Source organism: Alteromonas sp. 4NS20-0143, from assembly GCF_057542855.1.
In genome coordinates, this window is record NZ_BAAJLR010000009.1 from 115,344 (window position 1) to 157,624 (window position 42,281).

The following is a 42,281-nucleotide window of genomic DNA, read 5'->3' on the forward strand; positions in this document are numbered from 1 at the left end:
CACGCGGATCAAAGAAATCATATTCAATAGCGTAACCGGGTCTAACGATATGCGCATTTTCAAAACCTTTGATGGAGCGAACAAGGTTCATTTGAATATCGAAAGGTAAACTGGTTGAGATCCCGTTTGGATAAACTTCAATGCTGTTCAGTCCTTCAGGCTCAACAAAAATCTGATGAGAGTTTTTATCTGCAAATCGCGTAATTTTATCTTCAATGCTAGGGCAGTAGCGAGGACCTATTCCCTCGATATTTCCAGTGAACATTGGAGAACGGTCTAATCCGCCGCGGATAATGTCATGGGTTTTTTCGTTAGTGTGAGTGATATAACACGGAATTTGTGTTGGATGCATATCACGATTACCCATAAACGAAACAACCGGAGTAGGGTTGTCGCCTGGTTGAGCTTGCATAACTGAAAAATCCAGTGAGCGTGCATCAAGTCTTGCAGGTGTACCTGTCTTTAAGCGATCTACGCGAAATGGCAGTGCTCGTAGTCGGTCAGCCAATGCGATAGACGGGGGATCGCCTGCTCGGCCTCCGCGGTAATTTTCTAACCCAATGTGGATAGTACCACCTAAGAACGTACCTACCGTTAGAACAACAGTTTGCGCTTTGAACTTTAAGCCCATTTGGGTAACAACGCCGCAAACGCGATCGTTTTCGACAACCAAGTCGTCTACGCTTTGCTGAAATAACGTGAGGTTAGGTTGATTTTCGACAATGCTGCGGATCGCGTTTTTGTAAAGCGTCCGATCCGCCTGAGCGCGTGTTGCTCGTACGGCAGGACCTTTGCTTGAGTTCAACGTTCTAAATTGAATACCACCGTGATCGGTAGCCAGTGCCATTGCACCGCCTAAAGCGTCGATCTCTTTAACCAAGTGACCCTTACCAATTCCACCGATCGCAGGGTTGCACGACATTTGGCCAATCGTCTCGATATTGTGAGTAAGCAAAAGTGTATTTGCACCCATGCGTGCAGCGGCAAGAGCGGCTTCTGTGCCTGCATGACCACCACCTACAACGATGACATCAAATGCTTGAGCATAAAACATGGAGTAAACCTCACTGAAAACTATCGATAAACCAAAATCTTTTAGTCAGCATTTGCTGAAAAAAGGGCGCGTATTTTAGCTGACTTATTACCTAAAGAAAATGATTAAATTTTCCTCAAACTAGAGGTTTGAAAAAGTGTGATCGGCTTTAATGATCTTAAGATCTCTTTTAGATATGTTTTATATTTACTTTTATTAGGATCGGCAAGATCTGTGGGTAACCGATCAAAACGCATTTAGATCATCGTCTTACGCGATCAATAACTTTGGGAAACACAGTCATATAACCCCCTATTGATCTTGTGTATAAACACCGTACTTATCCACACAAGCTAATTTCAAAAAAGTTATTCTTTTTACGATCAGAGCTTATACACAGGGCGTTGTAGGATCCTATCCACAGGCCTGATCAAGATGTGATCCAGCTGGGGATAAAATGTTTGCGAATTCTACATTGGGATCGCAGGATCGAGCAAATACAAGGTGTTCAAAGGGATCTTCCTGTGGAGGAGATCTTTCCACAATTTCCTTGTGGATCATCTGATCGCTTGATCCCATTATTATAAAAATAATTGCGTCCTCAAAAAATATTTATCCTTTTTTATAATTTTAAGGGATAAAAACAAAAAAAAGACAACAGAGATGAGCACTCTGTTGTCTTTAATTTGAAGTATTTTGATTGTAACGGCGTTACCTTAATACGATTAACGCACCTGGTTTGGTTGGTACCTCGGTGTGGCTGAAGAGCTTTCTTCTTCATGATCAGCCGTTAATTCATCGCGCCTGCTAGGACCTTGAAAACGCACTTTGTAGGTATCGTATTCTCGTATAGACTCGTAGCAATAGCGTCCTAGCGCATTCTCTAGTTCTGCAAGGTTATGGTTGGTAATAAGAATACAGTTTTTCTTATTCACCAGTCTTTGACGTAAAAGATTACCAAACCAGCTTTGTGCGTTCTTTTTTAAGATGCTTTCGTTAACGCATACTTCATCTAGGATCAGCAAGTCAACGTTAAGTAGTTCGTGGTGTATCTCTCTAAATCGTTGGCCTGCATTATCTGAGGCTGAAAAATCGAAAGAGAAATTTCGCATCTCCAAAATAGTAGAAAGCTGCCTGTACAACACAGATATTTCGTATTGGTCGATAAGCTGATGGGCTATTGCACCTGCAATATGTGATTTACCGCGCCCATAATCGCCGTAGAAAATCATCATGTGAGAGCCGCTTTGACGCCACGCAGGGTCATCATGTGCCGCGATAAATGACTGAGCAATTGATACCGCTTCTATTACATCATCGCTATCTTCAACGAGGTTAGAGAAGGTCCACTTAGGATTGAGATCGGAACGCCCGTGTATGGCCTCCACACGCGCTTTCTTGCTGCGCTGCTGTAGTTGCGATATCTCTTCATTAGCCTGTGCTTCATATTGCTTACGCAGCGTTTTGTAGTCGATGTATTCGTTATCCGGATCGACGGGCTTATTCAACGCCTTGGCTAAATTTGCGATTTTATCTGTAATGCGATCCATATTGAATTAACTCTTTTTTGATGAGGCGTACTTGGCGACCAACTTCTTTGCATTATCATCCGCTTCTATGCCTGCTGCAACTTTCACTTGCTGACTACCCACAACTTTTGTTGCAGAGTAGCCTGATGCCAGTCTCTTACGCTTAATATTGTTAGCAAATTTTTGCGTCCACTGAAACTCACTAAATATAGAACTAGGCCGGCCTAACCAGTACGCTACGAATTCTCCGATATCATTATCGTCAAAGGTTTTGTCAATAATGCCAAGTAAGTTCGCCATTTCTTTAAACAGGGCGCTGTTTGGTTTCCAGTCCTGGGTCATAGCGGTGTGCTGTTTGTGCAGCACATCAAAATCTGAAACAGGTTCACTCAGTAACGGCAGCAGTAATGTTTTACCGTTAATACTGCGCTCTAAGTCGATATCAAGAGGGAGGGTAATTAGGCCCACTTGTTCTAGCTGTTTCAGCAGGCTATTGATTTGTCTCCCTCGTAAATAGTGAGGCTCTTTGCTGTCACCGTTAAGTAGTGCTAGCAATGACTTATAATCAATAGCCGATGAAGACGTGGTAGCGGTGTTGGCATTTGTGCGCAGGCCCAGCATGTACAGCACGCGACAGTCATTGGAAATGGGAGACTGCAGAACCGTTAGTTCAGCTTGGGTAAGAGGTTTACTCATGCGGGTTCTAGTATGCCTTCAAACCATTCACTGGCGATATCTTCTGGGATTGGATGCTCAAGCACATCAACATGAAGCGCTGGAGTATTAAGGGTACCGCCACGCTCTGTGATGAGTGACTCCATGGTTTTAGCGCCATAACAGAATGTGTCATAGCTTGTATCGCCTAATCCCACAATATAGGCACTGACTGAGGACAGGTCAGTAGTTTTTAACTGCCCTGCAAAGGGCTGTATATTGTCGGGTAGTTCGCCAGCGCCGTGGGTAGAGGTGCACACTAACCAGTGCGCCGATGTAGATATATTGTCAAGGTTAGGCTCAAGGTGAATAGTGTAGGTAAAACCCTTTTGCTTTAACGTTTCTGCAAGAGCGTCTGCAACGTATTCCGCAGCACCTAACATTGTGCCAACTATAATTTCAAAGTGCTTAGTCATTAACTATTTACCAATACAAAAAGAAGAAAATATCTTTCCAAGAAGATCATCAGAGGTAAATTCACCCGTGATTTCGCAAAGTGCCTGATGAGCTAATCGCAATTCTTCAGCTAAAAGTTCACCCGCCATTGCATCATGCAGCTGTTGCTCTCCCGTTGTCACGTGATTATTTGCTTGGTCGAGTGCGTCAATGTGTCTACGGCGAGCAATAAATTGACCTTCTGTCGTCGTATCGAACCCCATGGTGGTTGCTAAATGAGACTTTAACGTATCAACGCCATCTCCCTGTTTAGCAGACAAATTGATAACAGAAATATCGCCTTGCTGAGTGGCAACGGTACTGTGGCCTACATCTAAAGTGCTTAAATCGGCTTTATTTCTTACTACAGTAACCGGAATACCAAGGGGTAAACGCTGCATAAACTCCGGCCAAATCTCGAACGGGTCGATGATAGATGTGGCTGTGGAATCTACGACAAAGAGAACGTGATCGGCATCGCTTATCGCTTGCCAGGCACGTTCAATACCAATTTGCTCTACTTTGTCGGGGCTTTCTCGTAGACCCGCCGTATCGATAATGTGAACGGGCATACCATCAATATGAATATGCTCTTTTAATACATCTCGGGTTGTACCGGCAATGTCGGTGACTATGGCACTTTCTCTACCAGCCAGTGCATTCAGTAAGCTTGATTTACCCGCATTGGGTCTTCCGGCGATAACCACCTGCATACCTTCGCGTAAAAGAGAGCCTTGCTTTGCTTGCTCTCGCACTGAAGCTAAGCTTTGAACAATGGCTGAGAGGTCCCCAGACACTTTGCCATCAGAAAGAAAGTCTATTTCTTCTTCAGGAAAATCAATAGCTGCTTCAACATACATGCGAAGATGAATAATTTGGTCGGATAGGGTTTGGATTTGTGTTGAAAACTCACCTTGAAGGGAGCGTAACGCACTGCGAGCCGCTTGTTGTGAACTTGCGTCTATTAAGTCAGCAATGGCCTCTGCCTGAGCTAAATCGAGCTTATCATTGAGAAATGCTTGCTCGCTAAATTCGCCAGGATTGGCTAATCGAGCGCTGCCTGTAGCGAGTACAGCGTTAATAAGCATGTCCATAACAACTTGACCGCCGTGCCCTTGAAGCTCAAGTACATCTTCACCAGTAAATGAGTTAGGGCCCTTAAAGAAAAGCGCGATGCCTTGGTCTATGACGGTTTTTTTACTATCAATAAACGAAGTATAGGCAGCTTGTCTAGGAGTGAGTTCACAGGGCACTAACGCTTGTGCGACTTCCTTTGCCTTTGGGCCTGACACGCGAATAATTCCCACACCGCCTCGTCCTGGAGCCGTTGCCTGAGCAGTAATAGTGTCCGTTGAGAAGGTGAGTGAATCCATAATTAATCGCGAAAATTCTTAAATTGAAACGGTTGACCTAGGTCAGACGATTTAACCAATGCCATTACTTGTTGAAGGTCGTCACGTTTTTTACCCGTCACGCGCAGTTCTTCACCCTGAATCGCAGTTTGAACCTTCATTTTGGCATCTTTAATCAGCTTAACGATTTTCTTCGCCATAGGCTGCTCAATACCTTCTTTAAACGCAATGGTTTGGCGATAGGTTTTGCCATGGGCATCAAAAGGTTTTACGTCTATGGAAGACGTATCCACATTTCGTTTTGAACAAGCCGTTCTAAACATGCTTTCCATTTGCTGAAGTTGAAATTCAGCTTCTGCTTTCATAACAACGGTTTTTTCTTTGTAATCAAAGCTAGCTTCAATTCCGCGAAAATCGAAACGCGTAGAAAGCTCTCTGCTTGCGTTTTCCGTAGCGTTTCGCACTTCTTCCATATTTATTTCTGAAACAATATCGAATGATGGCACAGTAAATTCCTCGTTAGACAAAACAGCCCGCGTAGGCGGGCTGTATAATTAAACAAACAATATGTTATTTATTGCTTATGCCCCGCTTCTCCATGGAAGCATAGATCATTTTGGCTTGAACCAGTGTGATGACATTACTCACCAACCAGTATAGTACCAGACCTGCAGGGAACCATAAGAAGAACACACTCATCATCACCGGCATCCACTGCATTATTTTTTGCTGCATAGGGTCGGTAATGGTAGTGGGTTGCAATTTTTGTAGTAAATACATGCTTGCACCAGTTAATACTGGCAACACAAAGTAGGGGTCTTTAGTCGATAAATCGGTTATCCATAGCACAAAGTCTGCATGGCGAAGTTCAACACTTTCCATTAATACCCAATACAGGGCTAGGAAAATAGGCATTTGTAAAAGCAAAGGTAGACAGCCACCCATAGGGTTTACTTTTTCTTTGCGGTACAACTCCATCATTGCTTGAGACATTTTTTGTCTATCGTCGCCAAAGCGGTCCTTAAGCTGCTGCATCTTAGGGGCTAAGTTACGCATACGGGCCATAGACTCGTATTGCTTTTTGGTTAGCCAGTACATAGCGCCTTTAACTACAATAGTGATAAGGATGATTGCAACACCCCAGTTATTCACAAGGCTATGTAAGAAGGTAAGCAGTGAAAACAACGGTTGAGAAATCCAAAATAGAATGCCGTAATCAACGGTAAGGTCTAATCCTCGCGCTATTTTTGCAAGGCTATCTTGGTCTTTAGGACCCATATAAAGCGTTGAGGCGATTGTTTTAGATTCACCGGCGTTGATGGTCTCGGCAGGTGAAAGCACACCAATAACTGCAAATTGATTATTAATATTGCGAGAATAAAGGGTGTTGGTTTGTTCTTGAGAAGGAACCCATGCCGACACGAAGTAGTGCTCTAGCATTCCCACCCAGCCAGCTTTAGTGGTTTTGCGAAGGTTTTCGTCCTCTATCTCATCAAAAGAATACTTATCGTATCTATCGTCTTCTGTAGAGAATGCCGCACCGCGATAGGTTGGCATAAACATATTGCCGTCGTCTTCAAAGTCCATAACCTGTTTTAGCTGCGCATAAGGCTGAACGTTTGCAGCGGTATTTGTTGCGTTTTGTACATCATAACTTACGTTCACATCGTAGCGACCTTGGGTAAACGTAAATGTCTTAGTGATTGAAAGCCCCTGACTATTCTTCCATGTTAATGGCACGACTAAGGTATCGCCATTAAGCTGATAAGCCGATTGTTGTGCGGTATAAACGGGTCTGCCAGTTGCGCTAGCATCTGGGCCTTGTTTTCCAATTAATCCACTTTGCGCAACGTATAACCCCATGCCCGAACGCAATAAACTGTAAGGCTCATCAGAACCTTGAGTCACGGGAAATTTTATTAGATTTGCAGAGATAACATCGCCGCCTAATAAATCAATACGCACATCTAGCGTGTCGGTTTTTACCTCGATAATGCGATTTGTGTTTTGCGTCTGAGCTATGGCTTGTGCAGCAGGTACACTATCACTAGTAGGAACATCTTCGCTTTGTGCTTCGTCAAAAGAAGGTACACCTTGATTTGCTTGTTGCGTCTGCTCTTGTTGAACAGGATTTATAGGCTGTGGCCCATAATCTTTTTGCCAAGCTTGCCATAGCAAAAAGGTAACTAGCGCTAGGCCAATTATCAGAAAACTGCGTTGCGATTCCATATAGGTCTCTTTATTTTGAGTGTTTATCTTGTTGTTTTTCTGGTACCGGATCGTAACCCCCGGCATGCAAAGGCTGACATTTTAATATGCGTTTGAACGATAACCAACCGCCTTTTACTAATCCGTGTGTTTTTAGTGCGTCTATAGCATACCAAGAACAGGACGGATGGAAACGACATCGTTGGCCTAAAACAGGCGAAATAAACCATTGATAAAATTTTATCAATGCTAGGGGAACTGCAATTAAGAGTTTCCGCAACGCTTGTTTAATTTTTTCCATAGCTTTTCTAAAGTTGCAAAAACTTCTTGGTTGCTAAGATTATCGGCACCTGACTTACCTATAACGATAATATCTACATTCGGTAAGTGATGTTGTTTGTGTCTAAAACTTTCACGTACAAGTCGTTTGAGCCTATTTCTATCATGGGCTTTACGGACGCGTTTTTTCGCTATGGTAATACCGAGTCGCGAATTATTATGAGAGTTTTTTCTAGCTAGAATAGTAAAAGAGGGAGATACAGCTGGGGTTGCGTTATCAAACACATAAGTAAAGTGGGAGGGAGTCAACAGACGCAACTCCCTTGAAAAATTATTTTCGCCCACTTTTGGCGTCTTTCTAATTAAGCTGAAAGACGAGCGCGGCCTTTTGCACGGCGAGCTGCTAGTACTTTACGACCATTTTTAGTCGCCATACGAGCACGAAAACCGTGAGAACGCTTGCGCTTAAGATTGCTCGGTTGAAATGTTCTTTTCATGACCAAAGTCTCACTTATATTTAGTTACAAACATAGGCGTTTTTTGGTAACACATTATTTCATTATTAAAACAATGTGGAGTTCTCACCAGAAAAGCCCATCGAAAAAGGACGCTGAATTCTAGAGATCTCGGGGGCTTGTGTCAATGCATAATGTAGCTTTTGGGGAGAATAATTGAACAATTTTTACTATTTTTTATTGAAATGAGTTATTTAAATCCATTAAGGCTGTGAATAACCCAATTTTTTAGCAAAGGTTATCCACAATAGGGTGTGTACAATCATGAATATGGGGATCAGATCAAGGGCTTTTACCTTATTTTTAGGTGTAAGAAAGTCTAAAGTAAGTTCGTTTTGATCTAAAAGAAAAGGTGATAATTTACAATGAGTTATCAGTTTGATCGTAGCGATCTGCTGAGATCGGGATTTACTTTTTGTTGATAAAATAAGATAATCCACAGACTAGAACGATAATTTACTTTCTCGCGATTATTCAACATACCTTCTAAGAACGTTCACGGCTTCCTCTTACGCGATGTCGACACTACTCTATTTGGTTTTACGCGAGCAACGGGAGCTAACAACGTACCATGTCCTTATGGAATCAATGTCTTGAACGCCTGCGTCAAGAACTACCGACGCAACAATTCAGTATGTGGATTAGACCGCTTGTTTGTGAAGAACAAGAGGGATATGTAGCTCTTTTTGCGCCTAACCGCTTTGTTTTAGATTGGGTGAGAGATAAATATTTAGACAATATTACGGGTCTTCTCCGTGAGTTTGCAGGTGAGAGTGCGCCACAATTGCACCTTGAAGTAATGAACCGACAACGAGTCAATAACTCGTCACAACAGAATTCAGCACCCTCACAACCTTCTTCATCAGGGATGTCACAGTCTGCACCACGTCAGAATGCTTATCAGCACGGCGCGCAGTCTCATGCAGGTTCTATACAACAAGGGCATTCTCAGTCTGCGTCGCAATCGCAGCAATCGTCAGCTAATCAGAGTCCGTCTAGTCATAACTCTTATAGTCACAGTAATACTAACCAACATCATTCCCAGCAGAATAATAGTGATTTCTCTAGTGGCAATGATTTTGGCGATAATAAGGCTGGTGATAAAAACTTTGGTGATAAAAGCTTTGGTGATAGAAGCTCTGGAGGTAGCAGTTCTGGGGATAGGAACAGCAGTATAAATGCAAACAGCAGCCGTAGTTACCATGAGCAAAACAGAGCAGCTAATCAAGCGTCCGCGCCTCGTACTCAGCCCTCGCCCAGGGTAGTACCTATTCCCGAGGCAATGAAGCATAAGAGCAATATCAACCCAACCTATCAATTTGATAATTTTGTTGAGGGTAAATCAAACCAACTTGCTCGTGCGGCCGCTACGCAAGTTGCTAATAATCCTGGTGGTTCATATAACCCGCTGTTTATATATGGTGGCACCGGCTTAGGTAAAACTCACTTATTGCATGCAGTAGGTAACGGTATTGTTGCAAATAATGGTGATGCAAAGATTGTGTACATGCATTCTGAACGATTCGTGCAAGACATGGTGAAGGCATTGCAGAATAACGCTATCGAAGATTTTAAGCGTTTTTACCGCTCCGTTGATGCTCTGCTTATTGATGACATTCAATTTTTTGCCAATAAAGAGCGATCGCAAGAAGAGTTCTTTCATACCTTCAATGCGTTGTTGGAAGGAAATCAGCAGATCATTTTGACATCGGATCGTTATCCAAAAGAGATCGATGGCGTTGAGGATCGCTTAAAATCCCGGTTTGGATGGGGATTGACCATTGCGATCGAACCGCCTGAGCTTGAAACACGTGTAGCGATCTTAATGCGTAAAGCTGCAGAGAATCGCATCCACCTTCCTAATGAAGTGGCATTCTTTATTGCGAAACGATTGCGTTCTAATGTTAGGGAATTAGAAGGGGCATTAAATCGAGTTATTGCCAATGCTAATTTTACTGGTCGCCCCATTACTATTGATTTTGTTAGAGAGGCATTGCGCGATCTCCTCGCTTTACAAGAAAAGCTTGTAACTGTTGATAATATTCAGAAAACCGTGGCAGATTATTATAAGATAAAGGTAGCTGATATTTTATCTAAGCGAAGAAGTAGAAGTGTTGCTCGTCCTCGTCAAGTTGCAATGGCGCTGGCCAAAGAGTTAACCAACCACAGCTTACCAGAACTCGGTAATGCGTTTGGTGGAAGGGACCATACTACGGTACTCCATGCGTGTAGAAAAATAGAGCAGCTAAGAGAAGAAAGTCATGATATAAAAGAAGACTATAAAAACCTCATTAGGACATTGTCTTCCTAAATAATACGACCTTAGAGGCGAGATAGCACTGCGATGAAATTTACTATAAGCCGCGAACAGTTTTTACAACCCCTCCAACTCGTGTCTGGTGCTGTTGAGCGTAGACACACGTTGCCTATTTTATCTAACGTACTCATTAAAGTTAGTGAAGGCGCATTGTGGTTAACCGGTACAGATTTAGAGGTTGAGCTTATTTCAAGCATTAAGCTTGAATCTGAATTTACCGAAGGGGAAATTACCGTACCTGCCAAAAAGCTTTTTGATATTATTCGTGGCATTTCTGAAGGTACTGATATTCACTTCTCCATCGATGGCAGTAAAGCACTCATTAGAGCTGGCCGCGGTCGTTACACTTTATCCACTTTGTCTGCCAGTGATTATCCAAATTTGGAAGACTGGGAAGGTGAGGTTGAGTTCGAACTGTCTTGCAGTGACCTTAAACGTCTAATCGATTCCACTAGTTTTTCAATGGCGCAGCAAGACGTGCGTTATTATTTGAATGGAATGTCGCTAGAGACCGAGGAAAATGTTATTCGCACAGTTGCCACAGATGGCCATAGATTAGCGCTTTGTCGTCTTAACTATGAAACTGCATTACCGGCACGCCAAGTCATTATTCCTAGAAAGGGCGTATTAGAAATTTCTCGGTTAATCTCTGACGATGATAAATCGTTAAAGGTGCAGATTGGTGCCAATCATCTTCGTATATTCTCAAATGACTTTATCTTTACGTCAAAATTAGTAGACGGGCGTTTCCCTGATTATCGTAGGGTACTTCCTCAAAATGGCGATAAAGAAATTATTGCTAGCAAAGCGGTGTTAAAAGAAGCTTTTTCACGTGCAGCGATTTTATCGAATGAAAAATTCAGAGGCGTTCGTTTAAATCTTGCTACTGGCGAGCTTAAAATTACGGCCAACAACCCAGAGCAAGAAGAGGCTGAGGAAAACGTAGACGTGCAGTACGAAGGCGATGACCTTGAAATTGGCTTTAACGTTGCGTACCTCATTGATGTATTGAACTCTTTAAATTCGGATATGGTTAAGGTTAGCTTGTCTGATTCAAATGCGAGTGCGTTAATTGAAGATAACGCTGATGATGCTGCGCTTTATGTCATTATGCCTATGCGTTTGTAGCACTGAAGAAAGTAAAAACATCAATTTAAGGCCTACAGCATTATTTTAAATGCTATCGATAGAGCGGTGCATTGTTTATCAATGTATCGCTTTTATTCCCTTTAGAGTTCTATTATGAAATTGGACCAGGTCCAAATTGCGAACTTCCGTAATTTGTCATCTATAAGTTTCTTTCCGTCTCCTTCTTTAACTATCATCCAAGGTATTAACGGTAGCGGTAAATCGTCTCTCATAGAGGCGCTTTATTATCTTGGGTTTGGCCGTTCTTTTCGTACCAACAAACACAGTGCTGTCATTCAACACGATAAGAATGAGTTTAGTGTATTTGCATCGTGTCATAACGAAAATGGTGATAAGCAAAAGATAGGATTTCAGCGAACTAGGGGAGACCAGTTTACCTGTAGTATCGATGGTGAACATTCTAAAAAGCTTTCTGATTTAGTTAGCTTGGTTCCTATTCAATTATTCACGCCGCAAAGTACAGACCTCATTATAGGTTCTCCTTCTGAAAGACGTCGTTTTTGTGACTGGGGATTGTTTCACGTGAAACATGAGTTTCAGTCGGTTGCGAATCAATACGCCAAATTCTTAAAGCATAGAAATGCACTGCTAAAACAGCAGGCTAATCTATCTGCTCCAGAAAACCAGTATTGGGAAAGTCAGTTCGCGTTGTTAGGTGAAAAACTCACTGAGATCAGGGAAGAGTACCTTCAGGCATTGACACCAATATTTGAAAAATACGCCAAAGAATTCTTACCAACCTTTGAAGTCAAACTGAGTTACTATAAAGGATGGGAAAAAGATGCGTCTTTATCAGAAAGCCTAGTTAAAAAGAAAGAGTATGATGGTAAAATAGGACATACTTCTTCTGGGCCGCACAAAGCTGATGTTAAGCTTAAAGTGAATGGTGTGAATGCCCAAGAGCTGTTATCCCGAGGTCAGCTTAGAATGGCTGTCGCTGCGTTACAAATGTCACAAACAGATTTATTTAATACCACTACAAATAGAAAAAGTATTTTTCTGTTAGATGACGTCGGTGCTGAATTGGACGCCGACAAAAGGGAACAATTTATTGACGGGTTATTAAGGATGGACACGCAGGTTTTCGTTACTGCAATTGAGTCCACTCAACTCGAATTTATACAAAAATACAACGAAAAGAAAATGTTTCACGTGGAACATGGAAACGTGAAAGAGGAGTAAAAGCTAGTATGTCAGAAGAGAACAACTACGACTCGTCCAGTATTAAGGTACTTAAAGGATTAGACGCTGTAAGAAAACGTCCGGGTATGTACATTGGTGATACCGATGACGGCACCGGTTTGCATCACATGGTTTTTGAGGTGGTCGACAATTCAATTGACGAAGCACTTGCTGGTCACTGTTCTGAAATTGTCGTACTCATCCATAGCGACGGTTCTGTTTCCGTATCTGATGATGGTCGCGGTATACCAACAGAGCTTCATGAAGAAGAGGGTGTTTCTGCAGCCGAAGTTATCATGACGGTTCTGCATGCTGGCGGTAAGTTTGATGATAACTCTTATAAAGTTTCTGGTGGTCTTCACGGTGTTGGCGTCTCTGTTGTAAATGCACTTTCAAGCCGACTCAAGTTACGCATCCGTCGCGGCGGTAAAGCCCATGAGCAAGAATATAAGCATGGTGTTCCACAAGAGCCATTAGCAGTAACTGGCGATACAGATAAAAGTGGAACTATGATCCGCTTCTGGCCAAGCGAAGAAACATTCACCAATACTCTTTATCATTACGATATTCTTGCTAAACGTCTGCGCGAACTTTCATTCTTGAATTCTGGCGTATCAATTAAGCTGAAAGACGAGAGAGACGGAAAAGAGGACCACTTCAAATACGAAGGTGGTATCAAAGCGTTTGTTGAATATCTCAATGATAAAAAGACAGCTATTCACCAAAAAGTGTTCCATTTTAGTGCTGAACGAGAAGACGGTATTAGCGTTGAAGTTGCTATGCAGTGGAACGATAGCTTCCAAGAAAATGTATTTTGTTTTACCAATAACATTCCTCAGCGCGATGGCGGAAGCCATTTAGCCGGTTTTCGTGGCGCCTTAACACGTACGTTAAATAACTACATGGAAAAGGAAGGGTTAAACAAGAAAGCAAAGACTAATGCCAGTGGCGATGATGCTCGTGAAGGTCTAACCGCTGTCATTTCCGTAAAAGTGCCTGATCCTAAGTTTAGCTCGCAAACAAAAGACAAACTGGTTTCTTCAGAGGTTCGTCCTGTGGTTGAATCAGCAATGAATGAAAAGCTTGCAGAGTTTCTTTTAGAAAATCCTTCTGAAAGTAAAATTATCGCGAACAAGATAATCGATGCTGCCCGCGCTCGTGAAGCTGCGCGAAAAGCTCGTGATATGACTCGCCGAAAGGGTGCACTAGATTTAGCTGGTCTTCCAGGCAAGCTTGCTGATTGCCAAGAAAAAGACCCAGCACTGAGTGAGCTTTATATCGTGGAAGGTGACTCTGCTGGCGGTTCAGCCAAGCAGGGCAGAAACAGAAAAAACCAAGCTATTCTTCCGCTTAAAGGTAAGATTCTAAACGTAGAAAAAGCGCGCTTTGATAAAATGCTATCTTCTCAAGAAGTGGCAACGCTGATTACCGCCCTTGGTTGTGGCATCGGACGTGATGAATACAACCCTGAAAAGTTGCGCTACCACAGCATCATTATCATGACGGATGCGGATGTGGACGGTTCTCATATTCGAACGCTGCTACTGACTTTCTTCTACCGTCAAATGCCAGAAATTATTGAGCGTGGGTACGTGTATATTGCTCAGCCACCACTTTATAAAGTGAAAAAGGGCAAGCAAGAACAGTATCTGAAAGATGATGATTCATTAACGAATTACCTAACGTCCATAGCGGTAGATGGTTCTTCATTACACACTAGTTCTGATGACCCAGGCATTTCAGGTGTTGGTCTTGAGAATCTTGTTAAGCAATATCAAGCCGTGGAAAAAATGATTAATCGTATGAAGCGGTTAATGCCACAGTCTATGCTTTATAGAATGCTATATACGCCAACACTTGACGTCCAAGATTTGAAAAATGAGGACGCGCTAGAAAATGTCGCTAAGCATTTTGTTGCACAGCTTACTGAACGCGAAAATGATGGTGCGACGTACAGTTACGAAATTAGACGCGATCAAGAGTTAAGCGAATATTACATTACTATTATCATGCGTATGCACGGTATCGACTACGAGTATATTATTGATAGAGAGTTTATCGATTCTAACGAGTATGCACGTTTACGTGACTTGAACCTTGCTATCAACGATATGATGGGACCTGAGGCTTATATTCAGCGTGGGGAGCGTAAGCAACCTGTAGACTCATTTAAAGCAGCCCTTGATTGGTTGATGAATGAAGCAAAACGCGGTCAATACATTCAGCGCTATAAAGGTCTTGGTGAAATGAATCCGAGTCAATTATGGGAAACTACAATGGACCCAGACAGTCGTCGCATGCTTCAAGTTACCATTGAGGATGCTATTAGCTGTGATCAATTGTTCACAACGCTAATGGGCGACCAGGTTGAACCTCGTAGAGAGTTCATTGAAGCGAATGCACTGAAAGTTGCAAACCTTGACGTATAGGCTATTGAAATTAACCCTAGTCAAAAAGTAACGCTGTTTGCTAAAGCAAAGCAATTCAGCTTTAGATGGCGTTAAAATAAAAAAGGCGATTTATTAAAATCGCCTTTTTTGTGGAAGAAAGAAATAGATAAGCCGGTGAAAAGAAATGCTAATGCTACATTTTAGTCACTTTAAGCGCCACTTCTTTTGAGCCAGCGCGACGAATAACAAAGCGATACATACCGGTAGATGAGGGAGTGAACTGAAGGTTCTCTGAACCTTGCTCACAGGCTAAGTAAACTGTTGTGCCTAACATAACAGGTTGACCTTTGTACTTGCCTCCACAGCTTTGTGAAGGCGTCCAGTTAGCATCAGACAATCTAAAGTCGTAAGGTTGCCCATCTGCAATTAACTCAACATCAACTGACCATGCTGCTTCATTGTTTTCAACGCCTTTACGGGTAAATTTATAGCTAGGGTCGGCTTCCCACCAATTAAAAACCCCTCTGAGATACATATTCTCAAACTCTATAGCAGGTGATGAAGATGGGAGCTCTGGAATGCTAAATCCACCTTTGCTTGAACACGCTGAGAGTGAAAGACAACACAATAAAACTGACAATAACTTTTTCACTAATACTCCAGATATAAAAAAGCCCAACAGAGTCGGGCTTTTAATTTCACTTTACGAGATATTGTTATCTCATAAATTTAGCCTAAGACTTCGCAAGTATAGAAATATCTGCGGTAGTAAGGAAAAGTTGCCTTAAAAGCGTCAACAACGCAAGTCTGTTTTTCTTAACCGCTTCATCTTCTGCCATAACCATAACGTTATCGAAGAAATCATCAATAGCGACACGTAGCGTTGCAAGAGTTGTAAGGATAGCCGTGTAATCTTGCGAACCAAGCGCTTCACTCACTTTCTTTTCTGACTCAGTCAATGCTTCAAATAACGCTTTTTCTGATGCTTCTGAAAGAAGGGCATCATTAATGTGTACGGTAGCGTCAATATCGACATGTTGCTTTGCTAGAATATTCGCTACGCGTTTATTTGCTGCCGCTAGAGCTTCAGACTCATCTAACGATTTAAATAGAGCCACGGCATTAATTCGCGCAAGATAGTCAGCTGGCTTAGTAGGGCGTCTTGCCGCGACCGACTGAATAACATCAATCGCTATCTGTTTATCCTGAAGTAACGCTGTAAAACGTCCAAGAACAAAATCTACAACCTGTGATTGTGTTTTGTCATTTGAAAGTTTTTTGCCATAAACTTCAATTGATTTTGTTACTAGTGTAGTTAAATCAAGTGGAAGTGATAACTCAGTGATAATACGCAGTACACCAATGGCCGCGCGACGAAGTGCAAATGGGTCTTTGTCACCTTTAGGTAGCTGACCAATACCAAATATACCAACTAGCGTATCTAGCTTATCAGCAAGCGCTACCGACGCGCTCACGCCGTTACTCGGAAGAGTATCACCGGCGAAACGAGGCATATACTGTTCATACAGGGCTTGTGCAACGTCAGAGTGCTCATTGTCGTTTAGGGCATAGTATTTACCCATTACGCCTTGTACGTCTGGAAATTCCATAACCATGTTAGACATGAGGTCGGCTTTAGCTAGCAGTCCGGCTCGAGTGGCATGTGCTTCGTCTGCATCTATTTGTGCCGCAATAAAGCCAGACAGCACAGAGATGCGCTCTGATTTTTCTTTAAGCGTGCCGAGCTGCTTTTGAAATAGCACGGTGCTTAGGCTATCGAGACGGCTCTCTAAGGATACTTTTCTATCGCTGTTATAGAAGAACTCAGCATCAGCTAGGCGAGGGCGGATAACCTTTTCATTGCCTGAAATGACCTGAATAGGATCGCTACTTTCAATATTACTCACAAATAGGAAGGTATTCACCAAATCGCCATTGGCGTTAAGAAGAGGAACATATTTCTGATCGTCTTTCATCGTATAGATGAGCGCTTCTTTTGGTACCGCAAGGAAGCCCTCGTCAAATTCTGCCTGCATGACCACTGGCCATTCAACAAGTGAAGCAATCTCTTCCAATAAAGCTTCATCATAGTCAGGCTTTAGGGATAACGCTGCAGCAGCATCTTCTAACTGTTGACGAGTCTTCGCTTTACGCGCTTCAAAGTCTGCAATGACATATTGCGACTCAAGTGCCGTCGCATAATTATCAGCATGATCAAGTTCAAATCGAGCTTCGCCGTGGAAACGGTGGCCCTGTACAGTTCTGCTGCTTGCTAAACCAAGGGTGTTGATATTGATGACTTCGCTGCCATAAAGTACGCACAGCGTATGGACAGGGCGAATGAATTGCGTGCTATGACTACCCCAGCGCATAGGCTTTGGAATAGGCAGTTTGCTCACCGCCTGATTGACTAAGCCCTCAAGGAGGGTGCTTACACCTTGACCTGGAACGTGTGCCTTATGCAGCAACCATTCGCCTTTGTCTGTAACTAGACGCTCTGCATCAGCAACGTCAATGCCGTTGCCACGTGCCCAGCCTTGTGCCGCTTTAGTGGGGTTGCCATCTGCATCGAATGCAGCGCTTACCGCAGGGCCTCTTTTTTCAACGACTTTATCTTCTTGACCTTCTGCCAAGTCAGAAACATAAACCGCTAAACGCCTAGGCGCGGCGAACCAGCTTACTGAACCAAAAGGAAGGTTGGCACTGGTAAGTGCTAATTCAAACTGTTGAGCAAATGCTTCACCAAGTGTTTTAAGTGCCTTTGGTGGTAGCTCTTCAGTTCCTAATTCAACTAAACAATTTTCCGTACGCACGCCTATGCCTCCTTGTTGCAAAGCGGAAAGCCTAATGCTTCGCGAGCTTGGTAATAACTTTCTGCACACGCCTTAGCCAACGCACGTACTCGTAGAATGTAACGCTGCCTTTCGGTTACCGATATAGCGTGACGAGCGTCTAAAAGATTAAATGCTTGAGACGCTTTCATAACCTGTTCGTAAGCCGGAAGAGGAAGATTGTTTTCAATCAAAATTTCGCTCTGCGCCTCACATTCATCAAACGTTCTAAACAACGCTTCTACATTGGCATGTTCAAAATTATACGTTGATTGCTCAACTTCGTTTTGATGGAACACATCTCTGTAGGTAACTTTACCAAGAGGACCATCTGTCCATACGAGGTCGTAAATACTGTCTACGCCCTGCACATACATGGCTAAACGTTCTAAGCCATAGGTGATCTCACCGGTAACAGGCTTGCACTCGATACCGCCAACTTGCTGGAAGTAGGTAAACTGAGTGACTTCCATACCATTTAGCCACACTTCCCAGCCTAAGCCCCATGCGCCAAGAGTTGGTGATTCCCAGTTGTCTTCAACAAAACGAATATCATGTACAAGTGGGTCGAAACCTAGTTCTTTCAAAGAGCCCAGATACAATTCTTGAATATTATCAGGTGAGGGCTTTAGCATTACCTGGAACTGATAGTAATGCTGAAGGCGATTCGGGTTCTCACCATAGCGACCGTCTGTAGGTCGGCGACATGGCTGAACATAAGCGCTGCTCATTGGCTCAGGGCCTAACGAGCGTAGGAATGTCATAGGGTGAAATGTGCCGGCACCCACTTCCATATCTAAAGGCTGAATTATTACGCAGCCTTGACGCGCCCAGTAGTCTTGAAGCGCTAGAATTAACCCTTGAAAGGTTTTAATATCGTATTTCTGCATACATCCGCTGCTTATTAGTTAGCTGTCATAAAAAAAGATGGCTTAGTATACAATTTGTGACGCGGAGTATGTAGGTGTAACGGGCGAAAAAAAGCCTAGAAAGCCGGTATTACAACAAGGATTTAATATTTGATGGTAAGTAACGCAGTAAAGCGGTGTGCGTGGGTGAGTGATGATCCTATTTACCAGGCATATCACGACAATGAATGGGGCGTTCCAGAAACCAATAGTCAGGCGCTATTTGCTAAATTGTGCCTCGACGGCCAACAAGCGGGCTTATCTTGGCTTACCATTCTCAAGAAGCAAAAAAACTACGAGCGCGCTTTTTATAATTTTGAGCCAAGCGCTATTGCCCAAATGACTGAAGACGACGTAGAAAGGTTAATGCACGATACCGGTATTGTGAGAAACAGACTAAAAATTACGTCTATCATTCGAAATGCAAAAGCCTTTTTGGAGATAGAAAAATCACAGCCTTTTAATCAGTATATTTGGCAATTTACAGATGGAAAGACACTGGTGAATAATTGGCAGTCTCATGATGATATTCCAACATCGACAGAAGAGTCTAAAGCAATGTCAAAAGCACTGAAAAAGGCGGGCTTTAACTTTGTTGGTGAAACTATTTGTTATGCATTTATGCAGGCAGTTGGAATGGTGAACGATCATGAGAAAGGCTGTCATTGCTATGAAGCAACCACAAAGCTTGCCATAAAGAGTGTGACGTAAGTAAGGCTTCTACAGTAAGGGGGCTGCAGTAAGGAATATCCATCAAGTAATAGATACAAAGGCTTTTTAGTTGAGCAGTTCAAGCAAGCCGCTAAAACTACAAATGTATTCTCGGACACAAAAAAAGCAGTAAACCAATACTGCTTTTTTATAAGTCGCGCTTTTGTTAGTTGGTGAATAGCCAGCTAGCTAATTGTATAGCTAAATAGCTATAACTTAGTAGCTATAACTAAGTGCCTATATAAAGAATACTCACGCAATTGACTCACAGTATTGTTTGAGTTTAGGTAACTCATCTAACACTTTCGACTCGTATTCAGATTCTATCTGCTCTCTCGCCTGGTCTTGCTTTCTACGTTCTTGTTTGGATAGCTTTTGTCTAGCTTCTAACACGGCAAAACCACTTATCTCTACAAACAAAGCATACGTATGTGGATAGGTTGATTTAAAATCTGGCGGCTCGTTGAGCGGTAACGCGTTAAGTAAGTTAACAATACGTATAACGCCCTCAGATAAGTCGCACTGCTGCTGCTCCATCGCCTTTGCGATAAGTATCACGCTTTCAGTTATGCTGCTTATACGTGAATTCTTGGCCTTATCCTGTCGAATACCTTGCTGTTTAAGCAAAAATAGCAATTTACCTGCGTAAACACCAAGGCCCAAAATAACTACTAGTGCTACACCAGTTAGTACTACCCACAGCATTGAAATATCCCGTTCTAGTTCTTAAAGTCGTCAATCTTAATAGCGTCTAACTCATCAAACGGATCGCTCTCTTCTTCATCGTCTTCATCGACAATACCAAGTAGGTCGCACAGTACGCGATGTCGAGCCATCTTCTCATCAACATAACGCTGCTGTTCTCTAGTAAGCTTTTTATCTGCATCTAGGTTATCTAACAAATCGGCGAGACGTTGATCCGCTTCTAAGGCGGCAAGCTCTTGGGCAGGCGTAGCATACTTTTTCTTTTCAGTAGGCGTTGGTGCAACACCTTTGGCCTTAACTAACGCAATAGGCTTTTTACTGCCTAAACGCGGATCTTTCTTTTCGCTACTTTTTCCGCCACCCGCTTTGCCTTGCTCTACATTATGGCGACTGCCAGCTGGCTTACCTTTATGCTTTTTAGGACGTGGAGTTTCAGATTTTCGATTTTCGCTAGGCTTAAAGTCTGGATCCTTACGAACACCGATAAGACCAACTTTGCGAGATTTTTTTGAACGTGACATATATTCCAAATAAGAGAATGTGTAAAAGACTTTCCCATTATAGCGTGAATTGCTTAAAGCTTCCTCATCAAAACGACATCACTACCGGGGAATTTGATATCAAAACCATCACGTCGAGCAAGATAAGAAAAGGTACGTTCACTGAAAAAGCTCACATGCGTTGGATCGTTCTTATAGTGCCACGTTGCAAAACGTTCTTTATCAATCACTCTTTTTGTCATAATGGCCAGAATACCATTAGGATTTAGCATGCCCGTTAATATGGCCCATTCTTTTGCGGGATGGTGGAAGTGTTCTATTGCTTCGGTACATGTAATGACGTCAAATTTGCGGTTTAACACCTTCTCAAAAGGGGCATAGAAAGGATCGTAGATGTCGACATCTAATCCTACATCTTCTAACATTTTCGCAAGAACAGCAGCTGGCCCACATCCAAAATCCAATGCTTTTTCGCCAGTGTTAATAAGTGATAGAAGAGGATTTATAAGTTTACGTAAAAACTGTTTATAACCTTCATCGTCAAAGCTGTTTTCGTGTTTGTCGTATTCACTTTTCTCGCTATGTGCACTAGGTAGAAAGTCGGGATGTACAAATACAAGGTCACATTCACTGCATTGCAGATAAGGTCTTTTCTTGTCTGTAAAGTAAGGAGTTATGGCGGAAGTAGAGCACAGAGGACATTGCATATGATGTTGATGAAACGCTGTTATTAATGCTGTAAGAGATACTACCAAATAAAAACTCAGGTAATAAAAAGAAAAAAAGGCGATGGTTTGCACCATCACCTTATTTTGAATGAGTGTCAGATGACACCTCTCCCGTTATTTACACATCTTTGTGCTTTATGCTTCCCTAGCTGTGCTCCCCTTATTATTTTTTTTAGCAGAGCGCTATTTTTGTTTTTGGCCTTCTTGGCGCTTTATCCAATCTTCCATGGGGTATTTTATTATTATTCTTGTTATTTAGTTTGTAAGCCTACAAGGGCAACAACAAACTACGCCGTTAGATTACACTAATAATTCTAAAATACAACTTTTTAAGTAACAAAATTTTAACAACAAAAGAGGTTTTTTAAAAACTTAATGTAAACCAGAGATATAGTTCGACAATATCTCGATATCTTCATCAGTTAATTTCATGGAGATGTCGCGCATCATGCCATTCATACTGTTATGACGCTGACCTGACCTAAATGATTTTAATTGAGACGCGGTATAGGTTGCGTGTTGGCCACTGATATCGGGGAAGCCTGATAGTGATGAACCATTACCTTGCGGTCCGTGACACGCGATACAGGCAGTAATGCCACGTTCTTCGTCACCACCTTGGTACAATGCTTTTCCAGCTTCGATGTATTGCTCTGGCGTTTCGCCTGGCGTCGCTTCTTGACTAGAGAAGTACGCAGCTAAGTCTTCCATATCTTGTGTAGAAAGAGGAGCGGCCATACCGTTCATTACCGCATTGTTACGGCCTTCTTCGCCACCTGTTTGGGACGCAAGCTTAAACTCGGTAAGTTGTTTAACGAGGTATTTTTCATGTTGCCCAGCTAGCTTAGGGTTCATGTCAATCATACTATTGCCATCAGGGCCGTGGCAGGCAGCACAGACCGCTGACTTCGCTTTGCCCGCTTCCGCATCGCCTTTTGCTACAGCTGTAGCGCTAAGACCCAGTGACATACAAACCAACAAACACAGTTTTTTCATAAATAATCTCTTAATGGTTCCAACGGCTCACGTTAGATACGTGATATAATCCGTATTTTACACATTTAACGCGTCAGAAAAACCTATTCCATGATAAATCTAAGGGTTTTGGTCTGTTTTAACATTAAAAAGCTGTAAACCAGACGTTATGACGCATGTGGAGGTAAGTCTAGATGTCGTATTACACCAAAGCAAAGTTCTTTACCAGTGCACCTGACATTCGTCATTTGAAAGATGATTCTGGGATAGAGGTTGCATTTGCCGGTCGCTCAAATGCCGGTAAGTCCAGCGCGCTAAACACGTTAACCCGCCAAAAAAACTTGGCAAGAACAAGTAAAACGCCAGGAAGAACACAGTTGATCAACGTGTTCGAGTTGGATGACAATTTACGTCTAGTAGATTTGCCCGGCTATGGCTTTGCAAAAGTACCTATGGCGACCAAGCTTAAGTGGCAGAAGTCACTTGGTGAATATTTGCAAAAACGCAAATCATTGAAAGGACTGGTTGTTTTAATGGATATTCGTCATCCGTTTAAAGATTTAGACCAAGACCTAATTCATTGGGCTGTAGACGCTGGTATTCCAGTGCTTGCGCTACTGACAAAGGCTGACAAACTTAAATCTGGTAAGCGCAAGGCTCAGTTACTGATGGCACAAGAGGCGGCATTAGCGTTCATGGGCGATGTTACCGTTAATACGTTTTCTTCCTTAAATCGTCACGGTTTGCCTGAACTTGAGCAGATGCTTGATAAGTGGCTTGGTCGCACTACTTCTGACGATGATGAAGTTTTGGCTGCTGAATAAAAAGCAAAAAAAATGCCTCGCTAAAAAACGAGGCATTGAATGAGAGAAAACACATAAAAACCGAAGATATAGATTGGGTGAAAAACGAAAAGTTCAAAATAAGTAGAAAATAAATGAAAATGCTAATTCTGTCTGCGCTTCCGTTACTACCAGAATTTCTTTTTGGCACCTTTCATTAGTGGTACTTTTCATTTGTGGCGCCTCTCATTAGTGGCATTTTTCAACAGGCATAAAAAAACCCCGGTAAATGACCGGGGTTAAAGCAAAGGTTTGAAAACAGCTTTCTCACCTCTGTACCCTACATTGGTAATGTTACAACAAGAGCACAAAAAGGCAAGTATAAATTGTAATTTAATTACCAAATATGGATAAATTACATACGACTTAATTAATTAAGCTGTAATCAAATTACTGAATTGATCAAAGCGTCTGTACCCAATTAATGAGCTTCATCCCAGTTTTCACCAATACCTACCTCAACATCCAGCGGCACATTTAGCGTGGCAGCACTTTCCATAAGAGTTTTTATGGTGCTGACATAATCATCAATTTTGTCTTCTTTTATTTCAAATACCAGTTCATCGTGCACCTGCATCATCATAGTAACGTCGTCACTGGCGTTTTTCGCAATCCAATCGTCCACTTTTATCATGGCCATCTTTATGACGTCAGCCGCTGTACCTTGCATTGGTGCATTGATAGCCGCTCTCTCAGCCCCTTTTCTTCGCGCTCCATTGCTTGCTTTAATATCTGGTAGATACAAACGTCGGCCAAACACAGTTTCAACGTAACCTTTGTCTTTTGCGCTCTCTCGGGTGCTGTCCATATAATCGAGTACACCAGGGTAGCGTTCAAAATACAGATCCATGTATTTCTGTGCTTCGTTACGTGGAATATTAAGCTGTTTGGCTAACCCGAATGCGCTCATGCCGTAAATCAAACCAAAGTTAATGGCTTTGGCGCTTCTACGCTGCTCGATGGTAACATCGTCAAGGGCAATGCCGAATACTTCGGCAGCGGTTGCTTTATGTATATCCTTCCCATTCGCAAACGCATCAAGTAAGCCTTTGTCTTTCGACAGGTGCGCCATAATACGAAGCTCTATTTGTGAGTAATCGGCTGCGACTATCTTGTTGCCTTTTCTTGGCACAAAGGCTTGTCTAACGCGGCGACCGGCTTCATTTCGAATAGGAATATTTTGTAAATTGGGATCGGTAGAGGATAGGCGACCTGTCGCTGTCACTGCTTGATGATACGACGTGTGAACTCTGCCAGTACGATGGTTAATCATTTTCGGAAGCTTATCGGTATACGTATTTTTGAGCTTAGTTAACCCTCTATACTCCATAATTTTCTGAGGCAAGGGATATTCTAATGCTAGTTCTTGTAACACATCCTCAGAAGTTGAAGGCGCACCTTTTGGCGTTTTCTTAACAATAGGCAACGACATCTTCTCAAAAAGAATATGCTGCAGCTGTTTTGTAGACCCCAAGTTAAATGTTTCGCCCGCTTCTTCGTGAACTTCTTTTTCTAATTCTGCAATGCGAGTTGCCAGGTCTTGGCTTTGTTGACTCAACTGTTGGCTATCAATTAACACGCCCTGTTGTTCCATGCGGGAAAGTACACATGCTAAGGGCACTTCAACATCAATAAGTAGACGCTTTAACGAATCAATTGGCTCAAGCTTTTCCCAAATTGCATGGTGAAGACGAAGGGTAATATCGGCATCTTCTGCCGCGTATGGTCCAGCTTCGTCTAAGTTAATTTGATTGAACGTAAGTTGCTTAGCACCTTTACCGGCAATGTCTTCAAAATGAATCGTTTTATGGCCTAAGTAGGCGAGTGCTAACGAGTCCATATCATGTCGCTGCGCCGTGCTATTGAGCATGTAACTTTCTAGCATGGTGTCAAAGCCAATTCCATTAAGCGTAATGTCATAATTGGCCAGTACATTCTTATCGTATTTAATATGCTGGCCAACTTTGATAGAAGATGGAGACTCTAGGATAGGCTTGAGCGTTTCAAGGACATAATCTCTAGATAGCTGATCTGGTGCATCTGGGTAGTCATGAGCCACAGGCACATAGGCAGCTTTGCCCGGCTCTATACAAAAAGAAACACCAACAATTTCAGCGTCCATGTAGCTGAGGCTAGTGGTTTCAGTATCAAAGGCAAACAGCTTTGCTTGTTTTAGCTTTTCCACCCATGCGGTAAATTGTTCTTCTTTAAAAACAACCTTATATTGAGAGCGATCGATTTGCGCATCGTCTGAGAAAGCGCTTTCTGATGCATCAACAGAAGAGTCAGACGCGTCGTTTTTAGATGCAACGGATGGCTGGGCATCGCCCGCGCTTAAAAGTGCGCTAACCTCTGAATGCCATCGTTTAAATTCATATTCTGCAAATAGGTCGCGCAGGGTTTCATTATCTGCCGACGTTGGCATTAACGCTTCTACATCGTAATCGAGATCTAAATCTATACTGATAGTTGCTAACGTATATGACAGCCTAGCTTGCTCTTCATATTCCGACATTTTAGCAGCCATGGTTTTGCTGCCTCGAAAAGACAGATCAGCAATCTTATCCAAGTTCTTGTATATCTCATCGATACCACCGATGCCGTTAAGCAGCGCTTGAGCGCTTTTGTCACCAACGCCCGGCACGCCTGGAATATTATCTACTTTGTCGCCCTTCAATGCTAAGAAATCAATAACCAGCTCGGGAGGAATACCAAACTTGGTATTAACGCCCTCAATATCCATTGCCTGATTTGTCATGGTATTAATAAGCGTGACATGTTGATTGACCAACTGCGCCATGTCTTTGTCACCAGTACTGATAACCGTATCTATGCCTTTCTCGGTTGCGTGTTTAGCCAGAGTGCCGATAACGTCATCGGCCTCAACACCCGATTCAACAATTACCGGTAGCCCCATTGCTTTAATAATAGTGTGCAGAGGTGCTATCTGACTTCTTAGCTCGTCTGGCATAGGAGGGCGATTAGCTTTATATTCAGCGTAAATATCGTCTCTAAATGTTTTACCCTTTGCATCAAATATTACCGCCATATGGGTTGGGTTATATTGTTTGATAAGGCTTTTGAGCATATTTACCACGCCGTAAATGGCGCCGGTATCTTGCCCTTTAGAGTTTGTTAGCGGCGGCAGCCCATGGAAGGCTCGAAAGAGATAAGAAGAACCGTCAACGAGGATAAAAGGAGACTTTTTAGATTCAGGCATAGAGGATAACTTTCCAACATAGATAATGATCGCAAGGATGCCACAGGAAGGGAAAGATCGCCATATAGGGCTGACAGATAACTAGGACAGTGGGCTGTGGATAACTTTGTGATCTAAATATTCAGACACACTGATCCAATTGATCATATAAAAATAAAAGATCAAGGCTGAATGCAAGAAAAATAAGGGAATGAAGCAATGATGAGAACACAGCATACCTGCTACAGAACATTCCATTTTATGTGGATAACTTGGTGTACGTGATATTTCGTTTAACCAAATCAGCGCAATAATGTAGCATAAGAATTTACAAAACATATACGTAATGTTAAGAACTTTTTTAAAAAGTTTGGTTGTTTTATAGCCAAAAATTGCATAAGTCATGAACGACCTAGTCTGGAGGAAAAATATGAAGCAAGTTGCTGTGATTCTAAGTGGAAGTGGTGTCTATGACGGCGCAGAGTTACAAGAAGCCGTCCTCACTTTGCTTGCTATTGAATTAGAAGGAGCGTCATATCAGTGCTTTGCGCCGAATGTAGACCAGCTACATGTAATCAATCACTTAACCGGCGATGTGGTTGAGGGCGAGACCCGAAACGTATTGATTGAGTCCGCGCGCATTACTCGGGGCGACATAAAGCCGTTAACTGAATGCAATGTTGATGAATTTGATGTGTTAGTCTTACCCGGTGGGTTTGGTGCTGCAAAAAATCTATGTACGTTTGCTGTAGATGGTGCCGATTGTTCATTTAATGAAGATGTGTTGACGGTATGTCAGGCATTTGCAAAAGCCAGAAAGCCAGCCGCATATGCATGTATTGCACCTGCACTTGCTGCAAAAGTCTACGGTAACGGCGTAAAACTGACTATCGGCAATGACAAAGGAACGGCAGAAGGGCTAAATGCACTTGGTGCTTCCCACGTTGACTGTGATGTAGATGACGTTGTAATCGACAATGATGTAAAACTGGTGACTACGCCAGCTTACATGCTTGCAGAAAATGTGTCCCAAGCTCACCGCAGTATTTCAAAAATGGTAAAAACGGTACTTGGAATGAAGTAACCGAGAAAAATTAGAAACAGGGAGAAAACAAATCGTTTCTCCCTAAGTCATATAGCCCTATAATCGGCGATATAGCGTATTTCGTTTTCTGTTATTTATTCGCGACTTAACATCGTAAGCCATCATAAAAAGAAAGGCATAATAAAATGCACTACCGTGCCATCGTTCGTATTTTAGGGTTACTCATTGCGTTATTCAGCGTCACAATGATACCCCCCGGTATTGTGTCTCTTATTTACCAAGACGGCAGCGGGCTTCCATTTACGCTTGCGTTTATCCTATGCGTAGTGGGTGGTATGGCGTTGTGGTACCCCAATAGACAACAGAAGAATGACCTACGAGCAAGAGAGGGCTTTTTGATTGTGGCACTGTTTTGGTCGGTGCTGGCGAGTGTTGGTGCTATACCTCTAATATTGCTCGAACAGCCGAGCATGACGGTGACCGACGCGTTTTTCGAGTCGTTTTCTGGATTAACCACAACGGGCGCTACGGTAATAGAGGGTATAGACTTTCTGCCGCATTCCGTTCAGTTCTATCGTCAGCAGCTTCAATGGCTTGGTGGGATGGGGATCATTGTACTGGCTGTTGCGATACTGCCTATTTTAGGTGTTGGTGGCATGCAGCTATACCGTGCTGAAACACCTGGTCCGGTAAAAGACAACAAAATGACCCCGCGTATTGCTGATACTGCAAAGCATCTTTGGTACATCTATCTATCAATTACTATTGCGTGTGCCGGTGCATATTGGCTTGCTGGAATGAATGTGTTTGATGCCATATGCCATGCGTTTTCTACGGTCGCCATTGGCGGGTTTTCAAACCACGATGCCAGTTTAGGCTATTTTTCAAGCCCAATGGTTAATGTGGTGTGTACCGTATTCCTACTTATTGCAGCGCTTAACTTTTCACTTCACTACGCCGCGGTAAGCTCTCGCTCCATGCGAGGCTACTTCAAAGACCCTGAGTTCAAAGCCTTTTTTATCATACAGGCTTCGCTTATCTCCATCTGCTTTTTAGTTCTCACGCTTTCTGGATATTACAGTTCGGCGGAAACGGCCCTTGATCAGGCAATGATTCAGGCCGTTTCAATCAGTACTACAGCAGGTTTCGCAACCACAGATTTCTCGATATGGCCTACGTTCCTACCTATAATGCTGATTTTTTCAAGCTTTATAGGAGGTTGCGCTAGCTCAACCGGTGGCGGACTAAAAGTAGTACGTGTTTGTTTACTGTTCTTACAAGGCAGGCGTGAAGTCGACAGGCTTATCCACCCCAAGGCAGTGTATGCAGTTAAGTTTGGTGACAGAGCCATGCCAGATAAGGTAGTGGAAGCGGTGTGGGGATTCTTCTCTGCCTATGCCATTGTGTTTGTACTTATCATGATAGGGTTGATAGCCACGGGCTTAGATAATTTAAGTGCGTTTACAGCAACAGCAGCAATGCTCAATAACCTTGGACCAGGCTTAGGCAGCGTTGCGGCAAACTATGCAGATGTGACGGATGGCGGCAAGTGGCTACTTGTATTGGCGATGGTATTTGGTCGTTTAGAAGTATTCTCGCTTCTTGTACTATTTTCACCTACATTTTGGCGAAGCTAAGCTTGTATAAGAAGTTCAATATGTCTCAGCCAAAGAAAAACGCGCTGGGCTGAAACAGCTTTTCCACATCGCCGATATACTTCTTATCAACTAAGAACAAAATGATGTGATCGTTAGCCTCAATTTTTGTATCGCTGTGAGCAATAATCACTTGCTCGTCTCTTACTACCGCACCAATAGTTGTGCCAGGTGGTAATTTAATATCACCAATTTGCTTGCCTACGACCTTAGACGTATTTTCATCACCATGGGCAATTGCCTCTATTGCTTCGGCAGCGCCTCTGCGTAGTGAGTAAACGTTCACTATGTCGCCACGCCTTACGTGGGTAAGTAGAGCTGAAATCGTGGCTTGCTGGGGAGAAAAGGCAATGTCAATTTCACCACCTTGTACCAAATCTACATAGGCGCCGCGCTGTATCAGCACCATTGCCTTTTTAGCACCCATGCGCTTGGCGAGCATGGCTGACATAATATTAGCTTCATCGTCGTTGGTAACGGCAATAAAAGCGTCGACCTGTTCTATATTTTCTTCGCCGAGTAGCTCTGGATCTGATGCATCACCGCTAAATACGATGGTTTTATCTAGGTGCGCTGCGAGGTATTTGGCTCGTTCTGGACTAAATTCGATGAGCTTAACGTTGTGGTTATGCTCAAGCTTTTTCGCCAGCCCTGCGCCAATAAGTCCACCACCGGCAATCATGATGCGCTTGTAGCTAGACTCTAACTTTTGCAGTTCACTCATTACGGCGCGTATGTGCTTCGTTGCAGCAATAAAGAATACTTCATCATCTGCTTCTATTACCGTTGTACCTAATGGGCGTATGGGTCGTCCACGGCGGTATATAGCCGCTACTCTCGTTTCCACATTAGGCATGTGGTCTTTAAGGGCTGACAGGGCATGTCCCACCAACAAACCGCCATAATAGGCTTTTACTGCAACAAGACTTGCTTTGCCTTCAGCAAATTCTACAACCTGAAGCGCTCCAGGGTAGTCAATTAATCGTTTAATGGCTTTGGTGACGAGTTGTTCTGGTGCAATGATGTGATCAACAGGAATGTCTTGTTGCTTGTAAAGTTGTGCTTGATAAATGATGTATTGCTCAGAGCGTACCCGAGCAATTTTTGTGGGGGTTTTAAACAGGCTGTAAGCAACCTGACACGCTAGCATGTTACTTTCATCACTGTTCGTTACAGCAATGAGCATATCGGCATCTTCTGCACCCGCACTGCGCAACACGTCTGGATGAGAGCCTACGCCAGTGACTACCTGCAAATCGAGTCTATCTTGGAGCGAGCGAAGAATACTGGGGTCAGAGTCAATAACCGTAATCTCGTTATTTTCACCCACCAAATTTTCGGCTAGTGTTCCACCGACCTGACCCGCACCCAAAATGATGATTTTCATCGTTATTACTTTGCCTTATTACACCGATTCGCCAGACGACTTTACCAGCCTCGCATAATAGAAACCATCCATTTGTTGTTCGCCTGGTAGAATTTGGCGACCCGGATTTTCACTGGTTTCTGTTTTAATAAGAGGGACTAATGTTGCGTCATCTGTTTCTGCAACAAAGCGTTTAATTTGATCTTTGTTTTCTTTTGGCAAAATGGAGCAGGTGGCATAAAGCATGGTTCCACCAGGTTTTAATGTTGTCCAAAGTGCTTCCAGTATCTCTCGCTGTAATGCCGCTAAGTTGTCTATGTCACTGGACTTCCTAAGCCATCGAATATCAGGATGACGACGAATAACGCCGGTAGCAGAGCAGGGAGCATCTAACAAAATACGATCGAACGGTATTCCATCCCACCACTGTGAAGGATTGGTTGCGTCACCTTGCTTTACGTCAACGGTATGTTTTAAACGAGTCATATTTTCATGCACTCGTTGCAAACGCTTTTCATCAGCATCTAATGCTAAACAGTAGGACAGTTTCGGCGCTCGTTCGGCAATATGACCTGTCTTTCCACCTGGAGCTGCACAACAGTCTAGAATTCTTTCTCCATTTTGTGGGTCTAAGTAGCGAGCGGCTAATTGTGCGGCGCCATCTTGAACGGCAAAAAAACCTTTGTCGAAACCAGGCAGTGCAGTTATATCTTCACGATACTTCAGTATAACGCCATCAGGGTGGGATTCACTTAACGAAAACTCAATACCGGCCTGAGTTAACAGCGTTGCAAATTCATCACGTTCGATTTGCTGGGTGTTTACCCTAAGCCATATAGGCGCCATTTCATTAGTTGACTGGCGTATTGTATCGGCACCATCTTGGTATGCGCTTTCTATGGCTTTATAAAGCCATTTAGGCATACCGCTATTAATAATAGGATCGTCGATAGCCTTATCGATGAGTTCTTCACGTTGAAAGTTTCGTAATACTGCGTTTACCAACCCTTTTAAGCCAGTGCCTCCCAAGTACGATGCTGCTGCGACGGTTTCCCCAACAGCGGCATGCTTACTGACTCTTGAAAAGGCGAGTTGGTATAACCCCAGCATAATAAGGTGCTCTATCACCTTTTTGTTACCCTTTAGAGGGCGGTCGAGCAATGTTCTTAGCCAGTATTGCAGTACGGGAAGTTTTCGCATTACACCCAGTGACATCTCTTGAAGCCAAGCATTGTCTCTAGCGTTATGTCGCCGCTGCACACGCTCTAAGCAGTCTCGAGAAGACTTGCCTTGCTCTAGTATTTGATAGATAACCCATGCGCAATCTGCACGCAGGTTCTTTTGTTTAGGTAGCGGAAGGGGCTTCACTTATCGCTCTCTTGACGCAATGAGCGGCCTGTTTCGAACCACGCTTTGCGTGCGTTAATGACATCAGCCGCGGGCAAGGGTTTTTTACCTGGGATTTGCAGAAGCGTAATTGTGAGCGCGCCTTTCCCTGTTGCTACGGTTATTCCCTCTTTGCTGGAATTAACAATGGTACCGGGAGGGGCGTCATTGATAAGCGGTTCGACATACGCCGCCCACACTTTAATATTTTGCTCTTCTACCTTCATCCACGCCACGGGCCAAGGGTTAAACGCTCTGATATTTCTTTCAATTTGCTCTGCGCTGTCTTCCCATTTAATCAAGGCTTCTTCTTTAGATAGCTTTTTCGCGTGGGTCGCAAGCGCATCATCTTGCTTTTGAGGAATTAGCGTTTCAATGCGGTCTAATACATCAACAAGGGCTTTAGGACCAAGTTCGGCAAGTTTGTCGTACATGCTCGCGCTGGTGTCAAGCGGTGTAATGGGTAACGTGGCTATATGCAGCATGTCTCCGGTATCTAACCCTTCGTCCATTTGCATAATGGTAACGCCTGTTTCAGCGTCGCCTGCCCAAATTGCCCGCTGGATTGGTGCGGCACCGCGCCATTTAGGTAAGATAGACCCGTGAACGTTAATACAACCTTGCCTAGGCGCATCTAAGATTACTTTTGGCAGCAATAGTCCGTAAGCGACAACCACCATAATATCGGCATCAAGTGCGCAAAGCGTTTGCTGCGCTTCGTCATCTTTTAAGGAGGCTGGTTGGTAAACGGGTATGTTGTGCTCTTGGGCTAATTGCTTTACCGGGCTTGCAGTAAGTTTTTTTCCTCGACCGGCAGGGCGGTCTGGTTGCGTATAAGCGGCGATAATATTGTGCTCACTGTCAATCAATGCCGACAAGTGTTTAGCTGCAAAATCCGGTGTACCGGCAAAAATAACGTTAAGTGGCGCTGTCACGATTTTCCTTAAGCTTTCGCTGCTAATCTGGCTTCTTTTTCAAGCTTTTTGCGAATACGCTGACGCTTTAGCGGCGAGAGATAATCGATGAAAAGAGTGCCTTTCAAGTGATCGAGTTCATGCTGTATGCAAATTGCTAACAGACCCTCAGCCTCTAATTCAAATGCGTCACCATTTTCGTCAAGCGCTTTAACTGTGATAGTTTCTGCACGTTCAACTTTTGCATAGTTGCCCGGCACAGAAAGACAGCCTTCTTCGCTTATGGTTTCGCCTTCTTTGCGTGTAATTTCAGGGTTAATGAAAACTCGTGGCTCATCTTGCTCTTCCGATACATCCATAACCACTACTCGAACGTGACGGTCGACCTGAGTAGCCGCAAGGCCAATACCCTTTTCGTCTTTCATCGTTTCGAACATATCAGCAACGAGTTGCTTAATTTCATCGTTAACGTCATCTACCGGCTTAGCTACCGTGCGAAGACGCTCATCTGGAAAACTTAATACATCTAATATTGCCATTTGTCGCTTACTTTGCCTTTTCGCTGTATAAATTCATATACGATCTATTTACCAATGCACTTTACAGTGCAGATTTACTAACTATTCTAACGTATAACACAGACTATGGTGCAGTTTTTTGCTCAAGTCCTTTAAGAATACGTGTAACTGTCGATATAGTGGTATTGTCTTAAAAAGCAACAATAAGTGACAGTGAATCTTTTGCAGGTGGTTAATTTGAAAAAGCGATTATACAAATACGGGCGAGTAATGTTGGCTGCAGCTCTGGCAATTTTTGCGCTACCTGTACTCGCGCTGCAGCTAAAAGACAGTGCACCGCAAACTTATACCGTAGAGCGCGGCGACACGCTGTGGGATATCGCTAACATCTTTCTTAACGAGCCTTGGCTATGGCCTGAACTATGGCGAACCAATACGCAAATCGATAATCCCCACTTAATTTATCCTGGTGATGTCATTGTGGTAGGTATGATAAACGGGGAGCCAGTGCTTTCCATCGCCAGAGAGAAACCCTTAGTTTCACTTTCTCCTCAAACAGAAAAACGGGTGAAACCCTCGCCTATTAATACATTGGCTTGGAGCGAGATAGCACCATTTATAAATCAGCACACCATAGTTGATAAAGACAGTTATGAGGTTCTACCGCGAGTGCTTGGCAATAAGGACGCAAATGTGCGTTTTGCCGCCAATAATCTCGTGGTCAGCGAGCCTCAATACAATACCCCAGACCAGTTACGTATCGTAAGAAAGCAATCTATTATAAAAAACCTCGATGGCCGCGAGCTGGGCGTTCAAATCTCACACGTTGCAGATGCGTCAGTGTTTAAAGAATCGATAAGCGATGACTCAATGCTGTTGTCGTTAACTGCCTCGACACAAGAGACAAACTTGGGTGATAAGATTTTTGACGGCGACTTTTCTCACGAGAAAAGCCTGGTGCTTAAGCCCGCAAAGGCGCAAAGAGGCTTTGTTGTCGGCGACCTGCACGACCATGATTTACTCGGTAAATACGACGTGGTTATTCTAGATTTAGGTAACACTGAGGTAGAGCCGGGCACCGTAATGGGTGTATACGCGAAAGGGCCATCAATTATTAACGATGAATTGCCAAAATATACAAACAAATCAGACATGCAAAAAAGTAGAGACTGGTTTGCTAACACCGTTGAACAACCCGCACTCAAGGTGGGAGAGATCATCATTTACAAAACCTTTAATGCGGCAAGCTATGGTTTGATCACGCGGGCGAACACGGGAATTCAACGCGGCTTTATTGTTGCTCACCCCTAACGTTATGCTGTAAACATTGCCGCACCGACTTGGAGCGGCAATGCATCACAATTCTGCATCTATCACAGCACAATCAATGGCGTGGATACGTCTGGCCTCGGCATACAGCGTTGCTACAAAAAAATGGCTGACATTACTAAGTGAGCTTAACTGCAATCCAGAAGCGCTTCTTACATCTACAAGCAAAGCCTCTTTTCTAAAAAGCGCGCCAAAAACTGCAACCCTCTTATTTGACAAAATTTCTGAACAATCAGTTAAAAAAGCACTGATGTGGTTAGATGCAGAAACAGAGCGACATATAATAACGTTTGGGTGTTGTGAGTATCCAGAGATGCTCAAAACGTTAGATAGCCCTCCGCTTGTTCTTTTTGTCATTGGAAATCCGCTGCTTTTGCAACAGCCTCAAGTCGCAATGGTGGGAAGCCGCCGTGCTAGCCATCAGGGAAGAAGCATCGCTGAAGAAATGGCAACAGCACTAGCTGATGCAGGAATAACGGTAACTAGCGGTATGGCGTTAGGAATTGATGCCGCAGCCCATAAAGGTGCGCTTAAAGGGGTAGGCAAAACAATCGCCGTAATGGGAACAGGGCCAGATACAATTTACCCCTATAAACACAGGCCATTACATGCTGATATAATTAATGCTGAAGGCGCTGTTATCACAGAGTTCTTCCCCGGTGTACCCGCTAAAGCCTGGCATTTCCCAAGAAGAAATAGATTAATTGCTGCAATATCGCTCGGAACGCTGGTGGTTGAGGCAAAAATTAAAAGTGGCACCTTGATTACGGCGAATTTGGCCGCAGATCTAGGGAGAGATGTTTTTGCCATTCCCGGAAGCGTATATCATTCTTATTCTGAGGGTTGCCATTGGTTAATCCAGCAGGGCGCTAAATTAGTGACTAACGTCGATGATATCTTTGACGAACTTGCTATAGAGCCCTTGTGTACGAGGAATATCCTGAATGTTGAGAATGAAAAAAGTGAAGTGAATAGCTTGGCAACTGACAAATTATTAGCTAGTGTGGATTACGACGTTACCGCAATAGATGTTATAGCGCAGCGCGGCTCCATGCCTGTACAGCAGGCAATGGCATTATTATTAGAATACGAGTTGTGCGGTTTAGTAACTGCTGTCCCTGGCGGTTACATTAAATTGAGGGGCAAATAAAATGTTCGATATCCTCATGTATCTGTTTGAAAATTTCATCCATAGTGAGACTGAAATTCGTGTCGATCAAGACGAATTGACCGACGAGCTCGTGCGCGCAGGTTTTCATCACGATGAAATATATAAAGCGCTAGCATGGCTAGAAAAGTTAGCCGCCCTGCAAGAGACAGACATCAAGCCTTACTTTTGCAAAGGGATTAATACAAGCTTAAGTCGAATCTATACCCATGAAGAGCAAATGCGCTTGGACGTGGAATGTAGAGGATTTCTGATGTTTCTTGAGCAAGTGAATGTGCTCGATGCATCTACCCGTGAAATGGTAATAGACCGCGTTATGGAAATTGATTCTAACGAGTTCTGTTTAGAAGACTTAAAGTGGGTAGTATTGATGGTTCTGTTCAATGTGCCGGGTAAAGAAAAGGCTTATGCGCAAATGGAAGATTTACTCTTCGAAGAGCCAGATGGTGTTTTACATTAATCTACATGCGTTATTATTCCTAGGGCTCTCTTTGCAGGTACTGTGCCTACAATGCCTGCTTAGCAAAGAGAACGCTTCAAAGTGTGTGTTATAAACCATCATGTCTAAAATTGACCACTCGTTATTTTCTGCTCATGAGCACGCATTAGAAGAAAGCTTTGGTGACTGCCCTGAATGCGGTAAGCCACTTCATATAAAAAATAGTAAAACCGGCCCTTTCATGGGGTGTACCGCATATCCTGAGTGTCACTTCAGTAAACCGTTACATGACAATCAAACCGCTCTCCTTAAAACGTTAGACGGCGTAGCGTGTCCCGACTGTCAATCAGAACTCGGGATCAAAAAAGGCCGCTATGGCATGTTTATCGGTTGCACTAACTTTCCTTCGTGTCACTTTATCGCCCCGTTGAAGCAGCAGGAAGAAACCCAAGTTCGCTGCCCTAAGTGTCAGTCAGGCGAACTAATTTCTCGCACCAGCAAGTTTGGAAAGCAATTTTTTGCGTGCAATCATTATCCTAAATGCCGATATGTGCTAAATTTCGAGCCAGTCAATGAGCAATGTCCAGAGTGTGGTTGGGGCGTATTGATTGATAAGAAAGGTCAATATGTTTGCCCTCAACCATCGTGCGGCTTTAAACAATAATCACCACCTAGAGATAACTATAAATGTCTGATACCCAAAAAGGGCAAGTGGATATATACAATCCAGTTGAGGTCGAGCAGACCTCGGCTGATCCTGTTGTGGAAGCATTTCATGCTGGTAAGTTATTGGTTTACCCAACTGAAGCCGTTATGGGCATTGGATGCGACCCCGATAATAAAGAAGCTGTGGAGTTACTGCTTCAAACTAAGCAACGTTCTGTTGAGAAAGGCGTTATTCTTATAGCGGCCAACTATAGTCAGCTACTGCCTTACGTAAATGACGAAGCGGTATTACAGCACAGGCGTACTGACATCTTTTCAAGTTGGCCAGGTCCTATAACGTGGCTGCTGCCAAAGTCGAAGACAGCACCGTATTGGATTACAGGCTCGCACGATAAAATAGCAGTGCGTGTGACTAATCATCCATTGGTTGCGGACTTATGCAACAAGATTGGTAAGCCCATTGTATCTACAAGTGCAAACTTAGCAGGACAATCACCTACACTTTCTATTGAAGATGCGAGAAGCGTATTTGAAGACAGTGTTACTTACGTAAATGGTGAAGTTGGTGGCAATAAAAAACCAAGTACAATTAGAGACGGTGATACGGGAGAAATAATAAGATCATGAAGCCAGCACAATTACTTGATGGTAAAAAGGCAGCCGATGTTATTGAAACAGTTAAAGCGTATTTATTAAATCTTCAAGACACAATTTGCCAAACCATAGAGTTGGCCGATGGAAAAGGGCAATTTACCGAAGATAGCTGGGTGCGAGAAGAAGGCGGCGGTGGCCGTTCTCGCGTGATGAAAAATGGGGCTGTAGTGGAGCAGGGCGGTGTGAATTTTTCACACGTTTTTGGTAGTCAAATGCCTGCGTCTGCAACCGCTAATCGACCAGAGCTAGCCGGCAGAAATTTTCAGGCAATGGGTGTATCACTTGTCATTCATCCACATAACCCTTACATCCCTACTTCCCATGCCAATGTACGATTCTTTATAGCCGAGAAAGAGGGTGAATCTCCAATATGGTGGTTTGGTGGTGGATTCGACCTAACGCCTTTTTACCCGTTTAAAGAAGACGTTCAACACTGGCACGATACTGCTAAAAAACTCTGCGCGCCCTTTGGTGAAGACGTCTATCCAAAGTACAAAGAGTGGTGCGATGATTACTTTTATTTGAAGCATCGCAATGAGACTCGTGGTGTAGGCGGGCTCTTTTTCGATGACCTTAATGCATGGGGTTTTGACCAGTCTTTTGCCTTTATGCAAGCAGTGGGTAATGGTTATATTGATGCGTATGTGCCCATTATTGAACGACGTAAAAATACTGCATACAGTGAAAGAGAGCGTGAATTTCAGCTATACCGACGAGGGCGCTACGTTGAATTCAACTTAGTATTCGACCGTGGCACGCTGTTCGGTTTGCAGACAGGAGGAAGGACTGAATCAATTTTGATGTCGATGCCCCCATTAGCTCGCTGGGAATACTGTTATTCACCGTCACCAGGTAGCGCAGAATCAAAACTTACCGATTGGTTAAAGCCAACAAATTGGTGAGCATCCACGACGTGAGGTTAGTTGGAGGGCTGAGTGCGGGGCTGAGTGGGGGGTTGAGTGTAGGGCTAATTAAAATGCGACATAGCGCAGCCCACTCAATGCGACAAGCGTTACAGGTGAAAATAACCGAGTCATTGGTTATCTTGGGGGCAGTACAAATAAAGAGTCTATCGACGGTGTTTGATCTACATCAACCTGCGCTGCTATGTTCGTCCAGCGAACTAGGTATATTGCGCTAGATCAATTCCTTGTGTACCAAAGTGGGTAAAGTGGCGTCATCTTATTTAAACACACAAGAGACACACAATGCGTACACATACTCTTTCAGCACTTTGTCTTACTCTGGCAGCTATTGCCCCTTTTGCTAATGCTCATCAGCAGGGTGATTTACTCGTTCGCGGTGGTTTAACGACAGTCGCACCTGACGAGTCTACTTCAAATATTTTAGCGGGTGGCGCAGACTTAGGTGTTGCCCTAAATATCGGTAACGATACTCAGCTGGGTCTCAATATCGCGTATTTTATTACTGACAATATTAATATTGAATTACTAGCGGCCACGCCCTTTAAACACGACGTCGAATTTTCGGTAGCAGACCCACTAGGTACAGGTAACCAACTTGGTGAAGTCACGCACCTACCTCCTACTCTTACCGCAAACTATTACTTCAATGATGCTAGCTCAGCGTTTCAGCCCTACGTAGGAGCGGGAATCAACTATACCTTTATCTTTGATGAAGAATTTACATCGGCTAATAGCGAAGCTGGATTGAACGACTTATCTCTTGATAATTCTTTTGGGTTATCAGCACAGGTGGGTATGGATTATATCGTTGATGACAGTTGGCATGTGAATGCATCGGTGCGCTTTATTGATATTGATACTGAAGCAACTTTTAACGTGGGCGATGCAAGAGGTGCGGTTGAAGATATTGAAATTGACCCTTGGGTTTACACTATATCTGTGGGCTATACCTTTTAGGTAGTTTTATATAATAGTAACTCTAGTGGTAGCTTAGCTTGTAATTGCAACTCTTGTAGTAACGTACCTTGCAGCAGCATTCCAAGTAAAAGCGTGGATTTTTAAAGCGAAGCATTGCACTACGAAAAAGCCGATAAGAGCCTCATCGTCAAAAGAAGACTTGCGCGTTATTATTAGGTCAACACAGCCTAACGATAACGCGCTTTTTTATTTTGAATTGATCATATGTTCTGCTAATTGGTCTAGCGACTGAAGCAGCTGATTGGCGAGCAAAATATCATCGGTGGTGGCAAACATTGCCTTCCTCATACAGTATATCCACTGTGCTTTTAAATTTGGCGTGACAGAAAACGGTAAGTGGCGAGCTCTTAATCTAGGATGACCGAATTGCTGTTGATAATCATCAGGCCCTCCCATCCATAAACTTAAATAAAGAAAGAAGACATGCCTAATTTTATCTAAAGGCATGGGGTGCATAGCCAATAACTCTGATGCTATCGGATCGGTCTCCATGATATCGTAAAACCGGTTGGCTAATTCTCGAACCTTATCTTCTCCACCTAAGCGATAATATGGTGTAGTCTCATTGACCTTATTGTCGCCTTTTCGTTTTGTATTAAAGAAGTCACGTATTCCCATGAAAAAATTCGCCGTATTTGGAAACCCTATTGAGCAGAGTTTATCACCAACCATTCATCAAATGTTTGCTCAGCAATGTGATGAAGCCATTTCATATGAAAAAATATTAGCACCAGAGGGGGGCTTTATCGCAAAGGCGAGGTCTTTTTTGTCACAGCCAGACGCAGTAGGTTGTAATGTCACCATGCCGTTTAAGCTAGATGCATTCAATATGGCGGTGGTCGACGATCAGGCTGCGAAGGATGCCAAAGCAGTAAACACACTGATGAAGGTTGATAATGGCAGTAATGAGACTAATGCAAAAAACAATATAAAAGGCTTTAACACCGATGGAATTGGGCTGGTAAACGACCTTTTAAATAATCACATCGAGCTTAAAAATAAAAGGGTGCTGTTAATTGGGGCCGGTGGTGCGGCGCGAGGCGTGATATCACCTTTGATAGAAGCCTCTATTGCGCAATTAACTATTGCCAATAGAACCAAGGAGAAAGCACAGCAGGTGGCAGATGAAACCGGGCACTCCAATATAGAGGTAGTCACATTAGAAGATGTTAACAATGTAAGACCCCATATTATTATTAACTCTACTGCGGCTAGTCTGGATGGCGAGTTACCTTGTGCTATGTCTGCGGCGTTGTTAGAAGAATGTGATGTGGTCTATGATATGGTTTATAAGAACTCTCCAACAGTGTTCATGCGAGAGGCAAGGTCTCATGGCGTACCAAAAAGTTTAGACGGGTTAGGTATGCTAGTAGAGCAGGCAGCTGCTGCTTTTACTATTTGGACTTCAAAGCAACCAGACACCAATACTGTGGTGAAGAAGTTGCGAGAACTTATAGAGAATTCGTAGAAAGTCTTGAAAGAGTGAAGTACCTAGCATTAACAGGACGTTTCTATACATCGCTTCACTAACGCGTTTCGATTAAACGCTGTGATACAAAATAGAGACTCACTAATATGGTTCACTCTTTCTAAGCTAATACCGTTGCAAAGTGTATTTATAAAAGGGCGTTTGCTGAACGCCCCTTTGTATAGATGCTTGTTAATTATTTTTGTTGCGGGCTCTTGTTAAGAAGCATCTCGCTTACAAGGTAGATACTTGTCTGTGCTGTAACTACCTAGAGGCTATCCTCTATATACTCGTCTTTTAACATAACGTAATTAATCGCAGACTGTTTTAGGAAGGCTGACTCACTGTCTTTTAATGGGCGTTTCTTTTGCATAGGGTTGCCGACATAAAGATAACCACTTTCTAATCGCTTATTAGGGGGCACTAAAGTCCCTGCGCCGATAAACACATCGTCTTCGACAATTGCTCCGTCCATAATAATCGCACCCATACCAACGAGAATTCGATTTCCCAACTGACAGCCATGCAGCATACATTTATGTCCCACGGTGACGTCATCTCCAATAATAAGGGGACACCCCTCAGGAAATTGCGTCGTTCGGCGAGTAACATGAAGTACCGAACCATCTTGGACATTAGTTCTCTCGCCAATCTGTATTTTGTTTACGTCTCCTCTAGCGGCAACTAGCGGCCAGATACTGCTATCATCACCAAGCGTTACATCACCAACCAATACTGAAGAGTCATCAATATAACAGCGCTCTCCTATATTAGGCGCAACTGACTTATATGTACGTAGTGCCACAATACTTATCCTTTCTTAAAACGTAGGGGGTAGTAGTAAACAAATTATGCGAACTAAAGATATAGAATAATAGTTATCTCACGTCATTTATACGTTATAAGTCTTATTGCCGTTATACAAATATTCCCCCCAGCACGCTAATTGGTTTACCTCAATAAGAGAATAACAGTAAAAATAGAGCGAATATTGCGCGTTGTGTGGGATATTTGAGCGAACAGACGAAATATGACAGTTTTTTTAAAATACTTGTTGACGTGAGCGCTCAGATCCCTAAAATGCGCATCCGCTTCGGGGGAAAAGCAAAACGACTTACCCACGAATGCGAGTCTCTACTAACCGTTAAGGCCAGTAAAGACGGGGGTTTCGAAGTAACACTTCAGAAAATAAATTTTCAAAAAGTGTTGACAGCAAAAACTTCCAGCGTATAATGCGCACCTCACTCAAACGGAGTGAGTCACCAAA

General features: G+C 43.2%; 40 protein-coding genes (1 of these 40 only partly in view). 16 read left to right on the forward strand and 24 right to left on the reverse strand.

The genetic code is table 11. The annotated features are described in order from the left end of the window. The 10 genes from mnmG to rpmH form a co-directional block, all read right to left on the reverse strand. On the reverse strand, positions 1-1,054 hold the 5' portion of the coding sequence (mnmG, locus tag AC27HD_RS16370) for a tRNA uridine-5-carboxymethylaminomethyl(34) synthesis enzyme MnmG (protein ID WP_487107162.1). 848 nt of this gene lie to the left of the window's left edge; the window shows 1,054 of its 1,902 coding nt (coding positions 1-1,054); the start codon lies at positions 1,052-1,054; its stop codon lies off the left edge, out of view. Between the two features lie 704 nt (positions 1,055-1,758). Beyond that, positions 1,759-2,583, reverse strand: coding sequence for an ATP-binding protein (locus AC27HD_RS16375; protein ID WP_032095240.1), 825 nt, complete (start codon positions 2,581-2,583; stop codon positions 1,759-1,761). A 6-nt stretch (positions 2,584-2,589) separates the two neighbouring features. Further along, positions 2,590-3,258: a DnaT-like ssDNA-binding domain-containing protein gene (locus AC27HD_RS16380; protein ID WP_032095239.1), complete on the reverse strand. Its 669-nt coding sequence runs from the start codon at positions 3,256-3,258 to the stop codon at positions 2,590-2,592. Continuing rightward, positions 3,255-3,692, reverse strand: coding sequence for an FMN-binding protein MioC (mioC, locus tag AC27HD_RS16385; RefSeq protein ID WP_487107165.1), 438 nt, complete (start codon positions 3,690-3,692; stop codon positions 3,255-3,257). Before mioC ends, AC27HD_RS16380 begins: the two co-directional genes overlap by 4 nt. Positions 3,693-3,695: 3 nt before the next feature. Then, positions 3,696-5,084 (reverse strand): tRNA uridine-5-carboxymethylaminomethyl(34) synthesis GTPase MnmE, encoded by a 1,389-nt coding sequence (gene mnmE, locus AC27HD_RS16390; RefSeq protein WP_032095237.1) that lies wholly within the window; start codon positions 5,082-5,084, stop codon positions 3,696-3,698. A 2-nt stretch (positions 5,085-5,086) separates the two neighbouring features. After that, complete coding sequence (locus AC27HD_RS16395; RefSeq protein WP_032095236.1) at positions 5,087-5,569, reverse strand: YajQ family cyclic di-GMP-binding protein; 483 nt, start codon at positions 5,567-5,569, stop codon at positions 5,087-5,089. Between the two features lie 64 nt (positions 5,570-5,633). Then, on the reverse strand, positions 5,634-7,292 hold the full coding sequence (gene yidC, locus AC27HD_RS16400; RefSeq protein WP_487107167.1) for a membrane protein insertase YidC: 1,659 nt from the start codon (positions 7,290-7,292) through the stop codon (positions 5,634-5,636). A gap of 10 nt (positions 7,293-7,302) precedes the next feature. Next, on the reverse strand, positions 7,303-7,572 hold the full coding sequence (gene yidD / locus AC27HD_RS16405; RefSeq protein WP_081926608.1) for a membrane protein insertion efficiency factor YidD: 270 nt from the start codon (positions 7,570-7,572) through the stop codon (positions 7,303-7,305). After that, positions 7,536-7,895 (reverse strand): ribonuclease P protein component, encoded by a 360-nt coding sequence (rnpA, locus tag AC27HD_RS16410; RefSeq protein ID WP_032095234.1) that lies wholly within the window; start codon positions 7,893-7,895, stop codon positions 7,536-7,538. Before rnpA ends, yidD begins: the two co-directional genes overlap by 37 nt. A gap of 17 nt (positions 7,896-7,912) precedes the next feature. After that, positions 7,913-8,047, reverse strand: a complete 135-nt coding sequence (rpmH, locus tag AC27HD_RS16415; RefSeq protein ID WP_014290886.1) for a 50S ribosomal protein L34 — start codon at positions 8,045-8,047, stop codon at positions 7,913-7,915. A 589-nt stretch (positions 8,048-8,636) separates the two neighbouring features. Between rpmH and dnaA the strand changes: the two genes are divergently transcribed. The 4 genes from dnaA to gyrB all read left to right on the forward strand — a co-directional run bounded on the left by dnaA (position 8,637) and on the right by gyrB (position 15,142). Then, positions 8,637-10,376 carry a chromosomal replication initiator protein DnaA gene (gene dnaA / locus AC27HD_RS16420; protein ID WP_487107170.1) on the forward strand — a complete coding sequence of 580 codons (1,740 nt, stop codon included), beginning with the start codon at positions 8,637-8,639 and terminating at the stop codon, positions 10,374-10,376. A 33-nt stretch (positions 10,377-10,409) separates the two neighbouring features. Then, entirely contained in the window at positions 10,410-11,510 is a 1,101-nt protein-coding gene (dnaN, locus tag AC27HD_RS16425) for a DNA polymerase III subunit beta (protein ID WP_163107591.1), read from the forward strand. A gap of 114 nt (positions 11,511-11,624) precedes the next feature. Continuing rightward, a complete protein-coding gene (gene recF / locus AC27HD_RS16430; RefSeq protein WP_487107172.1) occupies positions 11,625-12,713 on the forward strand; it encodes a DNA replication/repair protein RecF in 1,089 nt (362 codons plus the stop codon). A gap of 8 nt (positions 12,714-12,721) precedes the next feature. After that, on the forward strand, positions 12,722-15,142 hold the full coding sequence (gene gyrB / locus AC27HD_RS16435) for a DNA topoisomerase (ATP-hydrolyzing) subunit B (protein ID WP_032095230.1): 2,421 nt from the start codon (positions 12,722-12,724) through the stop codon (positions 15,140-15,142). A gap of 154 nt (positions 15,143-15,296) precedes the next feature. Here the strand turns inward: gyrB and AC27HD_RS16440 are convergent, their stop codons facing one another. From AC27HD_RS16440 to glyQ, 3 genes are all read right to left on the reverse strand, one after another. Then, positions 15,297-15,755 carry an early set domain-containing protein gene (locus AC27HD_RS16440; RefSeq protein ID WP_032095229.1) on the reverse strand — a complete coding sequence of 153 codons (459 nt, stop codon included), beginning with the start codon at positions 15,753-15,755 and terminating at the stop codon, positions 15,297-15,299. Between the two features lie 82 nt (positions 15,756-15,837). Further along, entirely contained in the window at positions 15,838-17,916 is a 2,079-nt protein-coding gene (gene glyS / locus AC27HD_RS16445) for a glycine--tRNA ligase subunit beta (protein ID WP_487107174.1), read from the reverse strand. A gap of 2 nt (positions 17,917-17,918) precedes the next feature. Further along, complete coding sequence (gene glyQ, locus AC27HD_RS16450) at positions 17,919-18,824, reverse strand: glycine--tRNA ligase subunit alpha (protein WP_032095227.1); 906 nt, start codon at positions 18,822-18,824, stop codon at positions 17,919-17,921. Positions 18,825-18,956: 132 nt separating this feature from the next. On the opposite strand from glyQ, the gene AC27HD_RS16455 reads away from it, so the two are divergent. Next, complete coding sequence (locus AC27HD_RS16455) at positions 18,957-19,553, forward strand: DNA-3-methyladenine glycosylase I (protein WP_487107177.1); 597 nt, start codon at positions 18,957-18,959, stop codon at positions 19,551-19,553. Positions 19,554-19,805: 252 nt separating this feature from the next. Here the strand turns inward: AC27HD_RS16455 and AC27HD_RS16460 are convergent, their stop codons facing one another. The 4 genes from AC27HD_RS16460 to AC27HD_RS16475 form a co-directional block, all read right to left on the reverse strand. Then, positions 19,806-20,258 (reverse strand): DUF2489 domain-containing protein, encoded by a 453-nt coding sequence (locus AC27HD_RS16460; protein WP_334065484.1) that lies wholly within the window; start codon positions 20,256-20,258, stop codon positions 19,806-19,808. A gap of 14 nt (positions 20,259-20,272) precedes the next feature. Then, on the reverse strand, positions 20,273-20,779 hold the full coding sequence (gene yihI / locus AC27HD_RS16465; protein WP_032095224.1) for a Der GTPase-activating protein YihI: 507 nt from the start codon (positions 20,777-20,779) through the stop codon (positions 20,273-20,275). A gap of 53 nt (positions 20,780-20,832) precedes the next feature. Next, entirely contained in the window at positions 20,833-21,561 is a 729-nt protein-coding gene (locus AC27HD_RS16470) for a class I SAM-dependent methyltransferase (RefSeq protein WP_487107180.1), read from the reverse strand. A gap of 297 nt (positions 21,562-21,858) precedes the next feature. After that, entirely contained in the window at positions 21,859-22,482 is a 624-nt protein-coding gene (locus AC27HD_RS16475) for a c-type cytochrome (RefSeq protein WP_032095223.1), read from the reverse strand. A gap of 173 nt (positions 22,483-22,655) precedes the next feature. On the opposite strand from AC27HD_RS16475, the gene yihA reads away from it, so the two are divergent. After that, positions 22,656-23,285 (forward strand): ribosome biogenesis GTP-binding protein YihA/YsxC, encoded by a 630-nt coding sequence (gene yihA, locus AC27HD_RS16480; RefSeq protein ID WP_487107182.1) that lies wholly within the window; start codon positions 22,656-22,658, stop codon positions 23,283-23,285. Positions 23,286-23,724: 439 nt separating this feature from the next. Here yihA and polA read toward each other — a convergent pair whose 3' ends face one another. Next, positions 23,725-26,523, reverse strand: coding sequence for a DNA polymerase I (gene polA / locus AC27HD_RS16485; protein WP_487107184.1), 2,799 nt, complete (start codon positions 26,521-26,523; stop codon positions 23,725-23,727). A gap of 409 nt (positions 26,524-26,932) precedes the next feature. On the opposite strand from polA, the gene elbB reads away from it, so the two are divergent. Both elbB and AC27HD_RS16495 read left to right on the forward strand, forming a co-directional pair. Continuing rightward, positions 26,933-27,586, forward strand: a complete 654-nt coding sequence (gene elbB, locus AC27HD_RS16490) for an isoprenoid biosynthesis glyoxalase ElbB (RefSeq protein WP_032095220.1) — start codon at positions 26,933-26,935, stop codon at positions 27,584-27,586. Between the two features lie 146 nt (positions 27,587-27,732). Continuing rightward, a complete protein-coding gene (locus tag AC27HD_RS16495; protein ID WP_487107186.1) occupies positions 27,733-29,184 on the forward strand; it encodes a TrkH family potassium uptake protein in 1,452 nt (483 codons plus the stop codon). 25 nt (positions 29,185-29,209) lie between these two features. Here AC27HD_RS16495 and trkA read toward each other — a convergent pair whose 3' ends face one another. From trkA to def, 4 genes are read right to left on the reverse strand one after another with little or no spacing between them, the layout of a single operon-like run. Continuing rightward, entirely contained in the window at positions 29,210-30,589 is a 1,380-nt protein-coding gene (trkA, locus tag AC27HD_RS16500) for a Trk system potassium transporter TrkA (protein ID WP_032095218.1), read from the reverse strand. A gap of 18 nt (positions 30,590-30,607) precedes the next feature. Beyond that, positions 30,608-31,936: a 16S rRNA (cytosine(967)-C(5))-methyltransferase RsmB gene (gene rsmB, locus AC27HD_RS16505; RefSeq protein WP_487107188.1), complete on the reverse strand. Its 1,329-nt coding sequence runs from the start codon at positions 31,934-31,936 to the stop codon at positions 30,608-30,610. Further along, entirely contained in the window at positions 31,933-32,889 is a 957-nt protein-coding gene (fmt, locus tag AC27HD_RS16510) for a methionyl-tRNA formyltransferase (RefSeq protein ID WP_487107189.1), read from the reverse strand. The genes rsmB and fmt overlap by 4 nt, the downstream gene beginning before the upstream one ends. Before the next feature lie 8 nt (positions 32,890-32,897). Beyond that, entirely contained in the window at positions 32,898-33,407 is a 510-nt protein-coding gene (def, locus tag AC27HD_RS16515; protein WP_487107191.1) for a peptide deformylase, read from the reverse strand. A 207-nt stretch (positions 33,408-33,614) separates the two neighbouring features. On the opposite strand from def, the gene AC27HD_RS16520 reads away from it, so the two are divergent. From AC27HD_RS16520 to AC27HD_RS16550, 7 genes are all read left to right on the forward strand, one after another. Further along, positions 33,615-34,697, forward strand: a complete 1,083-nt coding sequence (locus AC27HD_RS16520; RefSeq protein WP_487107210.1) for a LysM peptidoglycan-binding domain-containing protein — start codon at positions 33,615-33,617, stop codon at positions 34,695-34,697. Positions 34,698-34,737: 40 nt separating this feature from the next. Continuing rightward, positions 34,738-35,865 carry a DNA-processing protein DprA gene (gene dprA, locus AC27HD_RS16525; RefSeq protein WP_487107193.1) on the forward strand — a complete coding sequence of 376 codons (1,128 nt, stop codon included), beginning with the start codon at positions 34,738-34,740 and terminating at the stop codon, positions 35,863-35,865. A 1-nt stretch (position 35,866) separates the two neighbouring features. Then, positions 35,867-36,343, forward strand: a complete 477-nt coding sequence (locus AC27HD_RS16530) for a DUF494 family protein (protein ID WP_032095212.1) — start codon at positions 35,867-35,869, stop codon at positions 36,341-36,343. Positions 36,344-36,443: 100 nt separating this feature from the next. Further along, positions 36,444-36,986 carry a DNA topoisomerase family protein gene (locus AC27HD_RS16535; RefSeq protein ID WP_487107195.1) on the forward strand — a complete coding sequence of 181 codons (543 nt, stop codon included), beginning with the start codon at positions 36,444-36,446 and terminating at the stop codon, positions 36,984-36,986. A gap of 23 nt (positions 36,987-37,009) precedes the next feature. Then, positions 37,010-37,615, forward strand: coding sequence for an L-threonylcarbamoyladenylate synthase type 1 TsaC (tsaC, locus tag AC27HD_RS16540; protein WP_487107197.1), 606 nt, complete (start codon positions 37,010-37,012; stop codon positions 37,613-37,615). Next, positions 37,612-38,544, forward strand: coding sequence for an oxygen-dependent coproporphyrinogen oxidase (gene hemF, locus AC27HD_RS16545; protein ID WP_032095209.1), 933 nt, complete (start codon positions 37,612-37,614; stop codon positions 38,542-38,544). Before tsaC ends, hemF begins: the two co-directional genes overlap by 4 nt. A 306-nt stretch (positions 38,545-38,850) precedes the next feature. Continuing rightward, positions 38,851-39,525: an OmpW family outer membrane protein gene (locus AC27HD_RS16550; protein WP_032095208.1), complete on the forward strand. Its 675-nt coding sequence runs from the start codon at positions 38,851-38,853 to the stop codon at positions 39,523-39,525. A gap of 207 nt (positions 39,526-39,732) precedes the next feature. Here AC27HD_RS16550 and AC27HD_RS16555 read toward each other — a convergent pair whose 3' ends face one another. After that, complete coding sequence (locus AC27HD_RS16555; protein ID WP_487107200.1) at positions 39,733-40,164, reverse strand: group II truncated hemoglobin; 432 nt, start codon at positions 40,162-40,164, stop codon at positions 39,733-39,735. Between AC27HD_RS16555 and aroE the strand changes: the two genes are divergently transcribed. Continuing rightward, a complete protein-coding gene (gene aroE, locus AC27HD_RS16560; protein ID WP_487107202.1) occupies positions 40,163-41,014 on the forward strand; it encodes a shikimate dehydrogenase in 852 nt (283 codons plus the stop codon). The two genes, AC27HD_RS16555 and aroE, sit on opposite strands and share 2 nt — an antisense overlap. 268 nt (positions 41,015-41,282) lie before the next feature. On the opposite strand, the gene AC27HD_RS16565 is transcribed toward aroE, so the two are convergent. Continuing rightward, positions 41,283-41,819, reverse strand: coding sequence for a gamma carbonic anhydrase family protein (locus AC27HD_RS16565; protein WP_487107204.1), 537 nt, complete (start codon positions 41,817-41,819; stop codon positions 41,283-41,285). Positions 41,820-42,281: the final 462 nt, after the last annotated feature.

Coding starts and splice junctions, on each gene's coding strand:
- yidD (WP_081926608.1), bottom strand. CDS start 7,572: ATGGAAAAAATTAAACAAGCGTTGCGGAAACTCTTAATTGCAGTTCCC.
- yidC (WP_487107167.1), bottom strand. CDS start 7,292: ATGGAATCGCAACGCAGTTTTCTGATAATTGGCCTAGCGCTAGTTACC.
- rpmH (WP_014290886.1), bottom strand. CDS start 8,047: ATGAAAAGAACATTTCAACCGAGCAATCTTAAGCGCAAGCGTTCTCAC.
- glyQ (WP_032095227.1), bottom strand. CDS start 18,824: ATGCAGAAATACGATATTAAAACCTTTCAAGGGTTAATTCTAGCGCTT.
- yihA (WP_487107182.1), top strand. CDS start 22,656: ATGTCGTATTACACCAAAGCAAAGTTCTTTACCAGTGCACCTGACATT.
- trkA (WP_032095218.1), bottom strand. CDS start 30,589: ATGAAAATCATCATTTTGGGTGCGGGTCAGGTCGGTGGAACACTAGCC.
- AC27HD_RS16530 (WP_032095212.1), top strand. CDS start 35,867: ATGTTCGATATCCTCATGTATCTGTTTGAAAATTTCATCCATAGTGAG.
- mnmE (WP_032095237.1), bottom strand. CDS start 5,084: ATGGATTCACTCACCTTCTCAACGGACACTATTACTGCTCAGGCAACG.
- tsaC (WP_487107197.1), top strand. CDS start 37,010: ATGTCTGATACCCAAAAAGGGCAAGTGGATATATACAATCCAGTTGAG.
- dprA (WP_487107193.1), top strand. CDS start 34,738: ATGCATCACAATTCTGCATCTATCACAGCACAATCAATGGCGTGGATA.
- gyrB (WP_032095230.1), top strand. CDS start 12,722: ATGTCAGAAGAGAACAACTACGACTCGTCCAGTATTAAGGTACTTAAA.
- recF (WP_487107172.1), top strand. CDS start 11,625: ATGAAATTGGACCAGGTCCAAATTGCGAACTTCCGTAATTTGTCATCT.
- dnaA (WP_487107170.1), top strand. CDS start 8,637: ATGTCCTTATGGAATCAATGTCTTGAACGCCTGCGTCAAGAACTACCG.
- hemF (WP_032095209.1), top strand. CDS start 37,612: ATGAAGCCAGCACAATTACTTGATGGTAAAAAGGCAGCCGATGTTATT.
- polA (WP_487107184.1), bottom strand. CDS start 26,523: ATGCCTGAATCTAAAAAGTCTCCTTTTATCCTCGTTGACGGTTCTTCT.
- AC27HD_RS16460 (WP_334065484.1), bottom strand. CDS start 20,258: ATGCTGTGGGTAGTACTAACTGGTGTAGCACTAGTAGTTATTTTGGGC.
- AC27HD_RS16470 (WP_487107180.1), bottom strand. CDS start 21,561: ATGGTGCAAACCATCGCCTTTTTTTCTTTTTATTACCTGAGTTTTTAT.
- yihI (WP_032095224.1), bottom strand. CDS start 20,779: ATGTCACGTTCAAAAAAATCTCGCAAAGTTGGTCTTATCGGTGTTCGT.
- AC27HD_RS16555 (WP_487107200.1), bottom strand. CDS start 40,164: ATGGGAATACGTGACTTCTTTAATACAAAACGAAAAGGCGACAATAAG.
- dnaN (WP_163107591.1), top strand. CDS start 10,410: ATGAAATTTACTATAAGCCGCGAACAGTTTTTACAACCCCTCCAACTC.
- AC27HD_RS16535 (WP_487107195.1), top strand. CDS start 36,444: ATGTCTAAAATTGACCACTCGTTATTTTCTGCTCATGAGCACGCATTA.
- AC27HD_RS16475 (WP_032095223.1), bottom strand. CDS start 22,482: ATGAAAAAACTGTGTTTGTTGGTTTGTATGTCACTGGGTCTTAGCGCT.
- AC27HD_RS16495 (WP_487107186.1), top strand. CDS start 27,733: ATGCACTACCGTGCCATCGTTCGTATTTTAGGGTTACTCATTGCGTTA.
- AC27HD_RS16550 (WP_032095208.1), top strand. CDS start 38,851: ATGCGTACACATACTCTTTCAGCACTTTGTCTTACTCTGGCAGCTATT.
- mioC (WP_487107165.1), bottom strand. CDS start 3,692: ATGACTAAGCACTTTGAAATTATAGTTGGCACAATGTTAGGTGCTGCG.
- AC27HD_RS16375 (WP_032095240.1), bottom strand. CDS start 2,583: ATGGATCGCATTACAGATAAAATCGCAAATTTAGCCAAGGCGTTGAAT.
- AC27HD_RS16455 (WP_487107177.1), top strand. CDS start 18,957: ATGGTAAGTAACGCAGTAAAGCGGTGTGCGTGGGTGAGTGATGATCCT.
- elbB (WP_032095220.1), top strand. CDS start 26,933: ATGAAGCAAGTTGCTGTGATTCTAAGTGGAAGTGGTGTCTATGACGGC.
- aroE (WP_487107202.1), top strand. CDS start 40,163: ATGAAAAAATTCGCCGTATTTGGAAACCCTATTGAGCAGAGTTTATCA.
- def (WP_487107191.1), bottom strand. CDS start 33,407: ATGGCAATATTAGATGTATTAAGTTTTCCAGATGAGCGTCTTCGCACG.
- AC27HD_RS16380 (WP_032095239.1), bottom strand. CDS start 3,258: ATGAGTAAACCTCTTACCCAAGCTGAACTAACGGTTCTGCAGTCTCCC.